47 protein-coding genes (2 of these 47 running past the window's edge) are annotated in these 57671 nt (G+C 52.2%); 31 read left to right on the forward strand and 16 right to left on the reverse strand.

The genetic code is table 11. The features are described 5' to 3' along the window. The 13 genes from FDX14_RS07665 to FDX14_RS07725 all read left to right on the forward strand — a co-directional run. Positions 1–69: the end of a DUF421 domain-containing protein gene (locus FDX14_RS07665; RefSeq protein ID WP_038639302.1), read on the forward strand. It extends 624 nt beyond the left edge of the window; 69 of the gene's 693 nt are visible here — the last part of the coding sequence; its start codon lies off the left edge, out of view; the stop codon is at positions 67–69. A gap of 212 nt (positions 70–281) precedes the next feature. Beyond that, positions 282–1370 (forward strand): 3-phosphoserine/phosphohydroxythreonine transaminase, encoded by a 1089-nt coding sequence (gene serC, locus FDX14_RS07670; protein ID WP_137349300.1) that lies wholly within the window; start codon positions 282–284, stop codon positions 1368–1370. Between the two features lie 68 nt (positions 1371–1438). Next, entirely contained in the window at positions 1439–2722 is a 1284-nt protein-coding gene (gene aroA, locus FDX14_RS07675) for a 3-phosphoshikimate 1-carboxyvinyltransferase (protein ID WP_137349301.1), read from the forward strand. 171 nt (positions 2723–2893) lie between these two features. Next, complete coding sequence (gene cmk / locus FDX14_RS07680) at positions 2894–3577, forward strand: (d)CMP kinase (RefSeq protein WP_032939922.1); 684 nt, start codon at positions 2894–2896, stop codon at positions 3575–3577. A 113-nt stretch (positions 3578–3690) separates the two neighbouring features. Then, entirely contained in the window at positions 3691–5364 is a 1674-nt protein-coding gene (rpsA, locus tag FDX14_RS07685) for a 30S ribosomal protein S1 (RefSeq protein WP_003035776.1), read from the forward strand. Positions 5365–5523: 159 nt separating this feature from the next. Beyond that, positions 5524–5808, forward strand: a complete 285-nt coding sequence (gene ihfB, locus FDX14_RS07690) for an integration host factor subunit beta (protein WP_003035780.1) — start codon at positions 5524–5526, stop codon at positions 5806–5808. Positions 5809–6013: 205 nt separating this feature from the next. Beyond that, complete coding sequence (locus FDX14_RS07695; protein ID WP_137349302.1) at positions 6014–8278, forward strand: ComEC family protein; 2265 nt, start codon at positions 6014–6016, stop codon at positions 8276–8278. Positions 8279–8314: 36 nt separating this feature from the next. Then, entirely contained in the window at positions 8315–10063 is a 1749-nt protein-coding gene (gene msbA / locus FDX14_RS07700; RefSeq protein ID WP_042309449.1) for a lipid A ABC transporter ATP-binding protein/permease MsbA, read from the forward strand. Beyond that, entirely contained in the window at positions 10060–11037 is a 978-nt protein-coding gene (gene lpxK / locus FDX14_RS07705) for a tetraacyldisaccharide 4'-kinase (RefSeq protein ID WP_137349303.1), read from the forward strand. Before msbA ends, lpxK begins: the two co-directional genes overlap by 4 nt. Positions 11038–11078: 41 nt before the next feature. Beyond that, positions 11079–12311, forward strand: a complete 1233-nt coding sequence (locus tag FDX14_RS07710) for a winged helix-turn-helix domain-containing protein (protein ID WP_137349304.1) — start codon at positions 11079–11081, stop codon at positions 12309–12311. 51 nt (positions 12312–12362) lie between these two features. Next, positions 12363–12545 carry a protein YcaR gene (gene ycaR, locus FDX14_RS07715; RefSeq protein WP_003035793.1) on the forward strand — a complete coding sequence of 61 codons (183 nt, stop codon included), beginning with the start codon at positions 12363–12365 and terminating at the stop codon, positions 12543–12545. Continuing rightward, complete coding sequence (gene kdsB, locus FDX14_RS07720; protein WP_042309444.1) at positions 12542–13288, forward strand: 3-deoxy-manno-octulosonate cytidylyltransferase; 747 nt, start codon at positions 12542–12544, stop codon at positions 13286–13288. The genes ycaR and kdsB overlap by 4 nt, the downstream gene beginning before the upstream one ends. Before the next feature lie 165 nt (positions 13289–13453). Next, positions 13454–14347, forward strand: a complete 894-nt coding sequence (locus FDX14_RS07725; protein ID WP_038639330.1) for a YcbJ family phosphotransferase — start codon at positions 13454–13456, stop codon at positions 14345–14347. 58 nt (positions 14348–14405) lie between these two features. Here FDX14_RS07725 and elyC read toward each other — a convergent pair whose 3' ends face one another. Next, positions 14406–15170 (reverse strand): envelope biogenesis factor ElyC, encoded by a 765-nt coding sequence (elyC, locus tag FDX14_RS07730; protein WP_137349305.1) that lies wholly within the window; start codon positions 15168–15170, stop codon positions 14406–14408. A 135-nt stretch (positions 15171–15305) separates the two neighbouring features. On the opposite strand from elyC, the gene cmoM reads away from it, so the two are divergent. From cmoM to FDX14_RS07765, 7 genes are all read left to right on the forward strand, one after another. Next, entirely contained in the window at positions 15306–16109 is an 804-nt protein-coding gene (gene cmoM / locus FDX14_RS07735; protein WP_042309438.1) for a tRNA uridine 5-oxyacetic acid(34) methyltransferase CmoM, read from the forward strand. Beyond that, positions 16102–17424 (forward strand): chromosome partition protein MukF, encoded by a 1323-nt coding sequence (gene mukF, locus FDX14_RS07740; RefSeq protein WP_137349306.1) that lies wholly within the window; start codon positions 16102–16104, stop codon positions 17422–17424. Before cmoM ends, mukF begins: the two co-directional genes overlap by 8 nt. Next, positions 17405–18109, forward strand: coding sequence for a chromosome partition protein MukE (gene mukE / locus FDX14_RS07745; protein WP_042309434.1), 705 nt, complete (start codon positions 17405–17407; stop codon positions 18107–18109). The genes mukF and mukE overlap by 20 nt, the downstream gene beginning before the upstream one ends. After that, positions 18109–22569: a chromosome partition protein MukB gene (mukB, locus tag FDX14_RS07750; protein WP_137349307.1), complete on the forward strand. Its 4461-nt coding sequence runs from the start codon at positions 18109–18111 to the stop codon at positions 22567–22569. The genes mukE and mukB overlap by 1 nt, the downstream gene beginning before the upstream one ends. Before the next feature lie 261 nt (positions 22570–22830). Further along, complete coding sequence (gene ldtD, locus FDX14_RS07755) at positions 22831–24582, forward strand: L,D-transpeptidase (protein WP_042309431.1); 1752 nt, start codon at positions 22831–22833, stop codon at positions 24580–24582. 177 nt (positions 24583–24759) lie between these two features. Next, positions 24760–25308: a peptidoglycan L,D-endopeptidase MepK gene (gene mepK, locus FDX14_RS07760; protein WP_003831948.1), complete on the forward strand. Its 549-nt coding sequence runs from the start codon at positions 24760–24762 to the stop codon at positions 25306–25308. 28 nt (positions 25309–25336) lie between these two features. Then, positions 25337–25984, forward strand: a complete 648-nt coding sequence (locus FDX14_RS07765) for an MBL fold metallo-hydrolase (protein ID WP_061381856.1) — start codon at positions 25337–25339, stop codon at positions 25982–25984. Between the two features lie 53 nt (positions 25985–26037). On the opposite strand, the gene aspC is transcribed toward FDX14_RS07765, so the two are convergent. The 4 genes from aspC to pncB form a co-directional block, all read right to left on the reverse strand. Further along, positions 26038–27228: an aspartate transaminase gene (gene aspC / locus FDX14_RS07770; RefSeq protein WP_042309427.1), complete on the reverse strand. Its 1191-nt coding sequence runs from the start codon at positions 27226–27228 to the stop codon at positions 26038–26040. A gap of 183 nt (positions 27229–27411) precedes the next feature. Further along, the gene (gene ompF / locus FDX14_RS07775; RefSeq protein ID WP_042309425.1) at positions 27412–28485 is read right to left on the reverse strand and encodes a porin OmpF; all 1074 of its coding nucleotides are present in this window, start codon (positions 28483–28485) and stop codon (positions 27412–27414) included. Between the two features lie 605 nt (positions 28486–29090). Next, complete coding sequence (gene asnS / locus FDX14_RS07780) at positions 29091–30491, reverse strand: asparagine--tRNA ligase (protein WP_038639361.1); 1401 nt, start codon at positions 30489–30491, stop codon at positions 29091–29093. A 166-nt stretch (positions 30492–30657) separates the two neighbouring features. After that, the gene (gene pncB, locus FDX14_RS07785) at positions 30658–31860 is read right to left on the reverse strand and encodes a nicotinate phosphoribosyltransferase (protein WP_042309421.1); all 1203 of its coding nucleotides are present in this window, start codon (positions 31858–31860) and stop codon (positions 30658–30660) included. A gap of 266 nt (positions 31861–32126) precedes the next feature. On the opposite strand from pncB, the gene pepN reads away from it, so the two are divergent. Beyond that, positions 32127–34739 carry an aminopeptidase N gene (gene pepN, locus FDX14_RS07790; RefSeq protein ID WP_042309419.1) on the forward strand — a complete coding sequence of 871 codons (2613 nt, stop codon included), beginning with the start codon at positions 32127–32129 and terminating at the stop codon, positions 34737–34739. A 96-nt stretch (positions 34740–34835) separates the two neighbouring features. Here the strand turns inward: pepN and ssuB are convergent, their stop codons facing one another. The 5 genes from ssuB to ssuE are packed head-to-tail and all read right to left on the reverse strand — an operon-like array spanning position 34836 to position 39087. After that, positions 34836–35603 carry an aliphatic sulfonates ABC transporter ATP-binding protein gene (gene ssuB, locus FDX14_RS07795; protein WP_042309417.1) on the reverse strand — a complete coding sequence of 256 codons (768 nt, stop codon included), beginning with the start codon at positions 35601–35603 and terminating at the stop codon, positions 34836–34838. Further along, the gene (gene ssuC, locus FDX14_RS07800; RefSeq protein WP_137349308.1) at positions 35600–36391 is read right to left on the reverse strand and encodes an aliphatic sulfonate ABC transporter permease SsuC; all 792 of its coding nucleotides are present in this window, start codon (positions 36389–36391) and stop codon (positions 35600–35602) included. Before ssuC ends, ssuB begins: the two co-directional genes overlap by 4 nt. An 11-nt stretch (positions 36392–36402) precedes the next feature. After that, entirely contained in the window at positions 36403–37548 is a 1146-nt protein-coding gene (ssuD, locus tag FDX14_RS07805) for an FMNH2-dependent alkanesulfonate monooxygenase (protein ID WP_061381852.1), read from the reverse strand. After that, positions 37545–38519 (reverse strand): sulfonate ABC transporter substrate-binding protein, encoded by a 975-nt coding sequence (locus FDX14_RS07810; protein WP_042309412.1) that lies wholly within the window; start codon positions 38517–38519, stop codon positions 37545–37547. The genes ssuD and FDX14_RS07810 overlap by 4 nt, the downstream gene beginning before the upstream one ends. Next, complete coding sequence (ssuE, locus tag FDX14_RS07815) at positions 38512–39087, reverse strand: NADPH-dependent FMN reductase (protein ID WP_042309410.1); 576 nt, start codon at positions 39085–39087, stop codon at positions 38512–38514. The genes FDX14_RS07810 and ssuE overlap by 8 nt, the downstream gene beginning before the upstream one ends. Before the next feature lie 367 nt (positions 39088–39454). Between ssuE and pyrD the strand changes: the two genes are divergently transcribed. Together pyrD and zapC are read left to right on the forward strand one after the other, a co-directional pair. Beyond that, the gene (pyrD, locus tag FDX14_RS07820; RefSeq protein ID WP_061381849.1) at positions 39455–40465 is read left to right on the forward strand and encodes a quinone-dependent dihydroorotate dehydrogenase; all 1011 of its coding nucleotides are present in this window, start codon (positions 39455–39457) and stop codon (positions 40463–40465) included. A 165-nt stretch (positions 40466–40630) separates the two neighbouring features. Beyond that, positions 40631–41173: a cell division protein ZapC gene (zapC, locus tag FDX14_RS07825; RefSeq protein ID WP_042314201.1), complete on the forward strand. Its 543-nt coding sequence runs from the start codon at positions 40631–40633 to the stop codon at positions 41171–41173. Here zapC and FDX14_RS07830 read toward each other — a convergent pair. After that, entirely contained in the window at positions 41170–42276 is a 1107-nt protein-coding gene (locus FDX14_RS07830) for a YcbX family protein (protein WP_061381848.1), read from the reverse strand. The genes zapC and FDX14_RS07830 overlap by 4 nt on opposite strands. A 98-nt stretch (positions 42277–42374) precedes the next feature. Here FDX14_RS07830 and rlmKL point away from each other — a divergent pair, with 98 nt between their 5' ends. The 6 genes from rlmKL (at position 42375) to rmf (ending at position 50291) form a co-directional block, all read left to right on the forward strand. Next, positions 42375–44483, forward strand: coding sequence for a bifunctional 23S rRNA (guanine(2069)-N(7))-methyltransferase RlmK/23S rRNA (guanine(2445)-N(2))-methyltransferase RlmL (rlmKL, locus tag FDX14_RS07835; protein WP_061381847.1), 2109 nt, complete (start codon positions 42375–42377; stop codon positions 44481–44483). A gap of 12 nt (positions 44484–44495) precedes the next feature. Beyond that, positions 44496–46403 carry an ABC transporter ATP-binding protein gene (locus FDX14_RS07840; RefSeq protein ID WP_042314196.1) on the forward strand — a complete coding sequence of 636 codons (1908 nt, stop codon included), beginning with the start codon at positions 44496–44498 and terminating at the stop codon, positions 46401–46403. Positions 46404–46418: 15 nt separating this feature from the next. Next, positions 46419–47672 carry a membrane integrity-associated transporter subunit PqiA gene (gene pqiA, locus FDX14_RS07845; RefSeq protein ID WP_061381846.1) on the forward strand — a complete coding sequence of 418 codons (1254 nt, stop codon included), beginning with the start codon at positions 46419–46421 and terminating at the stop codon, positions 47670–47672. Positions 47673–47676: 4 nt separating this feature from the next. After that, a complete protein-coding gene (gene pqiB / locus FDX14_RS07850) occupies positions 47677–49317 on the forward strand; it encodes an intermembrane transport protein PqiB (protein WP_042314193.1) in 1641 nt (546 codons plus the stop codon). After that, entirely contained in the window at positions 49314–49877 is a 564-nt protein-coding gene (gene pqiC / locus FDX14_RS07855) for a membrane integrity-associated transporter subunit PqiC (protein WP_114682366.1), read from the forward strand. Before pqiB ends, pqiC begins: the two co-directional genes overlap by 4 nt. 246 nt (positions 49878–50123) lie before the next feature. Beyond that, complete coding sequence (gene rmf / locus FDX14_RS07860) at positions 50124–50291, forward strand: ribosome modulation factor (protein ID WP_003035871.1); 168 nt, start codon at positions 50124–50126, stop codon at positions 50289–50291. A gap of 114 nt (positions 50292–50405) precedes the next feature. Here the strand turns inward: rmf and fabA are convergent, their stop codons facing one another. Further along, positions 50406–50924: a bifunctional 3-hydroxydecanoyl-ACP dehydratase/trans-2-decenoyl-ACP isomerase gene (gene fabA, locus FDX14_RS07865; protein WP_003035875.1), complete on the reverse strand. Its 519-nt coding sequence runs from the start codon at positions 50922–50924 to the stop codon at positions 50406–50408. A gap of 68 nt (positions 50925–50992) precedes the next feature. After that, the gene (locus tag FDX14_RS07870; RefSeq protein ID WP_137349309.1) at positions 50993–52753 is read right to left on the reverse strand and encodes an AAA family ATPase; all 1761 of its coding nucleotides are present in this window, start codon (positions 52751–52753) and stop codon (positions 50993–50995) included. A gap of 185 nt (positions 52754–52938) precedes the next feature. Here FDX14_RS07870 and matP point away from each other — a divergent pair, with 185 nt between their 5' ends. Next, positions 52939–53391: a macrodomain Ter protein MatP gene (matP, locus tag FDX14_RS07875; protein WP_042314187.1), complete on the forward strand. Its 453-nt coding sequence runs from the start codon at positions 52939–52941 to the stop codon at positions 53389–53391. A 98-nt stretch (positions 53392–53489) separates the two neighbouring features. On the opposite strand, the gene ompA is transcribed toward matP, so the two are convergent. Continuing rightward, complete coding sequence (gene ompA / locus FDX14_RS07880; RefSeq protein WP_042314186.1) at positions 53490–54548, reverse strand: porin OmpA; 1059 nt, start codon at positions 54546–54548, stop codon at positions 53490–53492. 357 nt (positions 54549–54905) lie between these two features. Next, a complete protein-coding gene (sulA, locus tag FDX14_RS07885) occupies positions 54906–55415 on the reverse strand; it encodes an SOS-induced cell division inhibitor SulA (RefSeq protein ID WP_042314183.1) in 510 nt (169 codons plus the stop codon). Between the two features lie 216 nt (positions 55416–55631). On the opposite strand from sulA, the gene FDX14_RS07890 reads away from it, so the two are divergent. Beyond that, positions 55632–56246 (forward strand): TfoX/Sxy family DNA transformation protein, encoded by a 615-nt coding sequence (locus tag FDX14_RS07890; protein WP_079224781.1) that lies wholly within the window; start codon positions 55632–55634, stop codon positions 56244–56246. On the opposite strand, the gene yccS is transcribed toward FDX14_RS07890, so the two are convergent. After that, a protein-coding gene (yccS, locus tag FDX14_RS07895; RefSeq protein ID WP_042314206.1) for a YccS family putative transporter crosses the window boundary here: on the reverse strand, positions 56215–57671 show its 3' portion. Its footprint extends 706 nt past the window's final position; the window shows 1457 of its 2163 coding nt (coding positions 707–2163); the start codon falls outside the window, past its right edge; its stop codon occupies positions 56215–56217. The genes FDX14_RS07890 and yccS overlap by 32 nt on opposite strands.

The raw sequence follows: 57671 nt of genomic DNA on the forward strand, positions 1-57671 counted from the left end.
CATCAATTATGTCCGCGCTGCGCAAATCCAGAATGGTCGAAGGCCAGTCGGGCAAAACGGGTCACCTGACAGCGAAAATATCGGTTTTTGTCCGTCAATCCGATAGATTCTGTTGTGTGATCGATGACTCATTTTTACCCCAGCCAGTTTTACCCATTGCGGCGCGTGTCACTGAATGATAAAACCGATATCCACAGGAATAACTTATACCAATGTCTGTCACCGGATTATCGTCAATGACAGGATGTTGATTGGATAACAACACAACGTGGTGAGGGGAAATGGCTCAGGTCTTCAATTTTAGTTCAGGTCCGGCAATGCTACCGGCGGAAGTACTTAAACTGGCTCAACAGGATCTTCGCGACTGGAACGGTCTTGGCACGTCGGTAATGGAAATTAGCCACCGGGGTAAAGAGTTTATCCAGGTTGCAGAGGAAGCAGAGCAGGATTTTCGCGATCTTCTCAGCATCCCCTCCAACTATAAAGTGTTGTTCTGTCATGGCGGTGGCCGTGGACAATTCGCCGGTATCCCGTTAAATATTCTCGGTGATAAAACGACGGCGGATTACGTCGATGCCGGTTACTGGGCTGCCAGTGCGATTAAAGAAGCGAAAAAGTACTGCACGCCAAACGTTATCGATGCCAAAGTCACCGTTGACGGTCTGCGCGCTGTTAAGCCAATGAGCGAATGGCAGCTTTCTGACAACGCCGCGTACCTGCACTATTGCCCGAATGAAACCATCGATGGCATTGCGATTGATGAAACGCCGAACTTTGCCAGCAATGTGGTGGTTACGGCGGATCTCTCTTCTACCATCCTCTCCGCGCCGCTTGATGTTAGCCGCTATGGCGTAATCTATGCCGGGGCGCAGAAAAACATTGGTCCTGCGGGACTGACGATTGTCATTGTACGCGAAGATCTGCTGGGTAAAGCGCATGTTTCATGCCCGTCAATCCTTGACTATACCGTGCTAAATGACAACGACTCCATGTTCAACACGCCGCCAACCTTTGCCTGGTATCTGTCTGGTCTGGTCTTTAAGTGGCTGAAAGAGCAGGGCGGTGTTAGTGCGATGGATAAAATTAACCAGCAAAAAGCAGAGCTGTTGTATGGCGTGATCGACAACAGCGACTTCTATCGTAACGATGTCGCGAAGTCGAACCGTTCACGTATGAACGTCCCGTTCCAACTGGCTGACAGCGCCCTGGATAAACTCTTCCTGGAGGAGTCTTTCGCTGCGGGTCTGCATGCGCTGAAAGGCCATCGTGTGGTCGGCGGTATGCGTGCGTCCATCTATAATGCGATGCCGCTTGAAGGCGTAAAAGCACTGACCGATTTCATGGTCGATTTCGAACGCCGCCGCGGTTAATCTGCTGTACTTTTCATCCCCACAGCCCGTCTGTGGGGTTTTTATATCTGTTTTGAGAGTTGAGTTTCATGGAATCCCTGACGTTACAACCCATTGCGCGGGTGGATGGCACCATCAATCTGCCTGGATCCAAAAGTGTTTCTAACCGCGCTTTGCTGCTGGCCGCATTAGCAAATGGCACCACTGTTCTGACCAACCTGCTGGACAGCGACGATGTCCGTCATATGCTCAATGCAATCAATGCGTTAGGGATTAGCTATACCCTTTCCGCCGATCGTACCCGCTGCGAGATTATCGGCAACGGCGGCGCATTACATGCCGAAAGGGCAGTGGAACTGTTTCTTGGCAATGCCGGAACCGCAATGCGTCCGCTGGCCGCTGCGCTGTGCCTTGGCAGCAATGACATCGTGTTGACAGGCGAACCGCGCATGAAGGAGCGCCCGATTGGCCATCTGGTTGATGCGCTGCGCCAGGGGGGAGCCAACATTGAGTACCTGGAACAGGAAAACTATCCGCCGCTTCGTTTGCACGGGGGCTTCTCCGGCGGGCAAGTTGAGGTAGACGGCAGCGTATCCAGCCAGTTCCTCACTGCGCTACTGATGACTGCACCGCTGGCGCCGCAGGATACAACGATCGCCATTAAAGGCGAGCTGGTATCTAAACCTTATATTGATATCACCTTGAATCTGATGAAGACGTTTGGTGTTGAAATTGGGAATCAGAACTACCAGCGCTTTGTCGTGCAGGGGCAGCAGCAGTATCAGTCTCCGGGCGCCTATCTGGTTGAGGGCGATGCTTCTTCTGCTTCATACTTCCTCGCGGCGGGCGCCATTAAAGGCGGCACGGTTAAAGTCACCGGGATTGGCCGCAACAGTATGCAGGGCGATATTCGCTTTGCTGATGTACTGGAGAAAATGGGCGCGACCATTACCTGGGGTGATGATTTTATTGCCTGTACTCACGGCGAACTGAACGCAGTGGATATGGATATGAACCATATTCCCGACGCGGCGATGACTATTGCCACGGCCGCGCTGTTTGCTAAAGGCACCACCACCCTACGCAACATCTACAACTGGCGCGTCAAAGAGACCGACCGTCTGTTTGCGATGGCGACGGAATTACGCAAAGTGGGCGCGGAAGTTGAAGAGGGGCATGACTTCATCCGCATCACACCACCAGCGACGCTGAAGTTTGCGGATATCGCAACCTATAACGATCACCGTATGGCGATGTGTTTCTCGCTGGTGGCGCTGTCTGATACCCCTGTGACCATTCTTGACCCCAAATGTACCGCCAAAACTTTCCCGGATTATTTCGAACAGTTGGCGCGTATTAGTACACCTGCCTGATTTTATTGCCGCACTACCCGGTGCGGCACATTCTGCCATCTCCGATTGTCTATTTCTTCTACACTCAGCTTCAATGATTCTGCATTTTTCACACAAAGATAACGATCGTTGTCGTTGGCGCGTATAATGCGCGGCGTTCACGTTAACGTATGCCCGTTTAAGGAGAAAAAGATGACGGCAATTGCCCCGGTTATTACCATTGATGGCCCAAGCGGTGCAGGTAAAGGCACCTTGTGCAAGGCAATGGCGGAAGCATTGCAGTGGCATCTGTTAGATTCAGGCGCGATCTATCGCGTACTGGCGCTCGCAGCGTTACATCACCATGTCGATGTCACCTCTGAAGATGCTCTGGTACCGCTTGCCTCACACCTGGATGTGCGTTTTATCTCAACGGACGGCAACCTGGAAGTCATTCTGGAAGGTGAAGATGTTAGTGGCGAAATCCGCACTCAGGAAGTGGCGAATGCCGCATCCCAGGTGGCTGCTTTTCCCCGCGTGCGCGAAGCGCTTTTACGTCGTCAACGCGCGTTTCGCGAAGCACCTGGACTGATTGCCGACGGACGCGATATGGGAACCGTCGTGTTCCCGGATGCGCCGGTGAAAATTTTTCTGGACGCCTCCTCGCACGAACGTGCGCATAGACGTATGCTACAGTTGCAGGAGAAGGGCTTTAGTGTTAACTTTGAACGCCTTTTGGCCGAGATCGAGGAACGCGATTACCGCGATCGTAACCGTGCTGTAGCGCCGCTGGTTCCCGCTGCTGATGCTTTAGTTTTGGATTCAACCCGATTAAGCATTGAGCAAGTGATTGAAAAAGCGTTACAATATGCGCGCCAAAAACTGGCACTCGCTTAAGTGCGACCGAATTTGCAGTACCCCCGTTGCAATGGACTGACAGCGGGTATGTTAAACAACCCCATCCGGCATGGAGCCAGGTGGACGTTAAATATGAAACCTGAAGATTAAACATGACTGAATCTTTTGCTCAACTGTTTGAAGAATCCTTAAAAGAAATCGAAACCCGTCCGGGTTCCATCGTTCGTGGTGTTGTTGTTGCTATCGACAAAGACGTAGTACTGGTTGACGCTGGTCTGAAATCTGAGTCCGCCATTCCGGCAGAGCAGTTCAAAAACGCCCAGGGCGAGCTGGAAATCCAGGTTGGTGACGAAGTTGACGTTGCTCTGGATGCAGTAGAAGACGGCTTCGGTGAAACCCTGCTGTCCCGTGAGAAAGCTAAACGTCACGAAGCTTGGATCACGCTGGAAAAAGCTTACGAAGAAGCTGCAACCGTTACTGGTGTTATCAATGGCAAAGTCAAGGGTGGCTTCACTGTTGAGCTGAATGGTATTCGCGCGTTCCTGCCGGGTTCCCTGGTAGACGTTCGTCCGGTCCGCGACACGCTGCACCTGGAAGGCAAAGAGCTTGAGTTCAAAGTCATCAAGCTGGATCAGAAGCGTAACAACGTTGTTGTTTCCCGTCGTGCCGTTATCGAATCCGAAAACAGCGCAGAACGCGATCAGCTGCTGGAAAACCTGCAGGAAGGCATGGAAGTTAAAGGTATCGTTAAGAACCTCACTGACTACGGTGCATTCGTTGATCTGGGTGGCGTTGACGGCCTGCTGCACATCACCGACATGGCATGGAAACGCGTTAAGCATCCGAGCGAAATCGTAAACGTTGGCGACGAAATCACTGTTAAAGTGCTGAAGTTCGACCGCGAGCGTACTCGTGTATCTCTGGGCCTGAAACAGCTGGGCGAAGATCCATGGGTAGCTATCGCTAAGCGTTATCCGGAAGGTACCAAACTGACTGGTCGCGTGACCAACCTGACCGACTACGGCTGCTTCGTTGAAATCGAAGAAGGCGTTGAAGGCCTGGTTCACGTTTCCGAAATGGATTGGACCAACAAAAACATCCACCCGTCCAAAGTTGTTAACGTTGGCGATGTAGTGGAAGTTATGGTTCTGGATATCGACGAAGAACGTCGTCGTATCTCCCTGGGTCTGAAGCAGTGCAAAAACAACCCATGGCAGCAGTTCGCGGAAACCCACAACAAGGGCGACCGTGTTGAAGGTAAAATCAAGTCTATCACTGACTTCGGTATCTTCATCGGCCTGGACGGCGGCATCGACGGCTTGGTTCACCTGTCTGACATCTCCTGGAACGTTGCAGGCGAAGAAGCAGTTCGTGAATACAAAAAAGGCGACGAAATCGCAGCAGTTGTTCTGCAGGTTGACGCAGAGCGTGAGCGTATCTCTCTGGGCGTTAAACAGCTCGCAGAAGATCCGTTCAACAACTGGGTTGCACTGAACAAGAAAGGCGCAATCGTAAACGGTAAAGTCACTGCAGTTGACGCTAAAGGCGCAACCGTAGAACTGGCTGACGGCGTTGAAGGTTACCTGCGCGCTTCTGAAGCTTCCCGTGACCGCGTTGAAGATGCAACTCTGGTTCTGAGCGTAGGCGACGACGTTGAAGCTAAATTCACCGGCGTTGATCGTAAGAACCGTGCAATCAGCCTGTCTGTTCGTGCTAAAGACGAAGCTGATGAGAAAGATGCAATCGCAACTGTTAACAAACAGGAAGATGCAAACTTCTCTAACAACGCAATGGCTGAAGCTTTCAAAGCAGCTAAAGGCGAGTAATATCAAGTTCTCTAAATCCTTTGTGCCGTTAACAGCACAAAGGGTGACGAGTAGCTTGACAGATTACAGGATTCGTCCTGTAATCAATGACAAAGGGCGGCTACGGCCGCCCTTAATCAATGCAGCAGCTAATTATGCCTTTAAGGAACCGGAGGAATCATGACCAAGTCAGAATTGATTGAAAGACTTGCAACCCAGCAACCTCATATTCCCGCGAAAGCGGTTGAAGATGCAGTAAAAGAGATGCTGGAACATATGGCCTCGACTCTTGCGCAGGGCGAGCGTATTGAAATCCGCGGTTTCGGCAGCTTCTCTTTGCATTACCGCGCACCTCGCACCGGACGTAATCCGAAGACCGGCGATAAAGTGGATCTGGAAGGGAAATACGTTCCGCACTTTAAACCAGGTAAAGAACTGCGCGATCGCGCCAATATTTACGGTTAAGTTTTTAGCGAGACTTAACGCCGAGGAAAGCACCTGCATGGGTGCTTTTTTCATTTCTGCAGGCCCATACTGGAATCCCCATCCCAATTAATTCGCATGTTACATCCGCCGCCAAAGATCAGCGGAACGCGTGCCGTATAACAGTAAATTGTCGCCAGACAACCGTTGAGTATTACTACACACTCCCCGCAACAGGGAGGTATTGATGAAAATAACAACGGTGAGTACGTGTGCATTGTGCGGCATTCTTCCTCTGATGCTATTACCCGCGCTACCTGAGATGCTGAGCATCAGCGTTGTATTTTGTCTGGCATGTCTGCTCTGCCTTTTTCCCCACAAACATATGCGTTTCGCCGGGTTGACCCTGCTGTTTTTTCTTTGGGGAATAATGGCGGCGAAAGATGCACTTTGGGCGGGTAATACGCTTCCTGCTAAAAACCAGCAGGCAATTGTGCGCATAACCGGAACCGACAATATGACCACGCACTATGGTCAGATCACGCACCTGCAGGGGCGGCGAATCTTTCCTGCGCAAGGAATTGTTCTGTATGGGCAGTACCTGCCCGGCGACGTTTGCGCGGGCCAGACATGGGCGATGACGCTGAAAGTTCGCGCCGTACACGGCCAATTGAACGAGGGGGGATTTGACAGTCAACGTTATGCGTTAGCACAGCATCAGCCGCTGACGGGACGGTTCTTGCAGGCTTCGGTCATCGCGCCACAATGTAGCTTACGTTCGAAGTATCTCTCTTCGTTGAAAATCCAGCTCGCCAACTATCCCTGGCAGCAGGTCATTCTGGGGCTGGGTATGGGGGAGCGCCTGTCCGTGTCACAAGAGGTAAAAGCCATTATGCGTGATACCGGCACAGCGCATTTGATGGCTATCTCCGGGCTGCATATTGCGTTTGCCGCACTTCTGGCGGGAGGGCTGATTCGCGGTGGACAATTTTTTATGCCAACCAAATGGATTTGCTGGCAGGTTCCGTTGGTTGGCGGGATTATCTGTGCGACATTCTATGCCTGGTTAACGGGGCTTCAGCCTCCTGCATTGCGCACGATTGTCGCGCTGATGGTCTGGGGGGCGCTGAAGCTAAGCGGCAGGCAGTGGAGCGGATGGTCGGTCTGGGTCTGTTGTCTCGCAGCCATCGTGGTGGCGGATCCTCTCGCTATTCTGTCACAGAGTCTGTGGTTATCTGCTTTTGCCGTCGCGGCGCTGATATTCTGGTATCAGTGGGTACCTTTACCTGCCTGGTCTCTCTCTCGCATTGGACGCATACTGCTGGCCCTCGCGCATCTGCAACTGGGGATCACGATTCTGCTTCTGCCTGTGCAAATTTCGATGTTTCACGGCATCAGCCTGACTTCATTGGTGGCTAATTTATTTGCCGTACCGCTGGTCACGTTTGTTTCCGTACCGCTGATATTAGCCGGCATGCTGGTGCATTTAACCAGTCTGGGAGGGCTGGAATCGGGACTGTGTTATTTAGCCGATCGCTCTCTGGCGCTGTTATTTTGGGGACTTAATGCTCTGCCTCAAGGCTGGATCAATATAGATGCTCGCTGGCAATGGCTTGCATTGGCACCTGGGCTGATGCTCATCGCATGGCGACTGAATGCCTGGCGTACTCTACCGATGCTTTGTTTCACAGTGCTATTTTTGCTGAGTGAACCGCTCTGGCGGGCGCCACGCACGGATGCATGGCAAGTGCATATGCTGGACGTCGGGCAGGGACTGGCGATGGTGATCGCCCGCAATGGGAAAGCAATTCTATATGATACGGGGCTGGCATGGCCTGAGGGAGATAGCGCGCAGCAATTGATCATTCCCTGGTTACGCTGGCACAACCTCAAGCCAGAAGGGATAATTTTAAGTCACGAGCATATGGATCATCGGGGAGGGTTGCGCTCGCTGCAACAAGCATGGCCATTCTTATGGATAAGAAGCCCACTAGGCTGGAAAGGTCATCTTCCGTGTTTTCGCGGGGAACGCTGGCAATGGCAAGGATTAACGTTCAGTGCACACTGGCCCCTGCGCGGAAATAAAGCGCGGGGGAATAACCAATCCTGCGTGGTTAAAGTCGATGACGGATACCAGAGTATTCTTCTGACCGGTGATATTGAGTCTCCCGCTGAACAAAAAATGCTAAGTCACTACTGGTCTCATCTGCAGTCAACTGTCATGCAGGTTCCACACCATGGCAGCAATACTTCGTCATCACTGGCGCTGATTCAGCGTGTTGGCGGACAGGCGGCGTTGGCCTCGGCATCCCGTTACAATGCCTGGCGACTGCCATCCTGGAAGGTGAAGCGGCGCTATCGGCAACAAGATTATCAATGGCTGGACACGCCACATCAGGGGCAGATTACGCTGGATTTTTACCCACAAACCTGGCAAATGCGCAGCATGCGGGATCAGATTTTACCCCGTTGGTATCATCAGTGGTTTGGCGTGTCGGAGGATAACGGGTAGAATATGCGGCTATTCTAACAAATGCTGGTTTTTTGAATGCATAACGATAAAGATCTCTCTACGTGGCAGACGTTTCGCCGACTATGGCCAACCATAGCGCCTTTTAAATCGGGTCTGATCGTGGCGGGTATAGCGTTAGTCCTTAACGCGGCCAGCGATACCTTCATGTTATCGCTCCTCAAGCCATTACTGGATGATGGTTTTGGTAAAACTGACCGCTCGGTGCTGCTGTGGATGCCGCTGGTGGTCATTGGGCTGATGATAGTTCGTGGTTTAACCAGCTATGTCTCCAGCTATTGTATCTCATGGGTGTCGGGCAAAGTGGTTATGACCATGCGCCGTCGCCTGTTTGGTCACATGATGGGCATGCCAGTCTCCTTTTTCGATAAACAGTCTACAGGTACGTTGCTGTCACGTATTACCTATGATTCAGAGCAGGTAGCGTCATCGTCTTCCGGCGCGCTGATCACCGTGGTACGTGAAGGGGCCTCAATTATTGGCCTGTTCATCATGATGTTCTATTACAGCTGGCAGCTGTCATTGATTCTGATAGTACTGGCGCCAATTGTATCAGTGGCGATTCGTGTGGTTTCTAAGCGCTTTCGTAGCATCAGTAAAAACATGCAAAACACCATGGGGCAGGTTACGACCAGTGCGGAGCAGATGCTGAAAGGCCACAAAGAAGTTCTGATTTTTGGTGGGCAGGAAGTCGAAACTAAACGCTTTGATAAAGTCAGCAACAAGATGCGTTTACAGGGTATGAAGATGGTTTCCGCCTCTTCGATCTCCGATCCTATCATCCAGTTGATTGCGTCTCTGGCTCTGGCCTTCGTGTTATATGCAGCCAGTTTCCCAAGCGTCATGGAAAACCTGACGGCAGGGACCATTACCGTTGTCTTCTCGTCAATGATCGCGCTGATGCGTCCGTTGAAATCGCTAACTAACGTCAACGCGCAGTTCCAGCGTGGTATGGCGGCATGCCAGACCTTATTCACGATTCTGGATAGCGAACAGGAGAAAGACGAAGGTAAACGCGTTATCGAACGCGCTACCGGCGATCTGGAATTCCGCAATGTGACCTTTACTTATCCGGGACGTGAAGTCCCTGCGCTGCGTAACATCAACCTGAATATTCCGGCGGGTAAAACCGTCGCTCTGGTTGGTCGTTCGGGTTCAGGTAAATCTACCATCGCCAGTCTGATCACGCGCTTCTACGATATCGATGAAGGGCAGATTCTGATGGATGGACACGATCTGCGCGAATATACCCTGGCATCCCTGCGCGATCAGGTTGCTTTGGTTTCGCAGAATGTGCACCTGTTTAACGATACGGTCGCGAATAACATCGCCTACGCGCGTACCGATTTATACAGCCGTGAGCAGATTGAAAAAGCGGCGCAGATGGCCTATGCCATGGATTTCATCAATAAGATGGATAATGGTCTGGATACGGTGATTGGTGAAAACGGCGTATTGCTTTCCGGCGGACAGCGTCAACGTATCGCTATCGCCCGTGCCTTACTGCGTGACAGTCCGATCCTGATCCTTGATGAAGCTACGTCGGCTCTTGATACTGAATCTGAACGCGCGATTCAGGCTGCACTGGATGAGCTACAGAAAAACCGTACTTCTCTGGTCATTGCACACCGTCTTTCTACCATTGAGCAGGCGGACGAAATCATCGTGGTGGAAGACGGGGTGATTGTTGAGCGCGGAACCCATAACGAGCTGATTGAGCAACGCGGCGTGTATGCGCAATTACACAAAATGCAATTTGGTCAATGATCGCACGTATCTGGTCTGGTGAATCGCCGCTGTGGCGCTTATTACTTCCACTCTCCTGGCTGTATGGTCTGGTGAGTGGGGGGATCCGCTTATGCTACAAACTTGGGCTCAAGCGCGCATGGCGCGCGCCAGTACCCGTTGTCGTAGTGGGAAATCTTACCGCAGGCGGGAACGGTAAAACGCCGGTGGTGATTTGGCTGGTTGAACGACTACAACAACGAGGTATCCGCGTGGGCGTGGTTTCTCGTGGTTATGGTGGAAAAGCCGCGGCTTACCCGCTGTTACTGACCGCTGATACCACAACTGCAGAAGCGGGCGATGAACCTGTGCTCATCTACCAGCGCACCGGCGTGCCGGTAGCTGTTTCTCCGAACAGAGCAGATGCGGTAAAAGCGATTTTGGCGCATCATGATGTGCAGATTATTGTGACGGACGATGGTCTACAGCATTATCGTCTGGCGCGAGATGTTGAAATCGTGGTGATTGACGGCGAACGTCGGTTTGGCAATGGCTGGTGGCTTCCGGCCGGTCCCATGCGGGAACGCGCAGGTCGGCTTAAATCGGTGGATGCGACAATCGTTAACGGTGGCAGTCCACAGCCGGGGGAGATTCCCATGCGACTTGAACCCGGGCTGGCCGTTAATTTACGCACGGGTGAACGCCGTGATGTGGCGCAACTAACCAATATTGTCGCCATGGCGGGTATTGGCCATCCGCCCCGTTTTTTTGCCACGCTTGAAGCGTGCGGAGCCAAACCACAAAAATGTATTGCGCTGGCAGATCATCAATCTCTGACCTACAGTGACGTCAGTGCGTTTTCAGACGCAGGGCAAACGCTGGTGATGACGGAAAAAGATGCGGTTAAATGCCGCGCATTTGCTGATGATAACTGGTGGTATTTACCCGTGGACGCACATTTGTCAGGCGAACGGCCTGATATGTTGCTGGATAGCTTAATCTCGCTGACTCGCTAACGGATTCAAGCTGCGGCAGCGAATCATTTATGAGGTCATAAATGTCGTTGCCGCACCTTTCTCTGACGGATGCTCGCCATCTTCATCTTGCCGCCCAAGGGCTGCTGAAAAAAACACGCCGCCGGGCATCTCCTGCCGATATTCTTGCCACCATTTCGCGCATGTCTTTATTGCAAATCGATACCATTAATATTGTGGCGCGCAGTCCTTACCTGGTGCTGTTCAGTCGTTTAGGTGATTATTCCCCGCAATGGCTGGATGACTCGTTACGGCAGGGTGAACTGATGGAGTACTGGGCGCACGAGGCCTGCTTTATGCCGCGCAGTGACTTTATGCTGATACGCCACCGCATGCTGGCGCCGGAGAAAATGGGCTGGAAATATAAAGCGGCGTGGATGACAGAACATGCCCATGAGATTGAGCAGTTGCTCCAACATATCCACCATAACGGGCCGGTACGCTCAGTCGATTTTGAACATCCCCGTAAGGGAGCCAACGGCTGGTGGGAATGGAAGCCGCATAAGCGACACCTTGAAGGACTGTTTACTGCCGGGAAAGTGATGGTGGTGGAGCGGCGTAATTTCCAGCGAGTCTATGATTTAACCCATCGCGTCATGCCGCACTGGGATGATGAACGTGACAGGCTTTCACAAGAGGAAGCCGAAATTATCATGCTGGATAACAGCGCCCGTAGTCTGGGGATTTTTCGCGAACAGTGGCTGGCAGACTACTATCGCCTGAAGCGCCCGGGGTTAAAATACTGGTGTGATGTGCGCAAGGAACAGCAACAAATTATTCCTGTCGACGTTGAAGGGCTGGGAACCCTGTGGTTGCATAGCGATCTTCAACCGCAGCTTGAGCAGGCACTGGCGGGGAAATTAACGGCAACGCATAGCACGGTTTTATCACCGTTTGATCCGGTGGTCTGGGATCGCAAACGGGCAGAGCAGCTATTCGATTTTAGCTATCGGCTGGAATGTTATACGCCAGCAGCGAAACGTCAGTACGGTTATTTTGTCCTGCCGTTGCTGCATCGTGGACAGTTAGTGGGGCGGATGGATGCCAAAATGCACCGTAAAACAGGTGTGCTGGAGGTGATTTCGCTATGGTTACAGGATGGGGTCAAACCTGGCGTTACTTTGCAAAAAGGGTTGTTCCAGGCGATTGATGATTTTGCCCGCTGGCAGCAGGCAACGCGCGTGACGCTGGGGCGCTACCCTGAAGGTTTATTTGCTGGCGTACGTCATGGTTGGGAAATAGCCCCAGCCCGTTAAGCGATTATGTTAATATTTACGGATTCACAATCCGGTCCATCTGGAGGAACTATGGATCATCGTCTGCTTGAAATCATTGCCTGCCCGGTATGCAATGGCAAACTCTGGTTTAACCAGGAAAAACAGGAACTGATTTGTAAACTGGATAACCTTGCTTTCCCACTGCGTGATGGCATTCCCGTTTTACTGGAAACTGAAGCCCGCGTTCTGACTGCGGATGAGAGTAAATCATGAGTTTTGTGGTCATTATTCCTGCGCGTTATGCATCTACACGTTTGCCGGGCAAGCCGTTGCTGGATATCAACGGCAAGCCGATGATCGTGCACGTGCTGGAGCGTGCGCGTGAATCCGGCGCTGAGCGCATTATCGTTGCCACCGATCATGAAGATGTCGCTCGTGCGGTAGAAGCGGTAGGAGGGGAAGTTTGCATGACCCGGGCCGATCACCAGTCTGGTACCGAGCGTCTGGCGGAAGTCGTCGAGAAATGTGGCTTTAGCGATGATACCGTTATTGTGAACGTTCAGGGTGATGAGCCGATGATCCCAGCGGTCATTATTCGTCAGGTGGCCGAAAATCTGGCGCAACGCCAGGTTGGCATGGCGACCCTTGCGGCTCCCATTCATAGTGCGGAAGAAGCATTTAATCCGAATGCGGTTAAAGTCGTTCTGGACAACGAAGGCTATGCGCTCTATTTTTCACGCGCAACCATCCCCTGGGATCGTGACCGTTTTGCCAAAAGCCTGGAAACGGTAGGCGATACTTTCCTGCGTCATCTGGGGATTTACGGTTATCGCGCAGGTTTTATTCGCCGCTATGTTAACTGGCAGCCCAGCCCGCTTGAGCATATTGAAATGCTGGAGCAACTGCGTGTGCTGTGGTACGGCGAAAAAATTCACGTGGCCGTCGCTAAAGAAGTACCGGGTACTGGCGTAGACACTGCTGAGGATCTTGAACGCGTTCGCGCTGAAATGCGTTAGTTTTTCTCATGGCACTCCACCCATAATACCGCCTATTTTTGGGAGGAGTGTCGTATCGTTACGTTTTCCCTGTGCTTTTCTTTTCATCAATTGATCTCATCCGGGTGACATCTGTCTGCGCGACGCTCATTATGAAAGCAGTAGCTTTTATGAGGGCAATCTGAAATGGAACAGTTGCGTGCCGAACTCAGCCATCTGCTGGGTGAAAAACTCAGTCGTATTGAATGCGTGAATGAGAAAGTGGATACCGCCTTGTGGTCACTGTACGACAGTCAGGGTAATCCGATGCCGCTGATGGCGAGAAGTTTCACCACGCCGGGGATGGCGCAGCAGCTGGCATGGAAAACCTCTATGCTGGCGCGCAGTGGCACGGTACGTATGCCGGTCATTTATGGCGTCTTAACGCATGAGGAGCATCCCGGTCCTGATGTGCTCCTGCTTGAGCGTTTACGTGGCGTGCCGGTGGAAGCGCCTGCCCGAACGCCCGAGCGCTGGGAACATTTAAAAGATCAAATCGTAGAAGGTTTGCTGTCATGGCATCGGCAGGATAGCCGCGGCTGCGTGGGTGCGGTGGATAACACGCAAGAGAACATCTGGCCGTCCTGGTATCGCCAGCGTGTCGAGGTATTGTGGAGCACGTTGAATCAGTTCAACAATACTGGGCTGACGATGCAGGACAAGCGGATTCTGTTCCGTACCCGTGAATGTTTACCCGATTTATTTGCCGGATTTAATGATAACTGCGTGCTGATCCACGGCAATTTCAGTTTACGCAGCATGCTCAAAGATGCTCGTAGCGATCAGCTCCTGGCGATGGTGGGACCGGGCTTGATGCTATGGGCGCCAAGAGAATATGAATTGTTCCGCTTAATGGACAATGCGCTGGCGGAAAGCCTGCTTTGGCAATATCTGCAACGCGCGCCAGTGGCGGAGTCATTCATCTGGCGGCGCTGGTTGTATGTGTTATGGGATGAGGTGGCGCAACTGGTCAATACCGGACGCTTTAATCGTTCCAACTTTGATCTGGCGACAAAATCACTGCTGCCGTGGCTCGCCTGACTATCCGGCCTGGAATTCTGCGCTGAATCTGTAGGCCTGATAAGAGGCAACATTTCTGTCAATGTTCCTTTCCTTTCAGCCACTGCCAGATGCGTCCCAGCGTTTCGTATCCGACACGATCGCTGTGCATTAACCAGACGGGCGAGGGAATTGCCCGCTCCCATGGATTAAGCGGGGAATCAATCGCTAACTGATTGGCAGGTGCTGGCAGCGGGTGTAGCCCGGCCTGCTGGAAGAAAATCATGGCACGCGGTAAGTGCGACGCGGAGGTCACCAGCAGAAACGGCGCGTTGCCGATGGCCTGCTTTACTGCCACTGCTTCTTCTTCAGTATCTTTGGGGTGATCCAGCGTGATGATGTCACCCGGCGGCACCCCCAGCGACTGTGCTACGCGGGCGCCGGCTTCCGCGGTACTAACGTTATTCGTTTTTGCGGCGGCACCGGTAAAGATAAGCTTCGACCCTGGATTCGCGCGCCATAGGCGAATACCTTCATTCAGGCGTGGAAGGCTATTGCTAATCAGGTTTGAGCTCGGCGCCCACTGTGGGTTCCAGGTATATCCTCCGCCCAGCACCACAACATATTCTACTTTTTGCGTATCCTGCCAGGTGGGATAGCTATCCTCAATAGGTTTCAGCAAGCTGTCGGCGACGGGTTGCAAGCTCAGGAGTAATAGCGCCAGCCAACTCAGGCTGATACACACTTTCCCTGTTTTTTGAAAGCGGCTAAACCAGACCAGCGCCAGGCCAATACCCATCATCGTTAGCATCAGCGGAAGCGGCAGCATCATACCGCCAATCACTTTCTTCAGCGTAAAAAGCATCCTTTTTGGTTCCTTTTTTAACCATACAGCAGGGGATCTGCAGGGATATTACACCAGGAAGGTTCATTCTCGGCGTGGGTGTGACAAAATAGCGGTTTTACTTAGTCACCCTAAAGCCAGCATGTGGAGAGCCCGATGCGGGATCGCAATTTTGATGACATTGCAGAGAAGTTTTCCCGTAACATTTACGGCACCACCAAAGGTCAATTAAGACAGGCTATCCTTTGGCAGGATTTGGATCGATTATTAGCGACATTCGGTGAGCAAAAATTGCACATTCTGGATGCCGGCGGTGGTGAAGGGCAAACGGCCATCAAGATGGCACAACGTGGGCACTTCGTGACATTATGCGATCTGTCAGGCGAAATGATCGCCCGAGCGAAACAGGCGGCAGAGGCAAAAGGTGTGAGCGGAAACATGCATTTTATACAATGCGCCGCTCAGGACGTTACTGCGCATTTGGAAACCCCGGTTGATCTGATATTGTTTCATGCTGTGCTGGAATGGGTGACGGATCCCGTCAGCGTATTACAGACGCTGTGGTCAGTATTGCGTCCCGGCGGCGCGCTGTCGTTAATGTTCTACAATGCTAACGGTCTGTTGATGCATAACATGGTCGCAGGGAACTTTGACTATGTGCAGGTGGGGATGCCGAAACGTAAAAAGCGTACGCTTTCACCGGACTACCCACGCGATCCGGGGCAGGTTTACCAGTGGCTGGAAGAGATCGGTTGGCAGATAACGAGTAAAACAGGCGTCCGTGTGTTTCATGATTATCTGCGGGATAAGCATAAACAGCATGACGACTACGAAATGTTACTTGAGTTAGAAACGCGCTATTGCCGCCAGGAACCGTATATCAGCCTTGGGCGCTATATTCATGTCACCGCGATTAAAAGTCCGGCCCGAGCCGCAGATGCAAGGATAACCTATGAGTGAATTTTCCCAGACAGTCCCCGAACTGGTTGCCTGGGCCAGAAAAAATGACTTCTCCATCTCTCTGCCGGTAGACAGACTTTCGTTCCTGCTGGCGGTCGCCACTCTGAACGGCGAGCGACTTGACGGCGAGATGAGTGAAGGTGAGCTGGTGGATGCGTTCCGCCATGTGAGTGATGCGTTTGAGCAAACCAGCGAAACCATTGGTGTACGCGCGAACAACGCGATCAACGATATGGTGCGTCAACGTCTGCTGAACCGCTTTACCAGCGAGCAGGCAGAAGGAAACGCGATTTATCGTTTGACGCCGCTCGGCATTGGCATCACCGATTATTATATTCGTCAACGCGAATTCTCTACACTGCGTCTTTCTATGCAGTTGTCGATTGTGGCCGGTGAATTGAAGCGCGCGGCGGATGCGGCGGCGGAAGGTGGTGATGAGTTTCACTGGCATCGCAATGTATATGCGGCATTGAAATATTCGGTGGCGGAGATTTTTGACAGTATCGATCTCACCCAGCGCATCATGGATGAACAGCAGCAGCAGGTGAAAGACGATATAGCGCAGTTGCTGAACAAAGACTGGCGGGCGGCGATTTCCAGCTGTGAACTGCTGCTTTCTGAAACTTCCGGGACGCTGCGCGAACTGCAGGATACGTTGGAAGCGGCGGGGGATAAGCTACAGGCAAACTTGTTACGCATCCAGGATGCCACGATGACGCATGACGATTTGCATTTTGTCGACAGGCTGGTGTTTGACTTACAAAGCAAACTCGACCGCATTATCAGTTGGGGTCAGCAGTCTATTGATTTGTGGATCGGTTACGATCGTCACGTGCATAAGTTTATCCGTACCGCGATTGATATGGATAAAAACCGCGTCTTTGCCCAGCGTTTGCGCCAGTCCGTGCAGACTTATTTTGACGATCCGTGGGCGCTGACTTATGCCAATGCCGACCGTCTGCTCGATATGCGTGATGAAGAGATGGTCCTGCGTGACGAAGAGGTCACCGGTGAACTTCCGACAGATCTGGAATATGAAGAGTTTAACGAGATCCGTGAGCAACTGGCGGCGATCATCGAAGAACAGTTGGCTATCTACAAATCCAGACAAACGCCACTGGATCTCGGTTTGGTAGTGCGCGAGTATCTGGCGCAATATCCACGTGCGCGTCACTTCGACGTCGCGCGTATTGTTATCGATCAGGCGGTACGTCTTGGCGTAGCGCAAGCAGATTTCACCGGACTGCCAGCTAAATGGCAGCCGATTAATGATTACGGAGCCAAGGTACAGGCGCATGTCATTGACAAATATTGAACAAGTGATGCCGGTAAAGCTGGCGCAGGCGCTGGCGAATCCGTTATTTCCGGCGCTGGATAGCGCCTTACGTTCGGGCCGACATATCGGCCTGGATGAACTGGATAATCATGCCTTCCTGATGGATTTTCAGGAGTATTTTGAAGAATTTTACAGCCGCTATAACGTGGAACTGATCCGCGCGCCGGAAGGGTTCTTCTATCTTCGCCCGCGTTCAACGACGCTCATTCCGCGTTCGGTTCTGTCCGAACTGGATATGATGGTGGGTAAAATTCTTTGCTATCTCTATCTCAGCCCGGAACGCCTGGCGAATGAAGGGATTTTTACCCAACAAGAGTTGTACGACGAGCTGTTGACGCTGGCGGACGAAGCGAAACTGCTGAAGCTGGTGAACAATCGTTCAACCGGTTCGGACGTTGACCGTCAGAAGCTACAGGAAAAGGTACGTTCTTCGCTAAACCGTCTGCGTCGCTTAGGCATGGTGTGGTTTCTGGGCCACGACAGCAGCAAATTCCGTATTACGGAATCGGTCTTCCGCTTTGGCGCGGACGTGCGCAGCGGTGACGATCCGCGTGAAGCCCAGCGTCGCTTAATTCGTGATGGCGAAGCGATGCCGGTCGAAAACCGCCTGCAGCTTAACGATGAGCCCGAAGAGAATCAGCCGGACAGTGGAGAAGAAGAATAATGATTGAACGCGGTAAATTTCGCTCACTTACGCTGATTAACTGGAATGGTTTTTTTGCCCGTACGTTCGACCTGGATGAACTGGTTACCACGCTGTCCGGTGGTAACGGTGCGGGTAAATCCACGACCATGGCGGCATTTGTTACGGCGCTCATCCCGGATTTAACCCTGCTGCATTTCCGTAATACCACCGAAGCCGGTGCGACCAGCGGTTCACGTGACAAAGGTCTGCACGGTAAGCTCAAAGCGGGTGTCTGTTACTCAATGCTTGACGTCCTCAACTCCCGCCATCAGCGCGTGGTTGTCGGCGTTCGTCTGCAACAGGTTGCCGGTCGCGATCGTAAAGTGGATATCAAGCCGTTTGCCATTCAGGGGCTACCGATGTCGGTGCAGCCCACTCAGTTGGTTACGGAAACGCTGAATGAACGCCAGGCGCGCGTCCTGTCTCTCCCTGAGCTGAAAGAGAAGCTTGATGAGATGGAAGGCGTGCAGTTTAAGCAGTTCAACTCGATAACGGATTATCACTCGCTGATGTTCGATCTGGGCATCATTGCCCGTCGTCTGCGCTCTGCGTCCGATCGTAGTAAATTCTATCGTCTGATTGAAGCCTCGCTGTATGGCGGTATCTCCAGCGCCATTACTCGCTCACTGCGTGATTACCTGCTGCCAGAAAACGGTGGCGTGCGCAAAGCGTTCCAGGATATGGAAGCCGCGCTGCGTGAAAACCGCATGACGCTGGAAGCGATTCGCGTAACCCAGTCTGACCGCGATCTGTTTAAGCATTTGATCAGCGAAGCGACCAACTACGTGGCAGCAGATTATATGCGCCATGCCAACGAGCGCCGTATTCATCTGGATAAAGCGCTGGAATATCGTCGTGAACTGCATACCTCACGCAAGCAGTTGGCTGCTGAGCAGTATAAGCACGTGGATATGGCACGCGAGCTGGGCGAGCACAACGGTGCGGAGGGCGATCTGGAAGCTGATTACCAGGCGGCGAGCGATCACCTCAACCTGGTGCAAACCGCGCTGCGTCAGCAAGAAAAAATTGAACGCTATGAAGCGGATCTCGAGGAATTACAGATCCGTCTCGAAGAACAAAATGAGGTCGTCGCGGAAGCCGTTGACCGCCAGGATGAAAACGAAGCCCGCGCGGAAGCTGCTGAGCTGGAGGTGGATGAGCTGAAAAGTCAGCTTGCCGATTACCAGCAGGCGCTGGATGTCCAGCAAACGCGAGCTATCCAGTATGCCCAGGCAATTCAGGCGTTAAGCCGGGCCAAAGAGCTGTGTCACTTACCGGATCTGACAGCCGACAGCGCTGCTGAATGGCTGGAAACCTTCCAGGCCAAAGAGCAGGAAGCTACAGAAAAACTGTTGACGCTGGAACAAAAAATGAGCGTGGCGCAAACCGCGCACAGTCAGTTTGAACAGGCTTATCAGCTGGTGGCGGCGATCAACGGCCCACTGGCGCGTGGTGAGGCCTGGAGCGTGGCGCGTGAACTGCTGCGGGAAGGTGTTGAGCAGCGTCACCTGGCGGAACAGGTTCAGCCGTTGCGTATGCGACTCAGCGAGCTGGAACAGCGTCTGCGCGAACAGCAGGACGCCGAGCGACTGCTGGCTGAATTCTGCAAACGCCAGGGTAAACAGTTCGATATCGATGAGCTGGAAGCGCTGCACCAGGAGCTGGAAGCGCGCATCGCCGCTTTGTCGGACAGCGTATCGTCCGCCAGCGAACAGCGAATGACGCTGCGTCAGGAACAGGAACAGCTGCAGTCGCGTATCCAGCATTTGATGAAACGCGCACCGGTCTGGCTGGCCGCGCAAAATAGCCTGAATCAACTTAGCGAACAGTGCGGCGAAGAGTTTACTTCAAGCCAGGACGTGACCGAATATCTGCAGCAATTGCTGGAGCGCGAGCGTGAGGCCATTGTTGAGCGCGATGAAGTTGGCGCGCGCAAAAACGCGGTTGATGAAGAAATTGAACGTTTAAGTCAGCCCGGCGGGGCGGAAGATCAACGTCTGAACGCGCTGGCGGAACGCTTCGGTGGCGTGCTGCTGTCAGAAATTTATGACGACGTTAGCCTTGAAGATGCGCCGTACTTCTCCGCGCTGTACGGTCCGTCGCGCCATGCTATCGTGGTGCCGGATCTGTCGCTGATTACCGAACAACTTGAAGGCCTGACGGATTGTCCGGAAGATCTCTATTTTATCGAAGGGGATCCGCAGTCGTTTGATGACAGCGTTTTCAGCGTTGATGAGCTGGAAAAAGCGGTGGTGGTGAAAACCGCCGAACGTCAGTGGCGTTATTCCCGCTTCCCGACGGTGCCGATTTTTGGTCGTGCGGCGCGCGAAAGCCGTATCGAAACCCTGCATGCCGAGCGTGAAGGGCTGTCTGAACGTTTTGCCACGCTCTCTTTTGACGTCCAGAAAACCCAGCGCCTGCATCAGGCGTTCAGCCGCTTTATCGGCAGCCATTTGTCGGTGGCGTTTGAAGCCGATCCAGAAGCGGAAATTCGTCAGTTGAACAGCCGCCGCGTTGAGCTGGAGCGTGCGCTGACCAATCATGAAAATGATAATCAGCAAAGCCGTATGCAGTTTGAACAGGCGAAAGAGGGGGTTTCTGCGCTGAACCGCCTGCTGCCGCGTTTGAATCTGCTGGCTGATGACACGCTGGCCGATCGCGTGGACGAAATTCGCGAGCGTCTGGATGAAGCTCAGGAAGCGGCGCGTTTTGTGCAGCAGCACGGTAATCAGTTAGCCAAACTGGAACCGATGGTTTCGGTTCTGCAAAATGACCCTGAGCAGTTTGAACAACTGAAGGAAGATTACGCGTATTCCCAGCAGATGCAGCGTGATGCGCGTCAGCAGGCGTTTGCGCTGACTGAGGTCGTACAACGCCGGGCGCACTTTAGCTATTCCGATTCAGCCGAAATGCTGAGCGGAAACAGCGATCTGAACGAAAAACTGCGCCAGCGTCTGGAACAGGCGGAAGCTGAACGTACCCGCGCTCGTGAAGCGCTGCGCAGCCACGCCGCGCAGTTAAGCCAGTACAACCAGGTCATGGCGTCGCTGAAAAGCTCCTATGACACTAAAAAAGAACTGCTCAACGATTTACAACGTGAACTGCAGGATATCGGCGTTCGTGCTGACAGTGGCGCGGAAGAGCGTGCCCGTATCCGTCGTGATGAACTGCATGCGCAGCTCAGTAACAACCGTGCGCGCCGTAACCAACTGGAAAAAGCGCTGACCTTCTGCGAAGCGGAGATGGATAACCTGACCCGCAAATTGCGCAAACTGGAACGCGATTATTTTGAGATGCGCGAACAGGTGGTCACCGCGAAAGCCGGCTGGTGTGCGGTCATGCGCATGGTGAAAGACAATGGCGTTGAACGCCGTCTGCATCGTCGCGAGCTGGCGTATCTTTCTGGCGATGAACTGCGTTCGATGTCGGATAAGGCGTTGGGCGCGCTGCGTCTGGCGGTGGCGGATAACGAACACCTGCGTGATGTGTTGCGCATGTCTGAAGATCCGAAGCGCCCGGAACGTAAAATTCAGTTCTTTGTCGCGGTTTATCAACATCTGCGTGAACGTATTCGTCAGGATATTATTCGCACCGACGATCCGGTGGAAGCGATTGAACAGATGGAGATCGAACTGAGCCGTCTGACGGAAGAATTAACCTCGCGTGAACAGAAGCTGGCGATCAGCTCCCGCAGCGTGGCGAACATCATTCGTAAGACGATTCAGCGCGAACAAAACCGTATCCGTATGTTGAACCAGGGTCTGCAAAGCGTATCGTTTGGCCAGGTAAATAGCGTTCGTCTGAACGTCAACGTGCGTGAAACCCACGCCACCTTGCTGGACGTACTTTCCGAGCAGCATGAACAGCATCAGGATCTGTTTAACAGCAACCGTCTGACCTTCTCTGAAGCGCTGGCGAAGCTGTATCAGCGTCTGAATCCGCAGATTGATATGGGGCAACGCACGCCGCAAACCATTGGTGAAGAGCTGCTGGACTACCGTAACTATCTGGAAATGGAAGTCGAGGTTAACCGTGGTTCAGACGGCTGGCTGCGTGCTGAATCTGGCGCACTGTCAACGGGTGAGGCGATCGGTACCGGGATGTCTATTCTGGTGATGGTTGTGCAGAGCTGGGAAGACGAAGGTCGCAGACTGCGCGGTAAAGATATCTCGCCTTGTCGTCTGCTGTTCCTTGATGAAGCTGCGCGACTTGATGCCCGATCTATCGCGACCCTGTTTGAACTGTGCGAGCGTTTGCAGATGCAACTGATTATCGCTGCGCCGGAAAACATCAGCCCGGAGAAAGGCACCACCTATAAACTGGTACGTAAAGTCTTCCAGAACACCGAGCATGTTCACGTGGTGGGCCTGCGCGGGTTTGCCCCGCAGTTACCTGAGCCACTGCCAGGAACGGAAGACGCTTCCTCGCAGGCAAGCTAAGTAAGAAGGCGGCTAAATAGCCGCCTTCTTCTTTTCTGAAAAGCACATAATGCCTGGTGTAATTTCTTTAGACTTCTTTACATTAGGTTAGGCAAAAACTATTTGATGTTTATATACTAAAGGTAAGCCTAACTCGTGGCAGGCTTGCTCGTCATACTTCAGCGTGTATTGGCGTTTTACAGGTCCGACCCCAGCAAAACATAAGGGGAATGCATACGGCCTGGCTACTCAAAGTATGATAAAGAAAACAGGGGGCAAGGGATGTTGCTTAATAAAATGTGTGGTCGTCGGCTGTCGGCAATCAGTTTGTGCCTGGCCGTAACATTCGCTCCACTGTTCAATGCGCAGGCCGATGAGCCTGAAATGATCCCTGGCGACAGCTCAGCGTCCGTCAGTGAACAGCCAACAGCGTTACCGCAACCGCAGGTTCAATCTTCCGCTACTGCTATCATGGCGGGTATTCAACCGCTGCCGGAGGGCGTGTCTGTCGATAGCGCTCGCGCCAAATTACAATCTCAACTTCCCGCGGGCTTCACGCCGGTTTATATGAGCCAGCTGGAATTGCTGTATGCCGCTCGCGAAATGAAACCGATGTGGGAAAATCGAGATGCGGTAAAAGCGTTTCAGCAACAGTTAGCCGAGGTGGCGATTGCCGGATTTCAGCCGCAATTTACCACCTGGGTCGCATTGCTTACCGACCCGGCGGTAACGGGTCAGGCGCGAGACATCGTGCTTTCTGATGCCCTGATGGGATATCTGCACTTTATCGCAAATATCCCCGTCAAAGGTAATCGCTGGCTCTACAGTAATAAGCCCTATGCGCTGGCCACTCCGCCGATTTCTGTGATCAACCAATGGCAGGTGGCGCTGGATAACGGCCAGCTGACGTCGTTTATTACCGGCCTGGCGCCTCAGCATCCGCAGTATGCAGCCATGCATGAATCGTTGTTAAAACTGGTGAGCGATACGCGTCCCTGGCCGCAGTTAACCAGTACCGCGACGCTGCGTCCTGGCGAGTGGAGTAACGATATCCCCGCGTTGCGTGAAATCTTACGCCGCACCGGGATGCTTGAATCAGTCGTCAGTACGGCTGCTAAAGAAGGGCGTAGCGCTTACGGCAGTGAACTGGTTGCGGCAGTGAAGCGTTTCCAGACGTGGCAGGGGTTGGGGGCCGATGGCGCCATTGGACCCGCAACGCGTGACTGGCTGAACGTAACGCCCGCTCAGCGTGCAGGTGTGCTGGCGTTGAATATTCAGCGTTTGCGCCTGCTGCCGAGTGATTTGTCTACCGGTATCATGGTGAATATTCCTGCCTACTCGCTGGTTTATTATCAGAACGGCAATCAGGTGCTAGCCTCACGCGTTATTGTCGGGCGTCCTGATCGCAAAACGCCGATGATGAGCAGTGCGCTGAATAATGTGGTCGTTAACCCACCGTGGAACGTACCGCCGACGCTGGCACGTAAAGATATTCTGCCTAAGGTGTGGAATGACCCGGGATACCTTGAGCGTCACGGCTATACCGTAATGCGCGGCTGGAATAGCAAAGAGACGATAGATCCATGGCAGGTTGACTGGGCGACCATTACCGCATCGAATCTGCCGTTCCGCTTCCAGCAGGCGCCGGGCGCGCGTAACTCGCTCGGCCGTTATAAATTTAATATGCCGAGTTCAGATGCTATTTATCTGCACGATACGCCAAACCACAACCTGTTCCAGAAAGATACGCGGGCGCTTAGCTCAGGCTGCGTGCGTGTGAATAAGGCATCTGAGCTGGCGAATATGCTGCTACAGGATGCGGGCTGGAATGATACGCGCATCTCGGACGCCCTGAAGCAAGGGGATACGCGGTACGTGAATATTCGTCAGAATATTCCGGTCAATCTTTACTACCTGACCGCGTTTGTGGGGGCGGATGGGCGGACGCAGTATCGTACAGATATTTACAATTACGATCTGACAGCGCGATCCAGCGCACAAATTGTGTCAAAAGCCGAACAATTAATCAGATAAATGAAGCAGTTCGAGGAAAATGATTGTCGTAAGTTATGTTGGAAATGGGGCTAAATGGCTGCAAGCCCCGTATTTCCTGGGGTTGGGAGCCTTGACGTGGACTACTTAGCCAGATAAGGTTTCCCGCGTGCGCTAGAGCATACATACGATAACATTGACCTTGTAGACCTTAATACCATGGACAAATTTGACGCTAATCGCCGCAAACTGCTGGCGCTTGGTGGCATTGCCCTCGGCGCTGCCATCCTGCCTACGCCTGCGTTTGCCACACTCTCCACCCCACGTCCGCGTATATTGACTCTGAATAACCTGCATACCGGTGAGTCAATAAAAGCAGAGTTTTTTGATGGCAGGGGCTATATTCAGGACGAATTAGCAAAACTTAACCACTTTTTCCGTGATTTTCGGGCCAATAAAGTGAAATCCATTGACCCGGGATTGTTTGACCAACTCTTCCGTCTGCAGGGTCTGCTGGGCACTCGTAAACCCGTACAGCTGATCTCTGGCTATCGCTCAATCGATACCAATAATGAACTCCGTGCGCGCAGCCGTGGTGTCGCTAAGAAAAGCTACCACACGAAAGGCCAGGCTATGGATTTCCATATTGAAGGCATCGCATTAAGTAATATTCGCAAAGCTGCGTTATCTATGCGCGCAGGTGGTGTAGGATACTACCCCAGCAGTAACTTTGTGCATATTGACACCGGACCTGCACGGCACTGGTGATCCGTAAGCTTAATGAAACAGGAGCTGTATGAACTATCGTATTATTCCGGTCACTGCATTTGCCCAGAACTGCTCGTTAATCTGGTGTGAGCAGACACGTCTGGCCGCGCTGGTCGATCCCGGCGGCGATGCCGAGAAAATCAAACAGGAAGTGGATGCCAGCGGTCTGACGCTTATGCAGATCCTGCTTACCCATGGTCATCTTGACCACGTAGGGGCGGCGGCAGAACTGGCACAGCATTATGGTGTACCGGTTATTGGCCCGGAAAAAGAAGATGAGTTCTGGTTACAGGGGTTGCCTGCTCAGAGCCGGATGTTTGGCCTGGGAGATTGTGAGCCGCTGACGCCCGATCGCTGGTTAAATGAAGGCGATCGGGTAAGCGTGGGTAATGTCACATTACAGGTGCTCCATTGTCCCGGTCACACGCCAGGGCATGTGGTCTTCTTTGATGAGCAGTCAAAGTTACTGATTTCGGGTGACGTGATTTTCAAAGGCGGCGTAGGACGCAGCGACTTCCCGCGCGGCGATCACAGCCAATTGATTGATTCAATTAAACGTAAACTGTTGCCGTTGGGCGATGACGTGACGTTTATTCCGGGCCACGGTCCACTTTCTACGCTGGGTCACGAACGGTTGCATAACCCGTTCCTGCAGGATGAAATGCCTGTCTGGTAAAAGCGCAGATAAATAAAAAGGCCGCGATTGCGGCCTTTTTTATGCACTATTGATTACAGTACTGCGACAATCGCTTCGCACAGCGGCGCCATGTTATCTGGCGTCATTCCGGCTACGTTTACACGTCCGGAAGCGACGGCATAGACACCAAACTCTTCACGCAGACGCAGAACCTGCTCTTTAGTCAGGCCGCTGAATGAGAACATGCCGTTCTGTTTAATGATAAAGCTGAAGTCGCGGCTGGCACCTTTCTCCTGCAGCGTATTCACGAACAGTAAACGCATGCGCTGAATGCGTTGGCGCATATCAGTCAGCTCTTGTTCCCAGATGGCGCGCAGCGCGTCGTTGCTCAGAATCGTAGCGACTACGGATGCGCCGTGTGCCGGCGGGTTGGAATAGTTAGCACGAATGGCTGATTTCATCTGGCTAAACGCGCGGTCAACGGTTTCAGCATCGGCTGCAACCAACGTACAGGCGCCTACGCGCTCATTGTACAAACCAAAGTTCTTGGAGTAGGAGCTGGCGACGATCAGCTCTTTGTGCAGTGCCGCGAATGCGCGCAGACCTTCCGCATCTTCTTCCAGACCACGGGCAAAACCCTGGTAGGCGAAGTCAAACAGCGGCAACCAACCTTTATCGACGGAAAGCTGAGCCAGCGTTTGCCACTGCTCCAGCGTAGGATCGATACCGGTTGGGTTATGGCAGCAGCCGTGGAATAACACCACGTCGCCTGCCTGCGCTTCGCTGAGGCTTGCCAGCATCGCATCAAAGTCTAATGAATGGTTTGCCGCATCGTAATAATTATATTCACGAACTTCCAGACCGGCAGAGTTAAAGACGCTCTTATGGTTCGGCCAGCTCGGGTTGCTTACCCAAACGCGTTTAGCCGAGGTGTTTTTTGCCAGGAAATCAGCTGCTACACGCAGTGCGCCAGTGCCGCCTGGGGTCTGTGCCGTACGTGCGCGTTTGTCGTTGATAAGCGAACTCTCTTTGCCAAACAGTAATTCCTGAGTGCAACGACCAAACTCTGGAATACCGTCAATGCCAAGGTAGTTTTTGGTGGTTTCATTTTCCAGTATATATTGCTCGGCTTTTTTAACGCTGGTCAGTACCGGCGTTTTGCCTGTCTCATCTTTATATACACCGATCCCGAGGTTTATTTTTCCTGGGCGGTCATCGGCACGAAACAAATCAGCCAGACCCAAAATGGGGTCGGCAGGAGCGGCGGTAATGTTCTCAAACATGACGAGGTTCCATAGTGATTACAGAAGAGAAGTCCGCTATCAGGTTAACGGTAGATTTACAAAATGCCAACCGTTACTGACGAAAAGCTGAGGTGTTTTTTTAAGACGCAAGAATCCGCTAGCAGAGATAAAAAAACAGGACCGAAGTCCTGTTTTTTAGGCATTTAACAAAGAGGTCTGCTATTAGAACTGGTAAACGATACCCACTGCAACGGTGTCGTCAGAGCCTACGCCCAGTTTGTTGTCAGAATCGATCTGGTTGATGATGTAATCAACATAGGTGGACATGTTTTTGTTGAAGTAGTAAGTCGCACCCACTTCGAAGTAGTTCACCAGATCTACGTCACCGATACCTTCAATGTCCTTACCTTTAGATTTGGTATAGGCGAGGGACGGACGCAGGCCGAAGTCGAACTGATACTGGGCAACCAACAGCACGTCTTCAGTTTTGTTAGCATAACCGTTAGCGATACGGGTTGCGTTGTGGGTTTCGCTGTAGTTCGCCGCCAGGTAGATGTTGTTCGCATCGTACTTAACGCCGGTCGCCCACTGCTCAGCTTTGTCGCCATGACCGCGCAGAGCTGGGTTTTGTTGAGCATCGGTACGGTCAGCCGCACCATAAGCACCTACGATACCGAAGCCGTCGAATTCGTAGCTGATAGAACCGCCAACGCCATCGCCGTTAGAGCGACGAACGTCATCACGCTCGTTTTTGCCCAGGTACTGAACGGCGAAGTTCAGGCCTTCAACCAGACCGAAGAAGTTGGAGTTACGATAGGTTGCGAGACCGCCGTTACGTTGGGAGAAGAACTGGTCAGAAGCAGCGGTATCACCACCGAATTCTGGCAGCATATCGGTGTAACCCAGTGCATCGTATACGACGCCGTAGTTACGACCGTAGTCGAAGGAGCCTGCATCGCCGAATTTCAGACCGGCAAACGCCAGACGAGTTTTGTTACCGTCCTGCGCGTTTGAGCCTTCAGCATTGTTGCCGGCAAAGTTGTATTCCCACTGGCCGTAGCCGGTCAGTTGGTCGTTAATCTGAGTTTCCCCTTTGAAACCAAGACGGGCGTATGTCTGATCGCCGTTAGCAGCGTAGGCATTTTCACCGTTGTGCTTGGAAAAATAGTGCAGACCTACGGCTTTACCGTAGATATCTACTTTGTTGCCATCTTTGTTATAAACTTCTGCAGCGTTAGCTGCCCCGGCTACCAGCAGAGCAGGGATAACCACTGCCAGAATATTGCGCTTCATCATTATTTATTACCCTCATCGGTTTTTATATGACACCTGCCACTGCCGCCAATAAATTCCGTCAATTAAAATTTACGGAACTATTGATGAGAGTTTGGTGTCTTTATGTGTCTGACAGGCATCTTTCCATTCAAACTACCGTTTCGCTACTCTCAAAGTGCTACAAATATAAAGATTTAGTTTCAAAAAGAAAAAATATGTAACAAGATGTTATTTTTGTGCAACTTTGTGAACAACTTCAAAGTTCAGATGTCTGCGCGCTAAAAATCGCCGCCGTTATTTCTATTTATATGATTTTCTTATGTTTAATTTTGCTAAGACCGCTTTTTCTCTGCTGTGACTAAAAGGACTGATTTTACCGAAGGCAATTTATGGACATCTGGATTGCTATGTGAAAGGTTAAAAAATGTACTATTTAATCAGAAAATGCTAATCCACAATAAAATTGCTGATTATTTTTTGTGCAAATGTGTTGCGGTGAAATATTACGTAACAGGAAGAGGGGAATCGAAGGGTTGTATTTAACGTGTGATGGGGATCCCTGTTACGTGGAGCGGTTACAAAAAAGGCCAGCAATGAATGCTGGCCTTTGAATTAAAAATTCAGCTTTAGAAGCTGGCGTTACGCGGAGTACGTGGGAACGGAATGACATCACGGACGTTCTGCACGCCAGTAACGTAGGCAATCAGACGCTCGAAGCCTAAGCCGAAGCCGGAATGCGGAACAGTACCGTAGCGGCGCAGGTCGCGATACCACCAGTAATCTTCTTTGTTCAGACCCATCTCCAGCATACGGGCATCCAGCACGTCCAGACGCTCTTCACGCTGAGAACCACCGATGATTTCACCGATTCCCGGGGCCAGTACGTCCATTGCCGCAACGGTTTTACCGTCTTCGTTAAGGCGCATATAAAACGCTTTAATATCTTTCGGATAGTTTTTAACCACGACTGGCGCTTTGAAGTGCTCTTCAGCAAGATAACGTTCGTGCTCGGAAGAGAGATCCACACCCCAGTAAACCGGGTTTTCAAACTGTTTGCCGCATTTTTCGAGAATGCTTACCGCGTCGGTGTAGTCCACCTGCGCGAAGTCGGCGTCAATGAAACGTTCCAGGCGTGAAATCGCATCTTTGTCGACACGTTCAGCGAAGAATTTCATATCATCCGCGCGCTCTGCCAGTACGGCCTTGAAAGCATACTTCAGCATGGCTTCAGCGAGGCCTGCCACGTCGTCCAGGTTGGCGAAAGCCACTTCTGGCTCCAGCATCCAGAACTCCGCCAGGTGACGGCTGGTGTTAGAGTTTTCTGCACGGAACGTCGGGCCAAAGGTATAAATTTTGGACAGGGCGCAGGCGTAGGTTTCGCCGTTCAACTGACCAGAAACGGTCAGGAAGGCTTCTTTACCGAAGAAGTCTTTATCGAAATCAACTTTTCCCTGATCGTTACGCGGCAGGTTTTCCAGATCCAGCGTAGAAACGCGGAACATTTCACCCGCACCTTCCGTATCGGAAGCTGTAATCAGCGGCGTGGATACCCAAAAGAAACCCTGCTCGTGGAAAAAACGATGCAGCGCTTGCGCCAGCGTATGACGTACACGCGCTACCGCACCAATCATGTTGGTACGCGGACGCATATGCGCGACTTCACGCAGATACTCAATGCTGTGACGCTTGGCCGCCATTGGATAAGTGTCAGGATCTTCAACCCAGCCCGCGACTTCAACCTCAGTGGCCTGAATTTCAAAGCTCTGTCCCTGTCCAGGCGACGCAACGACTTTACCCGTTACGATAACTGAACAGCCCGTTGTCAGGCGCAATACGTCCTGATTGTAATTGGGCAGAGAATTATTGATGACGGCCTGTACAGGATCAAAGCAGGAACCGTCATAAACGGCGAGGAAGGAGATGCCAGCTTTTGAATCTCGGCGGGTACGCACCCATCCGCGCACGGTGACTTCGCTGTCAACGGCTACGCGGCCCTGGAGTACGTCGGCTACAGGCACAACGCTCATAATATTCTCTCTGTTAATAGTCGGATATATAAACACATGTCCACCCGTAATGGGGGGGATACCTATGTTACCTGGCATCTGCAATCAGACAAGCAGAATTCGTTGCTGGAGTGAAAGATTTCGGAAATAAACGCGAAAAGGGAGCCGATGTGGCTCCCTGTGAGGATTAACTGGCTTTTTTAATATGCGGCAAATCGAAAGCTTTGCGCAACGCACGAACAAACGCTTTATCGTGGCAGATGGTTTTGCCGGGGCTGTCAGATAACTTCGCCACCGGTTTACCGTTACACTCCACCAGCTTGATAACAATATTGAGCGGCTTAACCTGCGGAATATCACACGTTAGCCGTGTACCAATGCCAAAACTCAACTGTACGCGAGAAGAGAAGTGGCGGTAGAGCTCAATCGCTTTTTTCAGATCGAGGTTATCTGAGAACACCAGCGTTTTGCTCAGCGGATCAATCCCCAGTTTTTCATAATGGGCAATGGCTTTTTCACCCCATTCTACCGGATCGCCTGAGTCGTGACGTAAGCCCTGGTAACGGGTCGCAAACTCGACGCCAAAGTCGCGTAAAAACGCGTCCATGGTGATGCAGTCGGTCAGTGCAATCCCGAGTTGGTCAGGATATTCATTTAACCATGCGGCCAGCGCAACACGCTGGCTGGTGGCAAGCTCTGGGCTGATTTGCTGATGAGCCTGGAACCACTCATGCGCCTGTGTACCCATCGGGGTTAATGACAGACGGCGGGCGAGATCGTAGTTGCTGGTGCCGACAAACCAGGATTCTTGCTGCAAGCGTTTAACAATGGCCTGCTGTACTTCGCGTGAAAAACGACGGCGCGTACCGAAATCCATCAGATGGAAGCGGGACATATCGACATCTTTCGTTAAAGCAGAGAATTCGACTAGTTTGCTTTCCAGCTCATTGAGTGCCTGTGGAACGCCTGATTCGGGCGAACGGTAACGGTGCACCAGTTCGCTGATAACTGCCAGCAGCGGGACTTCCCACATGATCACTTCACGCCATGGACCGGTTAAGCGGATGTTCAGCTTACCGTTATCGTTGGTGACGCAAACTTGTTCCGGCTTATAACGGAAATCGCGTAACCAGGCGAGGTAATCAGCTTTAAAGAAAGGCAGGCCGGAGAGCCACTGGTACTCGTCCTCCTGCAGCCGCAGGTGCTGCATAGCATTCACCTGCTCACGAATAGCATCAGCGTAAATACCGAGCAGGTCATCGCCACGGCAACGAAATTCAGCCGCTACTTGTACATCATAGTAGTGGTGAAAAACGGCTTGCTGCATATGCAACTTATAAGCGTCTGTATCCAGCAGCGAGTGCAGAACAGGAGAAGCGAATTGTGTCATAGGTGCGCAGTAGCATCCTCTCACGGGAGCGTTTAGTACAATAAACAACTAAGAAAACCGCTGGAGTATACCCTGTTTAGCGATTTATTGAACCCCGATCACACCATAAGCTCTCTTTCTGGTCGAGGGCAATTCGTGCCACGTGTTATGAAAATGTAGCAAAAAGGGTGTTTGTGCCTGAAAAGATGAACATTCTGCGTAGCGCGATTTACGCAACAGGAATAGACTGAAGCCGAGACTCTACCAAAGATGCTAAAGGTTTTTTTATGACACAACAGCCACAAGCCAAATACCGTCACGACTATCGTGCGCCGGATTACCAGATTACTGATATTGACTTGACCTTTGACCTGGATGCTGAAAAAACCGTGGTCACCGCAGTGAGCCAGGCTGTCCGTCATGGTGCGTCCGATGCGCCCCTGCGGCTGAATGGCGAAGATCTGACCCTGGTGTCAATCCACGTGAACGACGAACCGTGGACAGCGTATAAAGAAGAAGAGGGCGCTCTGGTTATCAGTCAGCTGCCGGAACGTTTTACGCTGCAGATCGTGAATGAGATTAGTCCGGCGGCCAATACCGCGCTGGAAGGACTGTATAAGTCCGGCGATGCGCTGTGCACCCAGTGTGAAGCGGAAGGGTTCCGCCATATTACCTGGTATCTCGACAGACCCGATGTTCTAGCGCGTTTTACCACCAAAATTATCGCCGATAAAACCCAATATCCGTTCCTGCTCTCTAACGGCAACCGCGTGGCGCAGGGTGAACTGGAAAACGGTCGGCACTGGGTGCAGTGGCAGGATCCGTTCCCGAAACCGTGCTATCTGTTTGCGCTGGTAGCCGGTGATTTCGATGTCCTGCGTGACACCTTTACCACCCGCTCAGGACGAGAAGTGGCGCTGGAACTGTACGTCGATCGCGGCAATCTGGACCGTGCGCCGTGGGCAATGACCTCGCTGAAAAACTCCATGAAATGGGATGAGGAGCGTTTCGGCCTCGAGTATGACCTCGACATCTATATGATTGTCGCCGTTGATTTCTTCAATATGGGCGCGATGGAGAATAAAGGTCTGAACATCTTTAACTCCAAATATGTGCTGGCCCGCACCGATACGGCCACCGACAAAGACTATCTCGATATTGAACGCGTTATTGGTCACGAATATTTCCATAACTGGACCGGCAACCGTGTGACCTGTCGCGACTGGTTCCAGTTGAGTCTGAAAGAGGGTTTAACCGTGTTCCGCGATCAGGAGTTCAGTTCCGATCTCGGCTCACGCGCGGTAAACCGTATCAGCAATGTACGTACCATGCGCGGCTTACAGTTTGCCGAAGACGCCAGTCCGATGGCGCACCCTATCCGCCCGGATATGGTCATCGAAATGAACAACTTCTATACCCTGACCGTGTACGAAAAGGGCGCTGAAGTCATTCGTATGATCCACACTCTGCTGGGTGAGGCTAACTTCCAGAAAGGGATGCAGCTGTACTTTGAGCGTCATGACGGCAGCGCTGCTACCTGTGATGATTTTGTGCAGGCGATGGAAGATGCGTCCAACGTCGACCTCTCACATTTCCGTCGCTGGTACAGTCAGTCCGGTACGCCGATTCTGACCGTGCGTGATGACTACAATCCGTCAACGGAACAATACACGCTGACCATCAGTCAGCGTACGCCAGCCACGCCGGATCAGGCCGAGAAACAACCGCTGCATATTCCTTTCGCCCTCGAGTTGTATGACAACGAAGGGAAAGTGATCCCGCTACAAAAAGGCGGGCATCCGGTGAATGCGGTGCTCAACGTGACCCAGGCAGAACAGACGTTTGTCTTTGATAACGTCTACTTCCAGCCGGTTCCGGCACTGCTGTGCGAATTCTCCGCACCGGTAAAACTGGAATACAAATGGAGCGATCAGCAACTAACCTTCCTGATGCGTCATGCGCGTAACGATTTCTCGCGTTGGGATGCGGCGCAAAGTCTGCTGGCGACCTATATTAAGCTCAACGTTGCCCGTCATCAGCAGGGACAGCCGCTGTCGCTGCCGGTACATGTGGCCGATGCATTCCGCGCGATTTTGCTCGATGAGAAAATCGATCCGGCGCTGGCGGCAGAAATCCTGACGTTGCCTTCGGTGAATGAAATTGCCGAACTGTTCGACATCATTGATCCCGTGGCGATAACGGAGGTTCGCGAAGCATTGACCCGCACTCTGGCGGCTGAACTGGCGGATGAATTCCTCGCCATCTATAACGCTAATCATCTTGACGAGTACCGCGTTGAGCATGCTGATATTGGCAAACGTACGCTGCGCAATGCCTGCCTGCGCTTCCTGGCCTTTGGCGAAACCCATCTGGCTGACACGCTGGTCAGCAAGCAGTACCGTGAAGCGAACAATATGACTGACGCCCTGGCGGCGCTGTCCGCTGCTGTGGCGGCGCAACTGCCATGCCGCGACGCATTGATGCAGGAGTATGACGATAAGTGGCATCATGACGGTCTGGTGATGGATAAATGGTTTATCCTGCAATCCACCAGCCCGGCGAGAAACGTGCTGGAAACGGTACGCGGTCTGCTGAAGCATCGTTCCTTCAGTATGAGTAATCCGAACCGCATCCGTTCGCTGATTGGTGCTTTTGCGGGCAGCAACCCGGCGGCTTTCCATGCGGAAGATGGCAGCGGTTATCAGTTCCTGGTCGACATGCTGACTGAACTGAACAGCCGCAATCCGCAGGTGGCGTCACGTCTGATTGAGCCGTTGATTCGTTTAAAACGTTATGATGCCAAACGTCAGGCGAAGATGCGTGCGGCGCTGGAACAGTTGAAAGGCCTCGAGAATCTCTCCGGCGATCTGTTTGAGAAGATTGACAAAGCGTTAGCCTGAAACGTTGACCTGTAGTTTAGTAGGCCGGATAAGGCGGTAACGCCGCCATCCGGCAAAAGGCCCGGTAAGCGCTACCGGGCCTTGTTTTCTGAGTGTTTATCCATGTCGACGGATCGGTTGTTCCGTCTCGCCGCGTTTCATAACCCGGTTCAACACTTCCGCTTCCAGCTCGGCTAACCGCACCGATCCCAAACGGCGGGGGCGCTGAATATCCACCGTCAGATCCAGCCCGATTTTGCCATCTTCGATCAACAGCACGCGGTCTGCCATCGCGACGGCCTCACTGACATCGTGCGTCACCAGCAGCACCGTAAAGCCGTGATCCTGCCACAGCGAGACGATCAGATCCTGCATCTCAAGACGGGTTAACGCATCCAGCGCGCCGAGCGGTTCATCCAGTAACAACAGACCAGGGCGGTGAATTAATGCCCGCGCCAGGGCCACGCGCTGTTTTTGCCCGCCAGACAGGGCGGCAGGCCACTCCTGTGCCCGGTTTTCCAGGCCAACAGCGGCCAACGCATTACGGGCCGCATCGCGCCATTGACCTTTCAGCCCCAGACCAACGTTATCGATAACCGTTTTCCATGGCAGCAGACGCGCATCCTGAAACATCATGCGTGTATCATCCTGAATCTCTGCCAGTGGGGTGGTTCCGGCAAGTAATGCGCCTGAAGTGGGCGATTCCAGCCCAGCCAGCAGGCGCAGCAAGGTGCTTTTGCCACCGCCGCTGCGGCCCACTACGGCAACAAATTGCCCTGCCGGAATATGCAGATCTAATTGATTCAGCACCGTATTGGCAGCGTATTGTTTGGTCACGGCGCTCAGCAAAAGCGGCGTACCCTGATTCAAGCGAGCGGTATTCATACAGTAGCCTCCTTCACATGGTAAGCCGGGTTCCAGCGCAGCCAGATCCGCTCCAGCAGTTGGGCGCTGACATCGGCAAGTTTGCCGAGCAGGGCGTAGAGAATGATGGCCACTACCACCACGTCGGTTTGCAGAAATTCTCGGGCATTCATCGCCAGATAACCAATGCCGGCATTGGCTGAAATAGTCTCCGCAACAATCAGCGTCAGCCACATCAGGCCGAGAGCAAAACGTACGCCAACCATAATCGAGGGCAGGGCGCCGGGGAGGATCACATGGATAAACAGTGAAAAGCCGGACAACCCATAGCTGCGCGCCATCTCCACCAGGCCGCGATCGATATTGCGGATCCCGTGCCAGGTGTTGATGTAAATCGGGAACAGCGTGCCCAGGGCGACGAGAAAGATTTTGGCGGATTCATCAATGCCGAACCACAAAATCACCAGCGGGATCAGCGCCAGATGGGGGACGTTACGCAGCATCTGTACCGACGTATCCAGCAGGCGTTCCCCCCAGCGTGAAAGACCGCTAATGAGTCCCAGCATCAAACCTAACGATCCACCGATCGAGAATCCGATCAGCGCGCGCCAGGAGCTGATCGCCAGATGCTGCCAAAGCTCGCCGCTGGCGGAGAGCGTCCAGAAGGCTTCGACCACGCCCTCCGGGGAGGGCAGGATGCGGGTGGATAGCCAGCCCATTGACGAGGCTATCTGCCAGAGCACCACCAGACTTACCGGCAAAAACCAGGGTGCAAGGCGCAATAACCACCTGTTTTTCGGTGTTGTCATCAGCGTGCTCCTTAGCTTTGCGCGACCTTACGAGGAATAAATTCGTTAGCCACCGCTTCGCCTTGTTGGTGCAGACGCTGTGGCTGTGGAATTTCAGGGATCGATACATCCAGATGCGGGAACAGTAGCTCGCCAACTTTGTACGCCTCTTCCAGATGCGGATACCCCGACAGCACAAAGCTGTCGATACCCAGCGCGGCATACTCGTTGATACGCGCCGCGACGGTAGGACCGTCACCGACCAGCGCGGTCCCGGCGCCGCCACGCACCAGTCCAACGCCAGCCCACAGGTTTGGGCTAATCTCCAGTTTGTCGCGTTTACCGTTATGCAGCGCGGCCATCCGCTGCTGGCCAACCGAATCCGTTCTTGAGAAGGCGGCCTGAGCTTTGGCAATCGTGTCGTCATCAAGATGAGAAATCAGACGTTCCGCTGCCTGCCACGCCTCATCAGTCGTCTCCCGCACGATCACATGCAAACGAATACCGAAGCGGATCTTACGTCCAAGCGCTGTCGCTTTGGCCCGCACTTGCTCAATCTTCTCTTTCACCTGTTCAGGCGGCTCGCCCCAGGTCAGATAGAGATCAACCTGCTCGGCAGCCAGGTCTTGCGCGACATCGGAAGAACCGCCGAAATAAAGTGGCGGCCAGGGTTGTTGTACGGGAGGAAAAAACAGCTTCGCGCCGCGGACGTGCATATGTTTGCCGTTGAAATCGACAGTTTCCCCCTGTAACAGCCGACGCCAGATCTGGGTGAATTCAGCAGAAGCTTCATAGCGCTCGGTATGATCAAGAAACACGCCGTCGCCAGCCAGCTCCTGTGGATCGCTACCGGTCACCAGGTTAAACAGCGCCCGGCCGTTAGAGAGTCTGTCGAGCGTTGCTGCCTGGCGCGCGGCAACCGTTGGCGATGTTACGCTTGGACGCAGCGCGACCAAAAACTTGAGCCGCTGGGTAACGGGGATCATCGAGGCGGCTACCAGCCAGGCATCTTCACAGGAGCGACCGGTTGGGATCAACACGCCGGTAAATCCCAGACGATCGGCGGCCTGTGCGATTTGCTGCAGATAGCCGTGATCGACCGGACGCGAGCCTTCTTCCGTTCCCAGATAATGACCGTCGCCGTGGGTAGGTAAAAACCAGAACATGTTCAGACTCATAATTTTGCTCCTGTCTGCTGAGTGGGTTGCCAGATACGCTGGCGAATATCGATTTTTTTCGGCACCAGACGATTGTCATAAAACAGATCGGCGGTTTGTTGTTGCAGAGCGGCAACAGAGGCGCTGACGGGCGAGATGGTCGTTGGCGGCCGGTGATCAAGATAAGACGCAATCACCGGCTCTGGCAGCCCCATGGTTTTGGCCAGCAGGGTAATACTTTGTTGGCGCTGGCTGAGGGTTAACGCATCGGCCTGGCTAAAGGTATCCAGCACACTAAGCACAAATGCCCCATTTTTCTCGGCATAAGGACGCGCGGCGAGATAAAAGGAGCCGGTCTGTTTGAGATCTGAGCCGTCTTTTAGCACGCGCACATCACCCTGCAGCAACGCGGCGGAATAGTAAGGATCCCAGATAGCCCACGCATCAACGTTACCTTGCTGGAAGGCTGCTCTGGCATCTGCGGGTGTCAGATATGTTGGTTGAATATCGGTAAATTTCAGCCCGGCCTGTTGTAAGGCTCGCAGCAGTAAATTGTGGGCGCTGGAACCTTTCTGGAAGGCGACTTTATGCCCTTTGAGCTGCGCCACGCTCTGGATCGGGCTGTTTTTGGGCACCAGAATCACTTCGGCTTTTGGTTTGGGCGGCTCGACGCCAACGTAAACCAGATCGGCTCCAGCGGCCTGGGCGAAAATCGGTGGAATGTCACCGGTACTGCCGAGATCAATACTGCCAATATTGAGTGCTTCCAGCATTTGCGGCCCTGCCGGGAACTCAATCCACGAGATTTTGGTCTGTGGGTAGCGTTTCTCCAGTAGCTGATGGCTTTTAGCCAGCACCATGCTGACGCTCCCTTTCTGGTAGCCTATGCGCAGCGCGTCTGGTGCAGACTCTGCGGCATGGGCGAGCGTTGAAAGTGACAGCAATCCGGTCAACGCCAGCCAAGGCGTGTGACGTTTGAGCAGATTAAGCATGGGCGGCACCTCGCAGAGCATTCAATTGAGGGAGTTGGACGTCGCGACGATGCAACGCCAGCCAGAAGGTGTCGAGCGCATTGTCCAGACGCAGTTGCAGGTTGGGCGTAAACTGCGGTTTATGTTGATAATCAATCACCTGTGAATCATCAGCAAAAACACCGTGCAGGATTTCCTGGGCTTTTAACGCGCTCAGCACCGGCTTAAGTGCGTAATCAACGGCCAGTAAATGCGCAACGGTACCGCCTGTTGCCAGTGGCAAAACCACTTTGCCTTCCAGTGCGCGTTCGGGAAGCAGGTCAAGCAACGTTTTCAACGCACCGGAGTAAGCTGCTTTGTAGACTGGTGTTGCCACAATCAATCCGTCGGCGTCGTGTAGTTGTTCGACAAAGGTTTTCAGCGCCGGGCTGTCGAAGCGCGCATAAATCAGGTCTTCTGGGGCAAAGTTGTGCAGATTCCAGTGACAGACTTCGACATCCTGGCTGTTCAGTTTTTCTCGGGCGTATTCCAGTAACGCGCTGGAGCGAGAGGGGAAGCGTGGGCTTCCCGCCAGAGTAATGACGCGCATAATTTCAATCTCCCCTTATAACCAATTGTTCGCTTTTATTTAACATTGATAACAATTTGTGCAGTCTGGCAGAGAGATTTTGTTTATCGAAATGATTTATACGGCATAGAAAAGTTGAAAAATAAATATACCCGTCATACTTCAAGTTGCATGTGCGTTGGCTTTCCTCGCTCACCCCAGTCACGTACTGGTGTACGCTCCTGGGGATTTGCTGCGTCGCCGCCTTCCTGCAACTCGAATTATTTAGGGTGTAAAAAGCAGGAGCGAGGAAAACGATTGCTATTTATTGCCGCAGGTCAATTCCCTTTTTGCTCGCGATCGCACATAATACGCCCCCGGTTTGCACACCGGGAATCCAGGAGAGTTCATGTACTACCCCTTCGTTCGTAAAGCCCTTTTCCAGCTCGATCCTGAGCGCGCTCATGAATTGACATTCCAGCAGTTACGTCGCATTACCGGCACGCCGCTCGAAGCGCTTGTCCGCCAGAAAGTACCCGCAAAACCGGTTACCTGTATGGGGCTGACGTTTAAAAATCCGCTCGGGCTTGCTGCCGGACTGGATAAAGACGGGGAGTGCATTGATGCGCTCGGTGCGATGGGATTCGGTTCAATTGAGATTGGTACCGTGACGCCACGTCCCCAGCCCGGGAACGATAAACCACGTCTGTTCCGTCTGGTGGATGCGGAAGGTTTGATCAACCGCATGGGATTCAATAACCTGGGTGTTGATAACCTGGTAGAGAACGTTAAGAAATCACATTTTGACGGCATTCTCGGCATTAATATTGGTAAGAATAAAGATACTCCGGTAGAAAACGGCAAAGATGACTATCTGATTTGTATGGAAAAAGTCTATGCTTATGCCGGTTATATCGCGATTAATATCTCTTCACCGAATACGCCGGGATTACGCACGCTGCAATACGGTGAAGCGCTGGACGATCTGCTAACGGCAATTAAAAATAAGCAAAACGATCTGCAAGCGATCCACCATAAATATGTTCCGGTGGCCGTAAAGATCGCGCCGGATCTTTCCGTCGAAGAACTGATCCAGGTCGCCGACAGTTTAGTTCGTCATAATATTGATGGCGTAATTGCAACTAACACCACTCTCGATCGTTCTCTCGTACAGGGAATGAAAAATTGCGATCAAATGGGTGGGTTGAGCGGTCGTCCGTTACAATTAAAAAGTACAGAAATTATTCGCCAGTTGTCTCAGGAATTAAATGGTCAGTTGCCGATTATTGGTGTTGGCGGTATCGACTCGGTCATCGCCGCGCGTGAGAAAATAGCCGCTGGCGCTACCCTGGTACAGATTTATTCGGGCTTTATTTTTAAAGGTCCACCATTGATTAAAGAAATCGTCAGCAATATCTGAATGCTACCTTAATCACAATCCAGGGCTTTATTTCTAGCCCTGGTTGTTTTATATTCCTTTACTGTTGCTTATTTAAACATTCTGAGCTTTTATTATTAGGGCAATAAACGAAGCGGCAAAAGGATACTGTCGTAATGGCGATGATTAAGGAAAGGAGAGAAACTGATGCGAATTAAACCCGACGATAACTGGCGCTGGTATTATGATGAAGAGCACGATCGTATGATGCTCGATTTAGCCAATGGTATGTTATTCCGTTCGCGTTTTGCTCGTAAAATGCTCACTCCTGATGCATTTTCTCCTTCCGGATTTTGCGTTGATGACGCCGCGCTTTATTTTTCCTTTGAAGAAAAATGCCGCTACCTGGATTTAGCGAAAGAACAAAAAGCGGAACTGGTGCTCAATGCGCTGGTGGCTATTCGTTATCTTAAGCCGCAGATGCCAAAAAGCTGGCACTTTGTCGCCCACGGCATTAACTGGACGCCAGTGGTAGGGGACGCTGCCTGTGTCGATTTAAGCGATACCGATGAGCAGGTAAACCTGTTAGTGGTTGAACCGGGTGAAAACGCCGCGCTTTGTCTGCTGGCACAACCGGGCGTGGTGATTGCCGGGCGCACCATGCAGCTTGGCGACGCAATTAAAATCATGAATGACAGACTGAAACCGCAGACCATGGTTGACAGTTTCAGCCTTGAGCAGGCGGTTTAACTTTCCAGCCTGATTGCCGTTTTGGGCACACAACTACAGCACAGAATCGTCCCGTCATCTCCCATCGCTGATTTTTTCAGCGGGCTCACTTCGCCTTCTACCAGCCGAATTCGACAGCATCCGCAAATTCCCGCCCGACATGAGTAGGGAACTCGGATACCCTGGTTTTCCAGCTGTTCAAGCAATACCTGCTGATTATTTCCGCGAAAGGTCTGTCCCTGCCACTCGATAAGCACCGTGGCATCGGGTTGTTGCACCGGGGCAGTATCATCGGTTTCTGCCGCGCCATATACTCTGGCCGGACCGGTGGACAGAATTTCAACCTCGTCGCCGACGCGAATCACGCCACTGTTACGCGCAATGAGATTCTGACCAAAATCGACATCGCCGTTATCCGTTGCAGTGCGAAAGCTTTGCAGCGTGGCCAGCGGTTCGCCGGACGGATGCTTCTGACCTTTCTCAGGGCTGACGGTAGTGAAAATGCAGCGGCTACAAGGTTTAGCCACGTCAAAAATAACCTCGCCAATGCGGATCACTTTCCAGGTATCTTCTTCCCAGGCGGCAGCACCTGAAACCACCAGATTGGGGCGGAACTGTTCCATTTTTACGCTTGCCGGGCAGCGCTGCTGCAAATCGCGCAATGACGCTTCGTTAGTTAAAAGGTAGGGATAACCATCGGCAAAGGATAAAGGAACATCATCGCGGCGCTTCACACGGCGCGTCAGCTGCGGACCAACCCAGCGAAGCTGCACGTCACGGGAGAAAAAACCGCTCAGCCACTGGTTGATAGCCGCTGGCGCAATACGCGCGGTAAAATGGTTGCCCCACACTTCTGTCGGCGCATCCTGCAGGGCGAAGTCGGCAAATCGCACAAGCGCGCTGCTGCCGTCTGGCGCCGTAAGATGCAATCCATCGTGGAAAGGGGAAGGGGTAAAACGCACCATCTGTGGGAACTGTCGGGCGGTAATGAACGTCCCGTCGGGTTCGGTAATCATAAAAATGCGATCAAAGGCGAGACCACTAACATCTGCCAGAGCGTGGGTAAGCCCAATACCGCGCATTGATTTAACCGGATGAATAAAAAGTCGGGTTAACGTGACCACTGTACAGCCCCTCGAGCGAAAATAAGCCTTCAACTTTATGACATACCGCCCATATTAGCTATAATGCGCAGCAATTTTCTCGGAGTAAAAGTGACATTATGAATTCTCTGTTTGCCAGTACGGCCCGCGGGCTGGAAGAGCTGTTAAAAACTGAACTGGAAAACCTCGGCGCGCTGGAGTGTCAGGTCGTTCAGGGTGGGGTCCATTTTAAGGGCGACACGCGGCTTGTTTACCAGAGCCTGATGTGGAGCCGCCTGGCCTCGCGCATTATCCTGCCGATGGGAGAGTGCAAGGTCTACAGCGATCTTGATCTGTACCTCGGTGTTCAGGCAATCGACTGGACAGAGATATTTAATCCGGGCGCTACATTTGCGGTGCATTTTAGTGGCCTGAACGAAACTATTCGTAATAGTCAGTACGGGGCGCTGAAGGTGAAGGATGCGATTGTCGACGCCTTTACCCGTAAAAATCTGCCGCGTCCGAATGTGGATCGTGAATCTCCGGATCTGCGCATCAACGTGTGGCTGAATAAAGATACCGCCAGTATTGCGCTCGATCTGAGCGGTGATGGCCTGCATCAGCGTGGGTATCGCGATCGCGCAGGTCAGGCGCCGATTAAAGAAACGCTGGCTGCCGCCATTGTGATGCGTTCAGGTTGGCAACCGGGCACGCCGTTACTCGATCCGATGTGTGGCTCCGGTACGCTGCTGATTGAAGCGGCGATGTGGGCAACCGATCGTGCGCCAGGTCTGCACCGTGGATATTGGGGGTTCAGTGGTTGGGCGCAGCACGATGACGCTGTGTGGCAAGAGGTTAAAGCCGAAGCGCAGGTGCGCGCGCGTAAGGGTCTCGCAGACTACACCTCGCACTTCTATGGATCTGACAGCGATGCTCGCGTAATTGAAAAAGCCCGCAGTAACGCCCGTCGCGCCGGAATTGCTGATCTGATGACGTTTGAAGTCAAAGATGTGGCCAAACTGAGCAACCCGTTACCGAAAGGTCCGTACGGGACGGTTATCAGCAACCCGCCATACGGCGAACGCCTGGATAGCGAACCGGCGCTGATTGCCTTGCACAGCCTGCTGGGGCGCACAATGAAAAACCAGTTTGGCGGCTGGAATCTGTCCCTGTTTAGCGCCTCGCCGGATTTGCTCAGCAGCCTGCAATTACGTGCCGATAAGCAGTTTAAAGCGAAAAATGGTCCGCTGGATTGCGTACAGAAGAACTATCACGTTGCAGAAACTAGCACCGACAGTAAGCCTGCTACGGTCGCAGAAGATTATGCCAATCGCCTGCGTAAGAATATTAAGAAGCTGGAAAAATGGGCGCGTCAGGAAGGTATTGAATGCTACCGCCTGTACGATGCCGACCTGCCGGAATACAACGTAGCAGTGGACCGTTACGGTGACTGGGTCGTGGTGCAGGAATACGCGCCGCCGAAAACGGTCGATGCGCAGAAAGCGCGTCAACGCCTGTTCGATATCATTGCCGCTACGCTCTCGGTACTGGAGATTGCCCCGAATAAACTGGTGCTGAAAACCCGTGAACGTCAAAAAGGTAAGAACCAGTATCAGAAGATGAATGAGAAGGGTGAATTCATTGAGGTAAGCGAGTACAACGCGCGTCTGTGGGTGAACCTGACTGACTATCTTGATACCGGTTTGTTCCTCGATCACCGCATTGCGCGTCGCATGTTGGGTCAGATGAGTAAAGGTAAGGATTTCCTCAATCTGTTCTCCTACACCGGTAGCGCCAGCGTTCATGCCGGACTGGGCGGCGCGCGGAGCACCACGACGGTTGATATGTCGCGTACCTACCTGGAATGGGCTGAACGCAACCTGCGTCTTAACGGCCTGAGCGGTCGCGCTCACCGTTTAATTCAGGCCGATTGTCTCGGCTGGCTGCGCGATGCCAATGAACAGTTCGATCTGATATTCATCGATCCGCCAACGTTCTCTAACTCTAAACGCATGGAAGACTCGTTTGATGTGCAGCGCGATCATCTGGCGCTGATGAAAGATCTAAAACGTCTGTTACGTAAAGACGGGACGATCATGTTCTCCAACAACAAACGTGGATTCCGTATGGATCTCGAGGGGCTGGCTGAACTGGGATTAAAAGCACAAGAAATTACCCAAAAAACGCTTTCCCAGGACTTTGCCCGTAACCGTCAGATCCACAATTGCTGGCTGATTACCGCAGCCTGAAAGGATAAGTAAATGTCATTGATCAGTATGCATGGTGCATGGCTATCGTTCAGCGATGCGCCACTTCTTGATAATGCGGAACTGCATATCGAGGATAACGAACGCGTCTGTCTGGTAGGCCGTAACGGCGCGGGTAAATCGACGCTGATGAAGATCCTGAACCGTGAACAGGGTCTTGACGACGGGCGTATTATTTATGAGCAGGATCTGGTCGTCGCGCGTCTGCAACAGGATCCGCCGCGTAACGTCGAGGGCAGCGTGTATGACTTCGTTGCCGAAGGTATTGAGGAACAGGCTGAATACCTGAAGCGTTACCACGATATTTCGCGCCTGGTAATGACCGATCCGAGCGACAGAAATCTGAATGAGATGGCGCGGGTTCAGGAAATGCTCGATCACCACAATCTGTGGCAGCTCGAAAGTCGCATTAATGAAGTGTTGGCGCAACTGGGGCTGGATCCTAACGCCGCGCTTTCGTCGCTGTCTGGTGGTTGGCTGCGTAAAGCGGCGCTGGGCCGTGCGTTGGTGAGTAATCCGCGCGTACTGCTGCTGGATGAACCGACGAACCACCTGGACATTGAAACAATCGACTGGCTGGAAGGGTTCCTGAAATCCTTCAACGGGACAATTATTTTCATTTCCCACGACCGTTCGTTTATTCGCAATATGGCGACGCGTATTGTCGATCTTGACCGCGGAAAGTTGGTTACCTATCCGGGGAACTACGATCAGTATCTGCTGGAGAAAGAAGAAGCGCTGCGGGTAGAAGAGTTACAAAACGCGGAGTTTGATCGCAAGCTGGCGCAGGAAGAAGTTTGGATCCGCCAGGGTATCAAAGCACGTCGTACCCGTAACGAAGGCCGTGTTCGCGCCCTGAAAGCGATGCGTCGCGAGCGCGGGGAGCGTCGCGAAGTGATGGGCACGGCGAAGATGCAGGTTGAAGAGGCGAGCCGTTCGGGCAAGATTGTCTTCGAAATGGAGAATGTGGATTATCAGGTTGATGGTAAGCAACTGGTAAAAGATTTCTCCGCGCAGGTGCAGCGCAGCGACAAAATTGCGTTAATTGGCCCTAACGGTTGCGGTAAGACGACGCTGCTCAAACTGATGCTAGGCCAACTGCAGGCAGACAGTGGACGCATTCATGTTGGGACCAAGCTGGAAGTGGCTTATTTCGATCAGCACCGTGCTGAACTGGATCCGGATAAAACCGTGATGGACAATCTGGCCGAAGGTAAGCAAGAGGTGATGGTTAACGGTAAACCACGCCATGTGTTGGGCTACCTGCAGGACTTCCTGTTCCATCCAAAACGGGCGATGACGCCAGTACGCGCGCTCTCCGGCGGAGAACGAAACCGCCTGTTGTTGGCGCGTTTGTTCCTGAAACCCAGTAATCTTTTAATTCTCGATGAACCAACGAACGATCTTGACGTCGAAACGCTGGAACTGCTTGAAGAGCTGATTGACAGCTATCAGGGCACCGTACTGCTGGTGAGCCATGACCGTCAGTTTGTGGATAATACCGTTACGGAATGCTGGATCTTCGAAGGCGGTGGTAAAATTGGTCGTTATGTCGGCGGTTACCATGACGCGCGCAGCCAGCAATCGCAGCATGTGGCGTTTAAACAGCCCGTTGTGAAAAAAACAGAGGAAGCTGTTGCTCCTAAAGCAGAAATTGTCAAACGTGGCACGAGCAAACTAAGCTATAAACTGCAGCGCGAACTGGAGCAGCTCCCCGCATTGCTTGAAGAACTGGAAGCTAAGCTGGAAACATTACAAGCTCAGGTTGCTGACGCCACTTTTTTCAGTCAGCCGCACGAGCAAACGCAACAGGTTTTAGCTAATCTGAACGAAGCGGAACAAGAACTTGAGCAAGCCTTTGAGCGCTGGGAGTATCTTGAATCTTTGAAGAATGGCGCATAATTTAAAGGAGCACATATGTGCGAACATCACCATGCCGCGAAGCATATTTTGTGCTCGCAGTGTGACATGCTGGTGGCGTTACCGCGCCTGGAGCATGGTCAGAAAGCGGCATGTCCACGATGTGGCACTACGTTAACGGTTGAGTGGGACGCGCCAAGGCAGCGTCCTACTGCCTATGTTTTAGCAGCGCTTTTCATGCTGCTTTTATCAAACCTCTTCCCTTTTGTGAATATGAACGTCGCAGGGGTAAGCAGCGAAGTGACGTTGCTGGAAATCCCCAGCGTGCTTTTCTCAGAAGATTACGCCAGCCTCGGCACGTTTTTTTTATTATTCGTCCAGTTGGTTCCCGCGTTTTGTTTACTGACTATTCTGCTGCTGGTGAACCGGGCCGAAATGCCCGGCTGGCTAAAGGCCCGGCTGGCGCGCGTCCTGTTTCAGTTGAAAAGCTGGGGGATGGCGGAAATCTTCCTCGCCGGAGTGCTGGTCAGTTTCGTTAAGCTGATGGCGTATGGTGATATCGGCGTGGGCAGCAGTTTCATCCCATGGTGTTTCTTTTGTGTTCTACAGCTACGGGCGTTCCAGTGCGTTGACCGCCGTTGGCTGTGGGATGATATTGCGCCAATGCCTGTCATTAAGCAGGAATTAAAGCCAGGCGTGCCCGGTATCCGGCAGGGGCTGCGTTCTTGTTCCTGCTGCACCGCGATTCTTCCCGCTGACGAACGGGTGTGCCCACGCTGCGAGACCAAAGGCTACGTGCGTCGTAAAAACAGTTTGCAATGGACGCTGGCGTTATTGTTCACGTCAATCATGCTTTATCTTCCTGCCAACATCCTGCCGATCATGATCACCGATTTGCTCGGTTCCAGGTTGCCGTCAACGATTCTTGAAGGCGTAGTTTTGATCTGGAGCGAGGGTTCTTATCCAGTGGCGGCGGTTATCTTTATCGCCAGTATTATGGTGCCGACGTTGAAAATGATTGCCATTGCCTGGCTATGTTGGGATGCCAAGGGGCACGGCAAACGTGACAGTGAACGTATGCACTTGATTTATGAAGTGGTGGAATTTGTCGGTCGCTGGTCAATGATCGACGTTTTTGTGATTGCGGTACTCTCTGCGCTGGTGCGTATGGGGGGGTTAATGAACATTTATCCTGCAATGGGTGCTTTGATGTTTGCTTTAGTCGTCATTATGACAATGTTTTCTGCGATGACATTTGATCCGCGTCTGTCGTGGGACCGTGAACCAGAACCAGATCATGAGGAGTCCTGACAGCATGGAATCTAAAAGTGGGGAAGCCAAAGTGCAGAAGGTGAAAAACTGGTCGCCCGTGTGGATATTCCCAATCGTTACTGCGCTCATTGGCGCGTGGGTCCTGTTTTATCACTACAGCCATCAAGGGCCGGAAGTCACGCTGATTACCACCAATGCCGAAGGGATTGAAGGGGGCAAAACGACGATTAAAAGCCGCAGCGTCGATGTCGGTATCGTCGAGAGCGCCACTCTGACGGATGATTTGACCCATGTGGAGATTAAAGCTCGCCTTAACTCCGGAATGGAAAAGCTGCTGCATAAAGACTCTGTTTTTTGGGTTGTTAAGCCGCAGGTTGGACGTGAAGGTATCAGCGGCCTGGGCACGCTATTGTCTGGGGCATATATTGAACTGCAGCCCGGCAATAAAGGGAATAAGCTAGAAAATTACCAACTACTGGACTCACCGCCGCTGGCACCGCCAGATGCGAAAGGGATCCGCGTGATACTGGACAGTAAAAAAGCCGGGCAGTTAAGCCCGGGCGATCCGGTATTGTTCCGTGGTTATCGCGTGGGTTCGGTTGAGACCAGTACCTTTGATGCGCAAAAACGTACTATCAGTTACCAGCTCTTCATCAATGCGCCTAATGATCGTCTGGTGACCAGCAATGTACGTTTCTGGAAAGACAGCGGGATCGCCGTGGATCTTACCTCTGCAGGTATGCGCGTAGAAATGGGATCGCTCTCCACGCTGTTTGGTGGTGGCGTAAGTTTTGATGTGCCAGAAGGCTTAGAACAAGGTGAACCGGTTGGGCAACAGTCCGCGTTTAATCTTTATGACGATCAAAAAAGTATTCAGGATTCCCTGTATACGGATCATATTGATTACCTGATGTTCTTTAAGGATTCGATTCGTGGTTTGCAGCCAGGCGCACCGCTGGAGTTCCGCGGTATTCGTTTGGGGACGGTAAGTAAAGTACCTTTCTTCTCACCGAATATGCGTCAGGTATTTAACAATGATTATCGTATTCCAGTACTGGTACGTATCGAACCAGAACGCCTGAAAGCACAGCTGGGCGAGGACACTGATGTTGGCGCTCATCTGGAGCAATTGCTCAAACGTGGATTACGCGCATCGCTGAAAACCGGGAACCTGGTGACCGGCGCGCTGTATGTTGATCTCGACTTCTACCCGAAAGAACCGCCGATTACCGGCGTGCGCGAATTTAATGGTTACCAGATTATCCCGACGGTTAGTGGCGGTTTGGCGCAGATCCAGCAACGTCTGATGGAAGCGCTGGATAAGATTAATAATCTGCCGTTGAACCCGATGATTGAGCAGGCGACCAATACGTTGTCAGAAAGCCAGCGTACGATGAAGCATTTGCAAACTACGCTGGATAACATGAATAAGATCACGTCCAGTCAGTCAATGCAGGATCTTCCGGCAGATATGCAAAATACGTTGCGTGAACTTAATCGTAGCATGCAGGGCTTCCAGCCAGGATCTGCCGCCTACAACAAGATGGTGGCGGATATGCAGCGTCTTGATCAGGTACTGCGCGAACTGCAACCAGTACTGAAAACGTTGAACGATAAGAGCAATGCGCTGGTATTTGAAGCGAAGGACAAAAAAGATCCAGAGCCGAAGAGGGCGAAACAATGAAAAAGTGGCTAGTGGTGATGATGGCGGTCTGGCTGACGTCATGCAGCTCCAGCGGAGAAAATAAAAGCTATTATCAGCTTCCTATCGCGCAAGGTGGCGTCCAGAGCTCCGCCAACCAGGGTAACCGTCTGCTGTGGGTTGAGCAGATTGCGGTGCCGGACTATCTGGCGGGTAATGGGGTGGTTTACCAGACCAGCGATGTGCAATATGTGATAGCGAATAATAATCTCTGGGCCAGCCCATTAGATCAGCAATTGCGCAATACGCTGGTGACGAACCTCAGTATGCAATTACCTGGCTGGGTTGTTGCATCGCAGCCGCTGGGAAGCACGCAGGATACGTTGAACGTCACTGTAACCGGCTTCCACGGCAGGTACGATGGGAAGGTTATCGTAAGCGGCGAATGGCTACTGAATCACCAGGGACAGTTGATTAAACGCCCATTCCACATCGAAGCTGTGCAGACTAAGGACGGCTACGATGAGATGGTGAAGGTTCTCGCCAACGCCTGGAGCCAGGAAGCGACGGCAATTGCTCAAGAGCTAAAACGCATTCCTTAAGCTTAAATAATTGTAAATTATACCGCCCCTGGTTCGTTGCCCGGGGCGGTTTTTTTTGCGTGAAGATAACTGTTCTGACTGATTATTTTTGTACAAATGATTTTGCGGGTAGCTCACAAATATGACACTGGCGTGAATTTTGCGCATTGACGAGCCTGATGTTTAGGGGTATTCGTTTAGTGTGATTGCACACTTAGTAATCACTGTTTTCTTTTCCACCAGAACTAAAGATGAGGGAAACGAGGCATGAAGAGACAAAAACGAGATCGCCTGGAACGGGCACATCAACGTGGATATCAGGCCGGCATTGCCGGACGCTCAAAAGAAATGTGTCCCTATCAGACGCTGAATCAGAGATCATACTGGCTGGGAGGCTGGCGAGAAGCCATGGGGGATAGGGTTTTAATGGCCTGATTCTGTCTCTTTAGATAAAAGAAACCTCCGCAGAGCGGAGGTTTCGCCTTTTTGCAGACCGGATAAGGCGTTTATGCTGTCATCCGACAACGACGCAATGCCTGATCTCGGCGATTAGAACGCGGAAGTATCCTGGAAGAGGCCTACTTTCAGATCGTTTGCGGTGTAGATCAGACGACCATCAACCAGCACTTCACCATCAGCCAGGCCCATGATCAGGCGACGGTTAACGATGCGTTTGAAGTGAATGCGGTAAGTGACTTTCTTCGCGGTCGGCAGAACCTGACCGGTGAATTTCACTTCGCCTACGCCCAGCGCGCGGCCTTTACCTTCGCCGCCCAGCCAGCCGAGATAGAATCCAACTAACTGCCACATGGCATCCAGACCCAGGCAGCCTGGCATTACCGGATCACCGATGAAGTGGCATCCGAAGAACCACAGGTCCGGGTTGATATCCAGTTCAGCTTCAACATAACCTTTGTCAAAGTTGCCACCGGTTTCGGTCATCTTAATGACACGGTCCATCATCAGCATGCTTGGTGCAGGCAGTTGTGGGCCTTTTGCGCCAAACAGCTCACCGCGACCAGAGGCAAGAAGGTCTTCTTTTGTATAGGATTCGCGTTTATCTACCATGTTCTCTGTAAGCCTTATTTTATTGAAGCACGCAGGATAGCTAACACGTGTACGCTGAACAAGTCCGATCAGTTCGGAATAATCCAGTTCAACCAACGTAGCGGCCATGGAAAACGATGACGGCCTTCCTGCTGCGTTGCTGTCGCAATGCGCTCCTGGATGGTTTGCATCAGCGTTGTCTGGCCTTCGCCATCCCACACCAGATTTAATAACAGCGGCAACGCATCGGTCACGTCGTCCACCGCCCAGATAGTGAATTTTTCTTCTTCTATCGCCTGTAGCAGCGCTGGTTGCAGGCTCAGATGCCTGACGTTAGCTGATGGAATGATAACGCCCTGTGTGCCTGTCAGCTCACGCTGCTGACAGATGGCGAAGAAACCTTCAATTTTCTCGTTCAGACCGCCGACAGGTTGCGCCCGACCAAATTGATCGACGGAACCAGTAATGGCGATGCTTTGATTCACAGGGACGTCGGCGAGGGCGCTAATCAATGCACACAATTCCGCCATCGACGCGCTGTCACCGTCTACTTCGCTGTATGATTGCTCAAAGGTCAGCGAGGCTGAGAAAGGAATTTGCTGTTCCAGCTGGAGTTCAGACATCAGGAACGCCTGCATAATCATCATGCCTTTGGCATGAATATTTCCTCCCAGCTCGGCTTTGCGCTCAATATCTGTGAATTCGCCATCGCCAATATGCACCACGCAGCTGATGCGTGATGGTTCCCCAAACGCGCGAGGATGACCCGGAAACTCAATGACCGACAGGGCGTTGATCTGACCAATTCGCTCGCCTTCCGTTTCGATAAGGATTTGCTCTTGCAGGATCTCATCCTGCATACGTTCGGCCAGGAATCCTTCCCGCCATTCGCGCTGCGCCAGCATCAGGCTGAACTGTTCCGCTGTGCAGGTTTCGCTCTCGCATAGCGGGGCCACTTCTTTGAACTGTCGGATGATCCACAAGGGGTTAAGCGGCAACGTATCCTGTTCGCCGGTATAGCGCACCGCTTCGCGGATCAGAACCTGCCAGGCATCAGGCGCGGGGTAGGGCAAATTGTTGCGCGTGGCGGTATGCGTTACCCACTGGCACCACTGTGTCATGGTTTCGGCATCGACTATCTGCAGGTTGTCTTCAAATTCGCTGTAAATGGCCTGCTCAGCCAGTTCTGGCTCCATGTCCTGAAAATCCGCCAGTGATTCGCGTTCACCGACTAAAATCACTTTCAGTTTAAGCGGCATAGGCGGAACGGAAACGGGTAATGGGCGAGACTCATCAAAAGCTACCCAGTCAAAACGCTCGTGGCTGACGATGGCTTTCAGGCGCATCCACAGCAGTGGCTGGGCCAGCAGCGTGCGTAATGAGATAACCAACACCCCGCCATTCGCCTGATGTACCAGACCTGGCTGCAGCGTAATGTCGCCATTGAACTGACGCAGACAGCCAAACAGTTGTTCGGCTTCAACCCAGTCAGCGTTGACCACCTGAGTTAACGTCGCAAAATTGTCTTCTGCTTTTTCTGCTGTACGATACCGGATAGTGTGACCAGAGATATCATAATGACCTCCAGTCAGGCGCCCTGCATCCGTGTGTAGTGTACGTGCGGCTGTCGCAATAAGGTTAAGGTATTCAAGCTCTTCTGGCGCTTTTACCAGCATGAACGAGGACGTCGTCCAGTGCTGCAGAAGCTGCTCTAGCGCGAATTGTAAACGTGGCTGAGTATCACTAAGTAAGGTATCGGTGTCGTCAGTGACGTGCGGCTGTGCAAATACTTCCTGATAACTGTCGGTATCAGGAACCAGATCACGCCATGCAAGTTTCGTAATGGTCAAAGTTGATGTTTTTTAGTCTGTTGTTAAAAACGAGATTATACCGTAACCCTCATCACTACACACCTGGAAAGCACTGCGAAACGGTTGTGATGACGCGCGGCAGTTCACAGGCTGGATATTCTTTTCTTCAGTTGCTCAAAAAGCTGATATTCTGATAAGAGTTACACGGTAACATTGAGATCGCAATGAAATATCAACAACTTGAAAATCTTGAAAGCGGCTGGAAGTGGAAGTATCTGGTGAAGAAGCATCGTGAGGGGGAATTAATAACCCGTTACGTGGAGGCCAGCGCTGCCAAAGAAGCCGTTGATTTATTGCTAACCCTCGAAAATGAACCGGTTCGGGTTAATACCTGGATTGAAGAACACATGAACCCTGCGCTACTCAATCGTATGAAACAGACCATACGGGCGAGGCGCAAGCGGCACTTTAATGCTGAGCATCAGCATACGCGAAAGAAATCTATCGATCTGGAGTTTATGGTTTGGCAACGCTTAGCTGGCCTTGCGCAGCGGCGGGGTAAAACGCTTTCTGAAACCATTGTGCAACTGATTGAAGATGCGGAGCATAAAGAGAAGTACGCGAATAAAATGTCGACCTTAAAACAGGATTTACAGGCACTACTCGGAAAAGAGTAGTGGCAGGGTGGTTTAATGGGTGACGTAGTAGTGTGCTTTGATTAAAACACAGATGAAAAAAAACCCCGCGATGCGGGGTTTTTTTATAAGACGATAACTTAAGCCTGAGGCTGAGTTACAACGTCTTTGATACCTTTAACTTCGATCTCAACACGACGATCCGGAGCCAGGCAGTCGATCAGTGCAGCGCGAGCTTTCACGTTGTCACAGGTGTTGCCAGTAACCGGGTTAGATTCGCCCATGCCACGTGCAGAGATTTTGTCAGAAGGAATACCTTTAGAGATCAGGTAATCAACAACGGACTGAGCACGTTTCTCAGACAGACCCTGGTTGTAAGCGTCAGAACCGATGCGGTCAGTGAAGCCCAGAACCACTACGGAACCGTCTTTCGGATCCAGGTTGCTCAGCTGGCTGTACATCTGGTCCAGAGCCTGCTGGCCTTCTGGTTTCAGAGTTGCTTTGTTGAAGTTGAACAGAACGTCAGACTTCAGAGTGAAGTGCTTGGTCTGTACTTCTGGAGCCGGAGCCGGAGCAACAACTACTGGAGCTGCTTCTTCCTGCTGGCCGAAACGGTAAGAAACACCAACGCTTAACAGACCGTTATCCGGACGACCGCCAACGGTGTTCGCGTCACCGATGTTGTTGGTCCACTGGTATTCCAGACGGGTAGCGATTTCAGGAGTAATTGCATACTCTACGCCACCAGCGAATACTGGGGATACACCAGTGTCGTGGTCTTTGAAGCCTTCGTTGTTTTTAGCGTCTGCACGCCAAACCATACCACCCAGACGGGTATAAACGTCCAGATCGTCAGTGATTGGGTAACCCAGTTTAGCGGTCAGCTGAACGCCCTGAGCTTTGAAAGCGCCGTTTTGATGAGTCTGGTCGGTGTAGCCTTTGTACGGCATACGGCCTAACCAGTCGTAACCCATTTCAAAACCTACGTACGGGTTAACCTGATAACCACCGAACGCACCAGCACCCAGTTGGCTTTCGTGGGTAGGACCGGCGTTGTTGATCTGGTTGTTGCCAACATCATGGTACTGAGACCAGCCCAGTTTAGCACCAGCGTACCAGGTGTTATCTTTCGGAGCGGCCTGCGCCACGGTAGCGAAACCAGCCAGTGCCACTGCAATTGCGATAGCTGTCTTTTTCATTTTTTGCGCCTCGTTATCATCCAAAATTCGCCATGAATATCTCCGAAGAGAGATAACACGGTTAAATCCTTCACCCGGGGACCAGTTCAATAGTTACTCTACCGATATCTGCGGCTTACGCCGAGCACCCCTGGCGATGTAAAGTCTACAACGTAGTTGAAAACTTACAAGTGTGAAGTCCGTCAGGCATATGAAAAAAAAAGGCTTGTATACATAATATTTAACATTTATTGATGACTAAATGCACTGAGGATTTCCTGAAAACCGCTTGAGACAGGCGTTCGGACGAAAAACGCGTTAAAGCTCAAAGGCAAATTGAAGCATGAAAAAAAATTCCAGGATAAATCCTAATTTTACTCAATGATACAAATTCGAGTGAATTTTTAGCCCGGAATGCTGTCTCCCCGCAAGTGACTGTGCGCGAACAGGACGCATGATAAATCCCATAGCATTTCCTACATCAGCCGCTTTTACCAGCTCGGCATGTTCATCTTCCGTCAATTCTTCTGCCAGCCAGCCGATAACGACGCTGTAATTACCTGTGCGCAGCGCTCGAATCATCGATTCCAGCGTATTGCAGGGGGAGAGCTGGCTAATCTGCATTACTTTTGTCAATGGAAGTCCGGCCGACTGCACCCACTCCCGACTTAATTTTTGCTGAGGCGTCAGCCACAGCTGCCAGCGTGATTGCTGCCCTAACTGTTGCAGGAGGGGAAGCAGCAGTAGTTGCGTCATCATGGGCTGGTCCTCGCGATAGACTACTTCACTGATAAGCCCAGCGGTTGCGTTCTCTGATGAAACGCGCGCAATGTTGCTTGATGCGGAAGAGAACGACGAAGAACGATTTGCATAGCCTGAAGTGTACATAATCAATCCAGCCCTGTGAGTTACTGTATGGATATACAGTAACCCTGCTATCAACAAAGATCAACCTTATTTTCGGAAACAGGTTCGCAATTTTTAGTCGTAGTTACGGGAAAAATAAAATTCATCTTGCCCCATGCGAATAAGTTGCCTATTTTCGTCATTAACGGATCTGCTACTGAAAATCATTTGCTTACGTTATGATTTAAAAGGATTTTTATGAAAGAACTTTCTTATGCAAAGATCTATAAATCACAAGAATATCTGGCATCTCTGGGAACCATTCATTATCGCTCACTGTTTGGCAGCTACAGTTTGACGGTTGGGGATACGGTCTTTGCGATGGTCGCCAGCGGTGAGTTATATCTTCGGGCCTGCGAGCAGAGCGTACAGTACTGTGTAAAAAATCCGCCTGTCTGGCTGACATTTATAAAGCGCGGGCGTCCGGTGGTACTCAACTACTATCAGGTGAATGATGCGCTGTGGCAAAACCAGCAGCAGTTAGTGTCGTTATCGCGGTACTCATTGGATGCTGCTGTTAAGGAAAAACAGAGTCGCTTTGCTCAACATCGTCTGCGGGAACTACCAAATATGACGTTTCATCTGGAGACCCTGCTAAATGAAGCAGGAATTAAAGATGAGGGAACATTGCGAACGTTGGGCGCCCAAATGTGCTGGCTGAAACTGCGGCAAAATAATCCAGCCCTGACGGTAAAAATACTTTATGCCCTTGAAGGCGCGGTCGGTGGCGTGCATGAAGCAGCGCTCCCGGCGGTCCGTCGCCAGGAGCTGGTGGAGTGGGTCAGTTCCCTGACGCCGAAGCCGGGGTATTAGAAGGCAGCACGGCAATTTGCTGTTGTAATCGCCGGATTTCCGGTAGCAGGGCGATCAATAACCCAACCTGCTGTATAACAAGCGGTTCTTTACTATCCGGACGTGGCTCAAGATGCTGAATTCGATGCTTTAGCCCCTCCAGCGCCTGGTAGACGCGCTGTTCGTCTGCGGGTTGATAGTGAAGCGCGTCATCAACGTAGCAGACGGCATCATCCAGTAATGCCAGAACTTCCGGGTTGGTTAACTGTTCGCGGTGTGCGCCAAGGGCGGAAATGTAACTGGTAAACGTATGATTGAGGCACAGCAAGCGAAATGCTGTTTCTCGCGTTTGGGCCGTGACATCCGGTTCACTCGACATGTTCGACACCACGGAGGCAAGCTCTGCATCACGATTGTGCGCGTCACGACGGGCGATACGGTATGCCATACGATTATCACGACCCTGATGATATTGTTCAAGAATAGCATCGAGGTAACGACAGTTTGCGTCAGTGGCCCGCTCAATGACACGCGGCAGGTTACGAAAACGCCAGTCTGGCCAGATAAAACTGACGGCTGCCCAAGCGATGGCACACCCAATCAGCGTATCGATGACGCGCGGCAGCGCCACTTCGAAACCTTCACCGAGCAGATTAAAGCACAGCAATACCAGCAGCGTGATAAACATCGTGGCGTGTGCATACTGGACGTTGCGAAAGGCAAAAAACAGTACGCCAGTGATCACCAAAAGTATCAACTGACCTTCCAGAGAGGGAACAAACCACAGAATAGGCAAACCAATGGCGATCCCTACCAATGTGCCGATAATCCTTAGCGCCAGGCGATGTCGGGTGGCGTTGTAGTTTGGCTGACAGACAAACAGACTGGTCAGCAGGATCCAGTATCCGTGGTTCATCCCGGTAATCTGGATGATGGCATAGCCGACACAAAGCACCAGCGACATGCGCACGGCATGGCGAAACAGGGCTGACTCAGGCGTAAAATTACGGCTCAGACGTAACCAGATATCGCTGAACCCATGCGGACTGTCATCGGCAAGCTGATTTTCAGACTCATTACGCGAGAGTACCTGGGCCTGTTCTGACTCGATGGTGGCCAGTTGGGCGTCGATAGCTCGCAGGTTTGAGAGCAAAAATCCCAGCGTGTTGAGCAGGTCTGCAGGCGCACCGCTCGCACGCATACGCTCCAGGGCGGCATCTATATGCGTGAAGACGCGCTCAAAGTGCGGATCGTGCTGGTAAGGCGTGCGTAATAAAATACAGCGGGACAACTGGGTGCAGGCTTGCCCCTGCATCGACATCAAGCGCTGGAAGCGAAACATTACGTCGCTGTGACGGAAATGGTCGCGTAGCGTTTGATACTGAATATGTGAGGAGCTGGCGCGTTCGTGAATATCCTGCGCTACAAAATAGTAATGTAGCGTTC

This window comes from Citrobacter sp. wls710 (assembly GCF_005281115.1).
GTDB classification, from domain to species: Bacteria; Pseudomonadota; Gammaproteobacteria; order Enterobacterales; family Enterobacteriaceae; genus Citrobacter; species Citrobacter werkmanii.

Bases quoted from the DNA above. Each gene is read 5' to 3' on its own strand.
- pqiB (WP_042314193.1), top strand. From the start codon at position 47,677: ATGGAATCTAAAAGTGGGGAAGCCAAAGTGCAGAAGGTGAAAAACTGG.
- pepN (WP_042309419.1), top strand. From the start codon at position 32,127: ATGACACAACAGCCACAAGCCAAATACCGTCACGACTATCGTGCGCCG.
- FDX14_RS07695 (WP_137349302.1), top strand. From the start codon at position 6,014: ATGAAAATAACAACGGTGAGTACGTGTGCATTGTGCGGCATTCTTCCT.
- matP (WP_042314187.1), top strand. From the start codon at position 52,939: ATGAAATATCAACAACTTGAAAATCTTGAAAGCGGCTGGAAGTGGAAG.
- asnS (WP_038639361.1), bottom strand. From the start codon at position 30,491: ATGAGCGTTGTGCCTGTAGCCGACGTACTCCAGGGCCGCGTAGCCGTT.
- serC (WP_137349300.1), top strand. From the start codon at position 282: ATGGCTCAGGTCTTCAATTTTAGTTCAGGTCCGGCAATGCTACCGGCG.
- ompA (WP_042314186.1), bottom strand. From the start codon at position 54,548: ATGAAAAAGACAGCTATCGCAATTGCAGTGGCACTGGCTGGTTTCGCT.
- cmoM (WP_042309438.1), top strand. From the start codon at position 15,306: ATGCGGGATCGCAATTTTGATGACATTGCAGAGAAGTTTTCCCGTAAC.
- cmk (WP_032939922.1), top strand. From the start codon at position 2,894: ATGACGGCAATTGCCCCGGTTATTACCATTGATGGCCCAAGCGGTGCA.
- mukE (WP_042309434.1), top strand. From the start codon at position 17,405: ATGTCATTGACAAATATTGAACAAGTGATGCCGGTAAAGCTGGCGCAG.
- pyrD (WP_061381849.1), top strand. From the start codon at position 39,455: ATGTACTACCCCTTCGTTCGTAAAGCCCTTTTCCAGCTCGATCCTGAG.
- FDX14_RS07765 (WP_061381856.1), top strand. From the start codon at position 25,337: ATGAACTATCGTATTATTCCGGTCACTGCATTTGCCCAGAACTGCTCG.
- mukF (WP_137349306.1), top strand. From the start codon at position 16,102: ATGAGTGAATTTTCCCAGACAGTCCCCGAACTGGTTGCCTGGGCCAGA.
- mukB (WP_137349307.1), top strand. From the start codon at position 18,109: ATGATTGAACGCGGTAAATTTCGCTCACTTACGCTGATTAACTGGAAT.
- ssuB (WP_042309417.1), bottom strand. From the start codon at position 35,603: ATGAATACCGCTCGCTTGAATCAGGGTACGCCGCTTTTGCTGAGCGCC.
- ssuD (WP_061381852.1), bottom strand. From the start codon at position 37,548: ATGAGTCTGAACATGTTCTGGTTTTTACCTACCCACGGCGACGGTCAT.
- pncB (WP_042309421.1), bottom strand. From the start codon at position 31,860: ATGACACAATTCGCTTCTCCTGTTCTGCACTCGCTGCTGGATACAGAC.
- aroA (WP_137349301.1), top strand. From the start codon at position 1,439: ATGGAATCCCTGACGTTACAACCCATTGCGCGGGTGGATGGCACCATC.
- sulA (WP_042314183.1), bottom strand. From the start codon at position 55,415: ATGTACACTTCAGGCTATGCAAATCGTTCTTCGTCGTTCTCTTCCGCA.
- ldtD (WP_042309431.1), top strand. From the start codon at position 22,831: ATGTTGCTTAATAAAATGTGTGGTCGTCGGCTGTCGGCAATCAGTTTG.
- FDX14_RS07725 (WP_038639330.1), top strand. From the start codon at position 13,454: ATGGAACAGTTGCGTGCCGAACTCAGCCATCTGCTGGGTGAAAAACTC.
- msbA (WP_042309449.1), top strand. From the start codon at position 8,315: ATGCATAACGATAAAGATCTCTCTACGTGGCAGACGTTTCGCCGACTA.
- ompF (WP_042309425.1), bottom strand. From the start codon at position 28,485: ATGATGAAGCGCAATATTCTGGCAGTGGTTATCCCTGCTCTGCTGGTA.
- mepK (WP_003831948.1), top strand. From the start codon at position 24,760: ATGGACAAATTTGACGCTAATCGCCGCAAACTGCTGGCGCTTGGTGGC.
- fabA (WP_003035875.1), bottom strand. From the start codon at position 50,924: ATGGTAGATAAACGCGAATCCTATACAAAAGAAGACCTTCTTGCCTCT.
- lpxK (WP_137349303.1), top strand. From the start codon at position 10,060: ATGATCGCACGTATCTGGTCTGGTGAATCGCCGCTGTGGCGCTTATTA.
- ssuC (WP_137349308.1), bottom strand. From the start codon at position 36,391: ATGACAACACCGAAAAACAGGTGGTTATTGCGCCTTGCACCCTGGTTT.
- ihfB (WP_003035780.1), top strand. From the start codon at position 5,524: ATGACCAAGTCAGAATTGATTGAAAGACTTGCAACCCAGCAACCTCAT.
- zapC (WP_042314201.1), top strand. From the start codon at position 40,631: ATGCGAATTAAACCCGACGATAACTGGCGCTGGTATTATGATGAAGAG.
- pqiA (WP_061381846.1), top strand. From the start codon at position 46,419: ATGTGCGAACATCACCATGCCGCGAAGCATATTTTGTGCTCGCAGTGT.
- kdsB (WP_042309444.1), top strand. From the start codon at position 12,542: ATGAGTTTTGTGGTCATTATTCCTGCGCGTTATGCATCTACACGTTTG.
- ycaR (WP_003035793.1), top strand. From the start codon at position 12,363: ATGGATCATCGTCTGCTTGAAATCATTGCCTGCCCGGTATGCAATGGC.
- FDX14_RS07840 (WP_042314196.1), top strand. From the start codon at position 44,496: ATGTCATTGATCAGTATGCATGGTGCATGGCTATCGTTCAGCGATGCG.
- FDX14_RS07810 (WP_042309412.1), bottom strand. From the start codon at position 38,519: ATGCTTAATCTGCTCAAACGTCACACGCCTTGGCTGGCGTTGACCGGA.
- FDX14_RS07710 (WP_137349304.1), top strand. From the start codon at position 11,079: ATGTCGTTGCCGCACCTTTCTCTGACGGATGCTCGCCATCTTCATCTT.
- ssuE (WP_042309410.1), bottom strand. From the start codon at position 39,087: ATGCGCGTCATTACTCTGGCGGGAAGCCCACGCTTCCCCTCTCGCTCC.
- aspC (WP_042309427.1), bottom strand. From the start codon at position 27,228: ATGTTTGAGAACATTACCGCCGCTCCTGCCGACCCCATTTTGGGTCTG.
- rlmKL (WP_061381847.1), top strand. From the start codon at position 42,375: ATGAATTCTCTGTTTGCCAGTACGGCCCGCGGGCTGGAAGAGCTGTTA.
- FDX14_RS07890 (WP_079224781.1), top strand. From the start codon at position 55,632: ATGAAAGAACTTTCTTATGCAAAGATCTATAAATCACAAGAATATCTG.
- rmf (WP_003035871.1), top strand. From the start codon at position 50,124: ATGAAGAGACAAAAACGAGATCGCCTGGAACGGGCACATCAACGTGGA.
- pqiC (WP_114682366.1), top strand. From the start codon at position 49,314: ATGAAAAAGTGGCTAGTGGTGATGATGGCGGTCTGGCTGACGTCATGC.
- rpsA (WP_003035776.1), top strand. From the start codon at position 3,691: ATGACTGAATCTTTTGCTCAACTGTTTGAAGAATCCTTAAAAGAAATC.
- elyC (WP_137349305.1), bottom strand. From the start codon at position 15,170: ATGCTTTTTACGCTGAAGAAAGTGATTGGCGGTATGATGCTGCCGCTT.